52 protein-coding genes, 1 riboswitch and 1 other annotated feature (2 of these 54 running past the window's edge) are annotated in these 57671 nt (G+C 48.5%); of the genes, 7 read left to right on the forward strand and 45 right to left on the reverse strand.

Annotated features, from left to right (window positions below; genetic code table 11):
* From AC3WTP_RS05150 to metA, 20 genes are all read right to left on the reverse strand, one after another.
* Nucleotides 1–385, reverse strand: the 5' portion of a protein-coding gene (locus tag AC3WTP_RS05150) for a hypothetical protein (protein ID WP_492393515.1). 980 nt of this gene lie to the left of the window's left edge; only the first 385 of its 1365 coding nucleotides appear in the window; its start codon is at nt 383–385; its stop codon lies off the left edge, out of view.
* A gap of 79 nt (nt 386–464) precedes the next feature.
* On the reverse strand, nt 465–1559 hold the full coding sequence (gene serC / locus AC3WTP_RS05155; protein ID WP_492393516.1) for a 3-phosphoserine/phosphohydroxythreonine transaminase: 1095 nt from the start codon (nt 1557–1559) through the stop codon (nt 465–467).
* 229 nt (nt 1560–1788) lie between these two features.
* Complete coding sequence (gene glnA, locus AC3WTP_RS05160) at nt 1789–3213, reverse strand: type I glutamate--ammonia ligase (RefSeq protein ID WP_492393517.1); 1425 nt, start codon at nt 3211–3213, stop codon at nt 1789–1791.
* A 254-nt stretch (nt 3214–3467) separates the two neighbouring features.
* On the reverse strand, nt 3468–4448 hold the full coding sequence (gene aroF / locus AC3WTP_RS05165) for a 3-deoxy-7-phosphoheptulonate synthase (protein ID WP_492393518.1): 981 nt from the start codon (nt 4446–4448) through the stop codon (nt 3468–3470).
* Between the two features lie 37 nt (nt 4449–4485).
* Entirely contained in the window at nt 4486–5436 is a 951-nt protein-coding gene (locus tag AC3WTP_RS05170; RefSeq protein WP_492393519.1) for a 4-hydroxy-3-methylbut-2-enyl diphosphate reductase, read from the reverse strand.
* Between the two features lie 57 nt (nt 5437–5493).
* Nucleotides 5494–6981: a sensor histidine kinase gene (locus AC3WTP_RS05175; protein WP_492393520.1), complete on the reverse strand. Its 1488-nt coding sequence runs from the start codon at nt 6979–6981 to the stop codon at nt 5494–5496.
* 3 nt (nt 6982–6984) lie between these two features.
* Nucleotides 6985–7671 (reverse strand): response regulator transcription factor, encoded by a 687-nt coding sequence (locus AC3WTP_RS05180; protein WP_492393521.1) that lies wholly within the window; start codon nt 7669–7671, stop codon nt 6985–6987.
* 124 nt (nt 7672–7795) lie between these two features.
* Nucleotides 7796–9406 carry a S1C family serine protease gene (locus tag AC3WTP_RS05185; protein ID WP_492393522.1) on the reverse strand — a complete coding sequence of 537 codons (1611 nt, stop codon included), beginning with the start codon at nt 9404–9406 and terminating at the stop codon, nt 7796–7798.
* A 204-nt stretch (nt 9407–9610) separates the two neighbouring features.
* Nucleotides 9611–10261 (reverse strand): response regulator, encoded by a 651-nt coding sequence (locus tag AC3WTP_RS05190; protein WP_492393523.1) that lies wholly within the window; start codon nt 10259–10261, stop codon nt 9611–9613.
* Nucleotides 10254–11354, reverse strand: coding sequence for a HAMP domain-containing sensor histidine kinase (locus AC3WTP_RS05195; RefSeq protein ID WP_492393524.1), 1101 nt, complete (start codon nt 11352–11354; stop codon nt 10254–10256). The genes AC3WTP_RS05190 and AC3WTP_RS05195 overlap by 8 nt, the downstream gene beginning before the upstream one ends.
* 6 nt (nt 11355–11360) lie before the next feature.
* Entirely contained in the window at nt 11361–12371 is a 1011-nt protein-coding gene (liaF, locus tag AC3WTP_RS05200; protein WP_492393525.1) for a cell wall-active antibiotics response protein LiaF, read from the reverse strand.
* A 207-nt stretch (nt 12372–12578) separates the two neighbouring features.
* On the reverse strand, nt 12579–12746 hold the full coding sequence (locus AC3WTP_RS05205) for a hypothetical protein (protein WP_492393526.1): 168 nt from the start codon (nt 12744–12746) through the stop codon (nt 12579–12581).
* Between the two features lie 125 nt (nt 12747–12871).
* Complete coding sequence (locus AC3WTP_RS05210; protein WP_492393663.1) at nt 12872–13429, reverse strand: 3D domain-containing protein; 558 nt, start codon at nt 13427–13429, stop codon at nt 12872–12874.
* Nucleotides 13430–14101: 672 nt separating this feature from the next.
* The gene (locus tag AC3WTP_RS05215; protein WP_492393664.1) at nt 14102–14443 is read right to left on the reverse strand and encodes a DUF4870 domain-containing protein; all 342 of its coding nucleotides are present in this window, start codon (nt 14441–14443) and stop codon (nt 14102–14104) included.
* Nucleotides 14444–14655: 212 nt separating this feature from the next.
* A complete protein-coding gene (gene thrS / locus AC3WTP_RS05220; protein ID WP_492393527.1) occupies nt 14656–16620 on the reverse strand; it encodes a threonine--tRNA ligase in 1965 nt (654 codons plus the stop codon).
* Nucleotides 16621–17024: 404 nt separating this feature from the next.
* Nucleotides 17025–17945: a sporulation protein YtxC gene (ytxC, locus tag AC3WTP_RS05225; RefSeq protein ID WP_492393528.1), complete on the reverse strand. Its 921-nt coding sequence runs from the start codon at nt 17943–17945 to the stop codon at nt 17025–17027.
* 167 nt (nt 17946–18112) lie between these two features.
* The gene (mqnC, locus tag AC3WTP_RS05230) at nt 18113–19261 is read right to left on the reverse strand and encodes a cyclic dehypoxanthinyl futalosine synthase (protein ID WP_492393529.1); all 1149 of its coding nucleotides are present in this window, start codon (nt 19259–19261) and stop codon (nt 18113–18115) included.
* Between the two features lie 311 nt (nt 19262–19572).
* Nucleotides 19573–20739, reverse strand: coding sequence for a trans-sulfuration enzyme family protein (locus AC3WTP_RS05235; RefSeq protein ID WP_492393530.1), 1167 nt, complete (start codon nt 20737–20739; stop codon nt 19573–19575).
* A gap of 3 nt (nt 20740–20742) precedes the next feature.
* Nucleotides 20743–21954, reverse strand: a complete 1212-nt coding sequence (locus AC3WTP_RS05240) for a PLP-dependent transferase (protein ID WP_492393531.1) — start codon at nt 21952–21954, stop codon at nt 20743–20745.
* 1 nt (nt 21955) lies between these two features.
* Nucleotides 21956–22897, reverse strand: coding sequence for a homoserine O-acetyltransferase MetA (metA, locus tag AC3WTP_RS05245; protein ID WP_492393532.1), 942 nt, complete (start codon nt 22895–22897; stop codon nt 21956–21958).
* Nucleotides 22898–23028: 131 nt separating this feature from the next.
* Nucleotides 23029–23163, reverse strand: a riboswitch (SAM riboswitch).
* A gap of 567 nt (nt 23164–23730) precedes the next feature.
* On the opposite strand from metA, the gene corA reads away from it, so the two are divergent.
* A complete protein-coding gene (corA, locus tag AC3WTP_RS05250; RefSeq protein ID WP_492393533.1) occupies nt 23731–24666 on the forward strand; it encodes a magnesium/cobalt transporter CorA in 936 nt (311 codons plus the stop codon).
* A gap of 75 nt (nt 24667–24741) precedes the next feature.
* Here the strand turns inward: corA and AC3WTP_RS05255 are convergent, their stop codons facing one another.
* On the reverse strand, nt 24742–25815 hold the full coding sequence (locus tag AC3WTP_RS05255) for an HRDC domain-containing protein (RefSeq protein WP_492393534.1): 1074 nt from the start codon (nt 25813–25815) through the stop codon (nt 24742–24744).
* Nucleotides 25816–26116: 301 nt separating this feature from the next.
* On the opposite strand from AC3WTP_RS05255, the gene AC3WTP_RS05260 reads away from it, so the two are divergent.
* The gene (locus AC3WTP_RS05260; RefSeq protein ID WP_492393535.1) at nt 26117–26410 is read left to right on the forward strand and encodes a DUF3055 domain-containing protein; all 294 of its coding nucleotides are present in this window, start codon (nt 26117–26119) and stop codon (nt 26408–26410) included.
* A gap of 630 nt (nt 26411–27040) precedes the next feature.
* Here AC3WTP_RS05260 and AC3WTP_RS05265 read toward each other — a convergent pair.
* The 11 genes from AC3WTP_RS05265 to AC3WTP_RS05315 form a co-directional block, all read right to left on the reverse strand.
* Nucleotides 27041–27934 carry a 5'-3' exonuclease gene (locus AC3WTP_RS05265; protein WP_492393536.1) on the reverse strand — a complete coding sequence of 298 codons (894 nt, stop codon included), beginning with the start codon at nt 27932–27934 and terminating at the stop codon, nt 27041–27043.
* A gap of 133 nt (nt 27935–28067) precedes the next feature.
* Nucleotides 28068–28439: an arsenate reductase family protein gene (locus tag AC3WTP_RS05270; RefSeq protein WP_492393537.1), complete on the reverse strand. Its 372-nt coding sequence runs from the start codon at nt 28437–28439 to the stop codon at nt 28068–28070.
* 53 nt (nt 28440–28492) lie between these two features.
* Entirely contained in the window at nt 28493–29458 is a 966-nt protein-coding gene (locus AC3WTP_RS05275; RefSeq protein ID WP_492393538.1) for an RluA family pseudouridine synthase, read from the reverse strand.
* Nucleotides 29459–29473: 15 nt separating this feature from the next.
* Nucleotides 29474–30064, reverse strand: a complete 591-nt coding sequence (locus AC3WTP_RS05280; RefSeq protein ID WP_492393539.1) for a cob(I)yrinic acid a,c-diamide adenosyltransferase — start codon at nt 30062–30064, stop codon at nt 29474–29476.
* A 31-nt stretch (nt 30065–30095) separates the two neighbouring features.
* Nucleotides 30096–30650, reverse strand: coding sequence for a bifunctional adenosylcobinamide kinase/adenosylcobinamide-phosphate guanylyltransferase (locus AC3WTP_RS05285; RefSeq protein ID WP_492393540.1), 555 nt, complete (start codon nt 30648–30650; stop codon nt 30096–30098).
* 44 nt (nt 30651–30694) lie between these two features.
* Nucleotides 30695–31270, reverse strand: a complete 576-nt coding sequence (locus AC3WTP_RS05290) for a hypothetical protein (RefSeq protein ID WP_492393541.1) — start codon at nt 31268–31270, stop codon at nt 30695–30697.
* A gap of 181 nt (nt 31271–31451) precedes the next feature.
* Nucleotides 31452–31706, reverse strand: coding sequence for a Spo0E family sporulation regulatory protein-aspartic acid phosphatase (locus AC3WTP_RS05295; RefSeq protein WP_492393542.1), 255 nt, complete (start codon nt 31704–31706; stop codon nt 31452–31454).
* Between the two features lie 148 nt (nt 31707–31854).
* Nucleotides 31855–33063: an aminotransferase class I/II-fold pyridoxal phosphate-dependent enzyme gene (locus AC3WTP_RS05300; protein WP_492393543.1), complete on the reverse strand. Its 1209-nt coding sequence runs from the start codon at nt 33061–33063 to the stop codon at nt 31855–31857.
* Between the two features lie 11 nt (nt 33064–33074).
* Complete coding sequence (locus AC3WTP_RS05305; protein WP_492393544.1) at nt 33075–33575, reverse strand: Lrp/AsnC family transcriptional regulator; 501 nt, start codon at nt 33573–33575, stop codon at nt 33075–33077.
* Between the two features lie 229 nt (nt 33576–33804).
* A complete protein-coding gene (locus AC3WTP_RS05310; protein WP_492393545.1) occupies nt 33805–34215 on the reverse strand; it encodes a spore coat protein in 411 nt (136 codons plus the stop codon).
* A gap of 34 nt (nt 34216–34249) precedes the next feature.
* A complete protein-coding gene (locus AC3WTP_RS05315) occupies nt 34250–34507 on the reverse strand; it encodes a hypothetical protein (RefSeq protein WP_492393546.1) in 258 nt (85 codons plus the stop codon).
* Nucleotides 34508–34610: 103 nt separating this feature from the next.
* On the opposite strand from AC3WTP_RS05315, the gene AC3WTP_RS05320 reads away from it, so the two are divergent.
* Nucleotides 34611–35849 (forward strand): NAD(P)/FAD-dependent oxidoreductase, encoded by a 1239-nt coding sequence (locus AC3WTP_RS05320; protein WP_492393547.1) that lies wholly within the window; start codon nt 34611–34613, stop codon nt 35847–35849.
* A gap of 21 nt (nt 35850–35870) precedes the next feature.
* Here the strand turns inward: AC3WTP_RS05320 and AC3WTP_RS05325 are convergent, their stop codons facing one another.
* Both AC3WTP_RS05325 and AC3WTP_RS05330 read right to left on the reverse strand, forming a co-directional pair.
* Entirely contained in the window at nt 35871–37076 is a 1206-nt protein-coding gene (locus AC3WTP_RS05325) for an MFS transporter (RefSeq protein ID WP_492393548.1), read from the reverse strand.
* Nucleotides 37077–37111: 35 nt separating this feature from the next.
* Nucleotides 37112–37864 carry a polysaccharide deacetylase family protein gene (locus AC3WTP_RS05330; protein WP_492393549.1) on the reverse strand — a complete coding sequence of 251 codons (753 nt, stop codon included), beginning with the start codon at nt 37862–37864 and terminating at the stop codon, nt 37112–37114.
* A 274-nt stretch (nt 37865–38138) separates the two neighbouring features.
* Here AC3WTP_RS05330 and AC3WTP_RS05335 point away from each other — a divergent pair, with 274 nt between their 5' ends.
* The gene (locus AC3WTP_RS05335) at nt 38139–38981 is read left to right on the forward strand and encodes a polysaccharide deacetylase family protein (RefSeq protein ID WP_492393550.1); all 843 of its coding nucleotides are present in this window, start codon (nt 38139–38141) and stop codon (nt 38979–38981) included.
* Between the two features lie 68 nt (nt 38982–39049).
* Here the strand turns inward: AC3WTP_RS05335 and AC3WTP_RS05340 are convergent, their stop codons facing one another.
* From AC3WTP_RS05340 to AC3WTP_RS05350, 3 genes are all read right to left on the reverse strand, one after another.
* On the reverse strand, nt 39050–39592 hold the full coding sequence (locus AC3WTP_RS05340; RefSeq protein ID WP_492393551.1) for a hypothetical protein: 543 nt from the start codon (nt 39590–39592) through the stop codon (nt 39050–39052).
* Nucleotides 39593–39759: 167 nt separating this feature from the next.
* Nucleotides 39760–40179 carry a DUF350 domain-containing protein gene (locus tag AC3WTP_RS05345; protein ID WP_492393552.1) on the reverse strand — a complete coding sequence of 140 codons (420 nt, stop codon included), beginning with the start codon at nt 40177–40179 and terminating at the stop codon, nt 39760–39762.
* Nucleotides 40180–40211: 32 nt separating this feature from the next.
* On the reverse strand, nt 40212–42572 hold the full coding sequence (locus AC3WTP_RS05350; protein WP_492393553.1) for an endonuclease MutS2: 2361 nt from the start codon (nt 42570–42572) through the stop codon (nt 40212–40214).
* 264 nt (nt 42573–42836) lie between these two features.
* On the opposite strand from AC3WTP_RS05350, the gene AC3WTP_RS05355 reads away from it, so the two are divergent.
* Together AC3WTP_RS05355 and AC3WTP_RS05360 are read left to right on the forward strand one after the other, a co-directional pair.
* Complete coding sequence (locus AC3WTP_RS05355) at nt 42837–43199, forward strand: phage holin family protein (RefSeq protein WP_492393554.1); 363 nt, start codon at nt 42837–42839, stop codon at nt 43197–43199.
* A 203-nt stretch (nt 43200–43402) separates the two neighbouring features.
* On the forward strand, nt 43403–43777 hold the full coding sequence (locus AC3WTP_RS05360) for a cupredoxin domain-containing protein (protein WP_492393555.1): 375 nt from the start codon (nt 43403–43405) through the stop codon (nt 43775–43777).
* 68 nt (nt 43778–43845) lie between these two features.
* On the opposite strand, the gene AC3WTP_RS05365 is transcribed toward AC3WTP_RS05360, so the two are convergent.
* The 4 genes from AC3WTP_RS05365 to pheS all read right to left on the reverse strand — a co-directional run bounded on the left by AC3WTP_RS05365 (nt 43846) and on the right by pheS (nt 52468).
* Complete coding sequence (locus AC3WTP_RS05365; protein ID WP_492393556.1) at nt 43846–44454, reverse strand: CvpA family protein; 609 nt, start codon at nt 44452–44454, stop codon at nt 43846–43848.
* 14 nt (nt 44455–44468) lie between these two features.
* The gene (locus tag AC3WTP_RS05370; protein WP_492393557.1) at nt 44469–48071 is read right to left on the reverse strand and encodes a hypothetical protein; all 3603 of its coding nucleotides are present in this window, start codon (nt 48069–48071) and stop codon (nt 44469–44471) included.
* Nucleotides 48072–48959: 888 nt separating this feature from the next.
* On the reverse strand, nt 48960–51398 hold the full coding sequence (gene pheT / locus AC3WTP_RS05375; protein WP_492393558.1) for a phenylalanine--tRNA ligase subunit beta: 2439 nt from the start codon (nt 51396–51398) through the stop codon (nt 48960–48962).
* Nucleotides 51399–51433: 35 nt separating this feature from the next.
* Nucleotides 51434–52468: a phenylalanine--tRNA ligase subunit alpha gene (pheS, locus tag AC3WTP_RS05380; RefSeq protein WP_492393559.1), complete on the reverse strand. Its 1035-nt coding sequence runs from the start codon at nt 52466–52468 to the stop codon at nt 51434–51436.
* Between the two features lie 169 nt (nt 52469–52637).
* Nucleotides 52638–52931, reverse strand: a binding site (T-box leader).
* 154 nt (nt 52932–53085) lie between these two features.
* Between pheS and AC3WTP_RS05385 the strand changes: the two genes are divergently transcribed.
* Entirely contained in the window at nt 53086–54348 is a 1263-nt protein-coding gene (locus AC3WTP_RS05385; protein ID WP_492393560.1) for an NCS2 family permease, read from the forward strand.
* A gap of 64 nt (nt 54349–54412) precedes the next feature.
* Here the strand turns inward: AC3WTP_RS05385 and AC3WTP_RS05390 are convergent, their stop codons facing one another.
* The 4 genes in view from AC3WTP_RS05390 to AC3WTP_RS05405 are tightly spaced (at most 4 nt apart) and all read right to left on the reverse strand, a layout consistent with a single transcriptional unit that may run on beyond the window.
* Nucleotides 54413–55480 carry a DUF4340 domain-containing protein gene (locus tag AC3WTP_RS05390; protein ID WP_492393561.1) on the reverse strand — a complete coding sequence of 356 codons (1068 nt, stop codon included), beginning with the start codon at nt 55478–55480 and terminating at the stop codon, nt 54413–54415.
* Complete coding sequence (locus AC3WTP_RS05395; RefSeq protein WP_492393562.1) at nt 55480–56871, reverse strand: GldG family protein; 1392 nt, start codon at nt 56869–56871, stop codon at nt 55480–55482. The genes AC3WTP_RS05390 and AC3WTP_RS05395 overlap by 1 nt, the downstream gene beginning before the upstream one ends.
* 4 nt (nt 56872–56875) lie before the next feature.
* The gene (locus AC3WTP_RS05400) at nt 56876–57592 is read right to left on the reverse strand and encodes an ABC-2 transporter permease (RefSeq protein WP_492393665.1); all 717 of its coding nucleotides are present in this window, start codon (nt 57590–57592) and stop codon (nt 56876–56878) included.
* Nucleotides 57579–57671, reverse strand: partial view of an ABC transporter ATP-binding protein gene (locus AC3WTP_RS05405; protein WP_492393563.1) — the end only. 939 nt of this gene lie beyond the right edge of the window; 93 of the gene's 1032 nt are visible here — the last part of the coding sequence; its start codon lies beyond the right edge, outside the window; its stop codon occupies nt 57579–57581. The genes AC3WTP_RS05400 and AC3WTP_RS05405 overlap by 14 nt, the downstream gene beginning before the upstream one ends.

Raw genomic sequence — 57671 nt, forward strand, 5'->3', positions numbered from 1 at the left:
GCTCCTTTAACCGGCGCTTCAGCTTAGACTGTTCTTTAACATCAATCGAGATGGATCCGCCAGCATCTAGGACATGCCTCATCTGAAAGAGAGCCTGGACAAAGCCCGTATCCGTTAACGTTATACCGTGAACGGGGATTGCAGACTTCGTAACCATTTGAATAGGCGCAAGCCAATCCGTTTCCAGTATCAGCAGCACCTCATTATGCTCCATCAAGCGCTCCGCATGCTGAATAGCCTCCTGGATATCCTCCGCCAACTCCATTTCCGGACGAAATGTAGGAAATGCACGCAAAGCTCCCGTCACTCGCTCCAGCATCGGCGGCGTTCCGATAATTCCGATTCCGATCTTGGTAGCTTCATTCTTTACGTTATAGTTAAGCATTTCTTATGCCTCCTTATAGCAAGAGCAACCACGATTGGCTATATAAACCATAAACGAGGTTGCTCTCTACTATAACATATTAGCTATTGATTTGTTGGAAATGCTTCATAAATTGAGCTAAAGCTTCACAATTTTCATGTGGTACAGCATTATAAATTGATGCTCGCAGGCCGCCAACACTGCGATGGCCTTTAAGACCGATAAAGCCTTCTTGCTCCGATGCTTTGATGAATGCTTTCTCCAGCTCTTCATTGGCAAGACGGAACGTGACGTTCATCCGGGAGCGGCTGCCTGCTTCCGCAAATCCGCGATAGAATCCAGAGCTGTTGTCAATTGTATCATACAGTACGTTCGCTTTCGCTTCATTCATCGCTTGCAGTGCAGCAAGTCCGCCGCGTTCTTTAATCCAATGCAGAACTTGATTTACCATGTAAATGGAGAATGATGGCGGTGTGTTATATAGGGAATTGTTCTTCTTATGGATGCTATATCGCAGCATGGTCGGAATCGACTTCGGACTATCGGTCAACAGCTCGTCCTTCGCGATCACAACCGTAACGCCCGAAGGACCAAGGTTCTTCTGAGCGCCAGCATAGATCATGCCGAACTTCGAAACATCAAGCGGACGGCTTAAGATATCACTTGACATATCTGCGATTAATGGAGTATTTCCTGTGTCTGGAAAGGTCTGAAATTGTGTGCCTTCAATGGTCTCATTGGAGGTAATATGAACATACGCCGCATCAGCGGGAATCTGATCGCAGCTCAGTTCAGGGATGCGCTTGTAGCTGTCCGCTTCAGAAGAGGCAATGATGGCTGTCTCGCCGATCAGCTTCGCTTCCTCGAGAGCTTTATTAGCCCAGCTGCCTGTTTGTACATAAGCGCCAACTGTGCCCGGCTTCAGCAAGTTCATCGGAATCATCGCGAACTGCGTGCTTGCTCCGCCTTGAAGGAATAAGATATCATAGCCATCCGGAATAGATAGAAGTTCTTTCAGCAGTTCCTTCGCTTCATTATGAACTCCTTCATACACAGCACCGCGATGTGACATTTCCATAATAGACATGCCATTTCCACGGAAATCAACGAACTCCGCCTGTGCGCGTTCCAACACTTCTAATGGAATTGCTGCAGGTCCCGCGTTAAAATTTAATGCTCGTTCTCGATGTGCCATTGGTCTCCCACCTTCGATTTCTAGTCAAGATTTATTCGTTATGATAACAGTTAATGCTAAGCTCTTCAAGCAGTTAACGTAAAAAAGCATCAAAAGTCTGAATTGAAAACACTTACATCTAAAATAGTAATTTAGTATTACTCCGCGCTGAAAAAAAGTGCCCGCATTCATCTGAATGCGGGTGAAGAATGATGAGGGAAAAACGAAAATCATCTGAACATGTTCAGGATTAACAATCGAAATAAAGGCTGTATTCCTGCGGATGAATGCGAATCGCTACTGATTTCGCTTCAGTACGCTTGACTGAAATATAGTTGGAGATGAATTCATCCGTGAACACGCCGCCTTCCGTTAAGAAATCATGGTTGGCTTCCAGCGCATCCAGTGCTTCTTCCAACGTGCCGGGCACGCTGCGAATTTCTGCTTTCTCCGCATCGGACAGCTCATAAATATTTTTGTCGTATGGGCCGTATCCAAGCGCTGTTGGATCCAGCTTGCGCTTGATTCCATCCAAGCCAGCCATCAGCATAGCCGCAAATGCCAAGTATGGATTCGCAGTGGAGTCAGGCGTACGGAACTCAATTCGACAGCCTTTAGGCGTGACTGCAGCGACTGGAATACGTACCGCAGCCGAACGGTTCCCCTTGGAGAACACGAGATTTACAGGCGCTTCGTAGCCTGGAACGAGACGTTTAAAGGAGTTCGTGCTCGGATTCGTCAATGCGATCAGGGACGGAGCATGATACAGAATACCGCCGATGTAGTGCATCGCTGTTTCACTTAGGTTTGCATAAGCCCCCTTTTCATAGAACAGAGGAGTGTCGCCATCGAAGATGGATTGGTGAACGTGCATTCCGCTGCCGTTATCGCCAAAGAGCGGCTTAGGCATAAAGGTAGCAACCTTGCCGAACTGACGCGCTGTGTTGTGTACGATATATTTATATTTCATCAGATTGTCTGCTGTTGCAGTCAACGTATCAAAGCGGAAATTAATCTCTGCTTGGCCCGCAGTCGCCACCTCATGATGATGACGTTCGATGCGCAAGCCTGCTTCTTGCATCAAACGGCACATCTCGCTGCGCAGATCCTGCTGTGTATCAACTGGAGCAACCGGCACGTATCCACCCTTGGTGCGAATCTTGAATCCGAGGTTGCCGCCCTCTTCCTTGCGATTCGTATTCCAGGAAGCTTCTTCGGAATCAACGAAGAAGGAAGCGCTGTTCATCGTGTTTTCATAGCGAACATCATCGAAGATGAAGAACTCGGACTCTGGCGCGAAGAATGCTGTTGTACCTACGCCTGCTGTCTGCAGATACTCCTCCGCTCGCTGTGCGATACTGCGCGGGTCACGCTCATAGCGATCTCCGTCTGGCGTAAAGATGTTGCACATCACGATCAGTGTCGCATGTGAGGTAAATGGATCTACATATGCCGTTTCAGGATCCGGCATCATAACCATGTCAGATTCTTCGATGCCTCTGAAGCCTGGAATGGAAGAACCGTCAAATGCTACACCGTTCACAAATGTTTCCGCCTCAACCTCTGCAGCTGGCAATGTGATGTGGTGTGCTTTCCCACTCAGATCAACAAAGCGGAAATCAACAAACTCAATGCTTTTCTCTTTCATAATGTCTAATGCTTTGTTGATAGACATGCTAATTCCTCCCCATATCCGAACATTATAGCTTCATATATAGACGAATGTTCTGTTTCATTAGTGTTATTAATGACATTATAAAACCATTCATTCGCACCGTCAATACTCATGTAAGGTATTTTTCATTTTTATGTCATGTTTCCTGACATAATATATTTTTCAGCATTCATACTTTGATTTATGGCTGTGTATATATAACAAACAGCCGTCCCGCGGATAATCCGCAGGACGGCTGTTTCTATTGCAATGATTTAGTTATTCCATGCTTCGAAGTAAGACGCATCTTCCTTATGAGTATTGAATTGACTGCCGCATAGTGACGCTAATTGCTCTAATTCTTTCAGTAAGCGAGCGAACTGATCCGGGAATAAGGATTGCACACCATCACCTGTCATCGAGTTATCAGGATCTGTATGCATCTCAATAATCAATCCATCCGCACCCGCCGCAACTGATGCCTTCGCCATCGGCTCCACTAGCTCGCGTCGACCAGTTCCGTGGCTCGGATCAGAAATGATAGGCAGATGAGTCATCTGCTTCATCGCGGGAATAGCAGCTAAGTCCAGCGTGTTGCGTGTATAGGTTTCGAATGTGCGAATGCCGCGCTCACAGAGCATTACGTTCGGATTGCCGCCAGCTAGAATATACTCGGCTGCATTCAACCATTCATCATATGTGGCGCTGAAGCCGCGCTTCAATAATACTGGCCGATTCGTTTGCCCCAGCTTGCGCAGAAGATCAAAGTTCTGCATATTGCGTGTACCGACCTGCAGAATGTCAGCATACTCCGCACAGATGTCAACATATTCAGGCGTCATGACCTCAGTAATCGTCAACAATCCGTGCTTCTTGCCGGCATCCGCCATCATCTTCAGCCCTTCAACACCAATACCTTGGAAGCTGTAAGGTCCAGTCCGCGGTTTAAAAGCGCCGCCTCGCAGAATCTGTCCGCCTGCCGCTTTAACCAAGCGAGCAATCTCATCGATCTGCTCTGGAGACTCGACTGCACAAGGACCACCCATAACGACAAGATTGCCGCCTCCGATGCGAACATCCCCAAGCTCAATAATTGTATTCTCAGGATGGAAATCACGGCTCGCCAGCTTATAAGATTTAGATATCTTCACTACTTTCTCAATTCCTTTCATCTGCTGCAGATGCTCAGCAACCGCAGGCTCTACATTGCCAATAACAAAGAACCAGCAGGATGAACACTTGTACCCAAGCATCATCCTGCAGGTTCTTATTCTTCCTCAGACCTACTGCCTATTAATTAACCGTTTTCGTACGTGCAGCGGGAAGCAGCTTCTTCATATTCACTGTTCGAACCTTTTCCCAAGTGGACTCATCCGCAGGATCATACTGCTCCAGGAAAGTAACAACTTCCTTCGTGATCGGCGTTGGAGTCGACGCGCCCGATGTGACACCTACCACCTGCACACCTTGCAGCCAGTCCAATTCCAGCTCTGACAGATCAGAGATTCTATGTGCTGGAACTCCCGCGATCTCTTCCGATACTTGAGCGAGACGATTCGAGTTGTTGCTGCGCGGATCTCCAACTACGATCAGGAGATCGCATTCTTTAGCCTGTTCAGCAACAGCTTGCTGACGCAGCTGAGTAGCCATACAGATCTCGTTATGAATCTCCGCGTGCGGATACTTAGTAATCAACAGATTCATGATGTTCTTAATATCCCATTGACTCATCGTGGTCTGATTGGTAATGACGATCTTATCGCTCTCTATGGACAAGCTGTCAATCTCATCTTCCCGTTCAATCAAGTACACCTTGTCCGGAGCGACGCCGATTGCGCCTTCCGGTTCAGGGTGACCTTTCTTGCCGATATAAATGACCTCGTACCCTTCTGCCGTCTTCTCACGAATCAGATCATGCGTACGGGTCACGTCTGGGCAAGTCGCATCAACCGTTGTCAGGCCTTTCTCGCGAGCTTTCTTCCGCACCTCCGGCGATACGCCGTGTGCCGTGAAGATTACAGTTCCTGACTCCACTTGATCTAATATATCCAGCCGATTGGCACCGTCTAACGTAATGATGCCATCATCTTCGAACGCATTCGTGACATGGCTGTTATGCACGATCATGCCAAGTATATAAATCGGTCGCGGCAGGTCAAGATTACGGGCCGTCTGCTGAGCCATGACCATGGCATCCACAACACCGTAACAATAACCGCGCGGCGTTATCTTAACGATATTCATACACACACCTGCTTTCCATGGTAGTTCCCTAACATATCCGGGAGTACTGCCCTCTTATTATACGTCAATAATCTCAGTCACGTCGACCTGTACCAGAGGAAGCCAGATTAGAAATGTAGTTCCTTCCCCAGGCTTAGTAACAACTTCAACTGAACCCGAGTGCTCATCTATGATCCATTTCGCAATGGAAAGACCAAGTCCTGTACCCGAAGTTACGCCGCGGGAGACATCCGCACGATAGAAGCGCTCGAATATATACGGCACTTCCTGCTCATTCATGCCAATCCCCGTATCTTGAACACGTAGTCCAATCAGATTGTCTTCGCGGATCGCAGTTAAGGTTACCTTGCCGCTTGGTGTATACTTGAACGCATTTTCAATAAATATGAACAGCATCTGCTGCAAATAATCCTTATTGCCGTTGACATACGTTCCTTCCAACTCCGTAAAGTCGTCAAATATCCAATCCGCCTTCCGCTCAAGGAATTGCGCTCGGCGCACGACTTCCTCCACCAACGGTTTAATCTCGACAATTTCCTTATCCATCATATATCCCGCATCAGCTCGCGCCAACGACAGCATATCGTTAACGAGGCGGCTCATTCGACGCGCTTCATCCGATATGTCCTGAAGTGCCTCCATAGACATTTCTTCCCGTTCCTGTTCCGTCAACGGCGATGGCTCAGTTTCCCTTACCGACATGCGTCTCAACAGATCCACATTGCCGCGAATCGTGGTAAGCGGAGTTCGAAGCTCATGCGAGGCATCCGATACGAATCGGCGTTGGGCACGATACGCTTCATCAAGCTCGTTATAGAATATTTCCATACGCTGCAGCATGTTGTTGATCGTCTCCGTCAGCTGACCGATCTCATCCTCAGGCGGCCCTTCCTGCGGGATGCGCATGCTAAGATCAGCGCCCTTCTGAACACGATTCGTCGCACGGATAATATTCTCGATTGGCCTCAGCGTCTTCTGCGCTAGGAACAGACCAAGCGAGAAAGCCAATATAACTGTCAATACTGACGCTACGAACAAGATATCTCGCAGCGTGCGCAAGAACGTAGCCTGTGCCTCCGAATACATGCCGACCTGAACGGCGCCGATCACCGTAGTCTCCTTCGTTAATGGATTCCGGTATTTGATCGGTTCTTCATAGATTAGAAATTCGCCCAGTTCACCAATATTCTCACGGCGGAATCCTTCTACAATCTGCGATGGATTCTCTCGCTTGCCAAAGCTTAGATCCCAACCTTCTAAGTTACTCGATTTGGTCGTTACGCCGTTCGTAAAATTGTAAATAAACATGTACAGATAGTCATCCGTTATGCGCTTGTTGTCGAAAGCGGAAAGGTCTAAATTCACGCCGTTCTGATAATCGAGCGACATCTGTATGGTTATTTTGTTAGCGGTTTTCGTAATACGATCTTCCAAATCACCATACAAAGTGTTATCCAGAAAGAAATAGATGGTAATACCGAATATAAACAGCGTACAAGCAACTAACGATGAATACCATACTGTAAGACGCAGCCGAATTGACATACCTTAAGATTCTCCTCTAAGCACATAGCCTGTCCCGCGAATCGTTTGTATGATCCGCTTGTCGCCAAACTCCTCCGTCTTCTGACGAAGCATGGCAATATATACTTCTAGAACATTCGATTCACCGCTGTAGTCAAATCCCCATATCTTCTCCATGATGACATCCCGCGGCAGCACCCGCTTCGGATTCTGCATAAACAGATGCAGCAGCTCAAATTCCTTCGCTGTCAGCTCAATATTATGCTCTCCGCGCTTAACCTCCCGTGTATGAAGATCGAGCAGCAGACCATCATATTCTAAGCGATGATTGCCATTATCGCTCTCTGAGCGACGGCGCAGCAAAGCTCGCACGCGTGCTAACAGCTCTTCAAGAGCGAACGGCTTCACCAAGTAATCGTCTGCTCCAATATCCAATCCCTTAACACGGTCCTGTACTTCATCCTTAGCTGTCAGCATCAGCACTGGCACAGCACTGCCTGCTTCTCGCATACGCCGGCATACTTCCCAGCCATCTACTTCGGGCATCATGACGTCCAGAATCAACAGATCCGGCTCGCGTACGATCATTTCCTTCAAGCCTTGCGATCCATTCATCGCCGTATTCACTTCAAACCCTTCAAATACAAGCGCTCTTCGAAGCATGGATATTATTTTTTCATCATCATCTACGATAAGTATATAGGGGCGCATTCTACATGTGTCATCCTCTCTCAAATAGCTTCTATTGCTATTGTACCATTTTCGACACCATTTGCGAAAAAAAGAGCTGCCTCTCGGTCTACCCAAGAGACAGCTCCTCATCTATATTGCTTTATTACTCGGCAGGTTGGAATTTGTTCTTGTCACCGATCTTAACATCTACGTCAGTGGATTTTTTGTTGCGCTCTACAGTCATTGTGATGGTATCGCCAACCTTCTTGCTCTGCACCACTTCGATAAGTTCTTCCTTTGTCGTGATCTTCTTGCCATCAGCCTTCGTAACCACATCATAAGCTCGCAAGTCTGCTTCATATGCTGGAGAACCAAACAAAACTTGGTATATGAGAGCTCCCTCTGTATTAGGAATGCCAATCTGGTTCGCGACATCTTCCGTCATCGTGTACAAAGTAGCGCCAATGAATGGAACCGGCTCTTTTGGAATCTCTTTGTTCGCTTTCAGATTATCGACTACTTTCGTAATCGTGTTGGATGGAATCGCGAATCCGATACCTTGTGCTTCCTTCGATACCGCAACGTTCATACCGATAACTTCACCATTCATGTTCAAGAGCGGTCCGCCCGAGTTACCTGGGTTAATAGCTGCATCGGTTTGAAGCAGATCCTTGTAGGTCTTCACTTTACCGTTATCATTTACATCAATGGAACGGCCTTTAGCGCTCAACCAACCGGAAGTTACACTATGGTCAAAGCCTGAAGGGTTACCAATCGCAACAACCTGTTCGCCTACTTCAGCTGCATCCGAATCGCCAAGGCTAACAGTAGGGAAGCCTTTACCATCTACTTTCAGAACAGCCAAGTCAAGCTCAGGGCTTCTGCCCAGTACTTTTGCTGTCAACGGCTTTTCATAGCCTTCGATCGTAACTTGTACAGCTTCGCCGCCTTCGATAACGTGATTATTCGTTAGGATGTAGCCATCCGATTCAAATATGAAGCCCGTACCAATTCCAAGCGGCATGAGCTGCTTAGAATCCTTCGGCTGCTCTTGGTTGCCTTTGTCACCGTATGAATCACCGAAGAATTGTCGGAACAGCGGATCCTCCATCCACCAAGTGCTGCCTGTGTTATTGCTTGCAGATGTAAAGGTCTCGATCTTAACAACAGCAGGACTCGCTGACTTCACGACATCGGATACCGAGTTCATGGAATTCGCTCCAGATGAATTGTTGGATACCGTCTGCGCGGCCCCGTTCGCACCTTTTGCATTATCTTGAGCATTTCCACCGGTAAATAGATTCGTATAGTCCGCAGTGAACATTAAGCTCGAGATTACAAGTGCGCCAGCCAAGAAGGAAGCAACGATTGATTTGAAGGAAGCACCCTTCTTCTCTTTGGTAGAATTGAAATTCCATTTGCCTCCATCGGATGGAGCAGCGCCACCATTGCCGCCAGCACCATTTCCAGCTGCTCCGCCAGGCCCATAGTTAGCGTAGCTCTGACGAGTCGTACTTGAGAATGGCATCGGCTTTACGAGTGCAGGCTGCGTAACTTGAACGTCGCTTGCTTGACCATTCCCATCTACCGAGGTAGTTGCTTGTGCTTCTCCGCTCTTACCGGACTGATACGGGCCATAAGCGAAGTAGTGCGATTTAGTATTCTCCGTTTGTTCTGCACCTGTTGTGTTTGTCGTATTAGTAGATTCAACACCGTTCATTTGTGTATTGTAGTCTTGATCGGATGTTGAGTTTGATTTACGTTGGTCTTCCATGATGAACCCCTCCTGAGGAATGTATGTGAATTGAATGTATAAGTAATAACCTTATGTCTATATAATGAACCCCGAACCTTAATTCTACATTAAAATCATCATAAAACATGATAAATGATGAACTCTTTACTCCCTATATGTAAAAAACGGCTTGCGCTCCAACTGAATGCTTACATTGGAGGCAAACCGTTTGCCAATACTAATTTAATTCTTAACCAAACCGTTGCGGTGCGCATACACAGCTAGCTGCGTGCGGTCCTGAAGCTCACATTTCATTAATAGATTGGATACATGTGTCTTAACTGTCTTTATACTAATATGAAGTTCTTCGGATATATCTTTGTTGGCCTTGCCGTCCGCAATGAGCAGAAGCACCTCTTTCTCACGCTCAGTCAATCCTTCATCATCCGGCTGCGCGGCTCGTTTGCGCAATCCACGCGACAAGGCTTGCGATACATCGCCGTTCATCACCGGCATGCCGCGGCATGCTCCGCGGATCGCATAGATAAGATCCTCTGCGGATACTGTCTTCAAGACGTAACTGATAGCTCCCGCCTGAATGGCTGCAACCACTTGTTCATCTTCCATGAAGCTGGTCAGCATGACGATTCGCAGCTTTGGAAATCTAGTAATAAGTTGTCTAGTCGTCTCTACACCGTCCATATCCGGCATCATCAGGTCCATCAGCACTAGATCCGGCAGCTGGTCAGGGTTAGCGCTGATCTTCTTGATTGCTTCCAGCCCGCCGCTTGCTTCACCAACAACCTCAATCTCTGAATCGAACATCAAATACGTACGCAGTCCCAGCCGCACCATCTCGTGATCGTCAACGAGAAAAATGTTCATTTTACTCATCCGTTTCGCCTCCGTCCAGTTCCTCTGCCACATGCTTAATTACTGGTTGGTCTCTCTCTTCTTCTACTTGTTCAAATAAAGGTATATGTACTCGAATGGTTGTTCCTGCTCCAGGCTGGCTGATAATGTCCATCGTCCCGCCCAGCTTATCGCACCGTTCTCTCATTGTAGTCAATCCGTAGCTTCCGGCATGTGTATTCTTATTGATGTTGAAGCCCTTGCCGTCATCCGCGACAACGAGCAGCACACGCTGGTCTATTTCATGCAGCGACAAGTTTACATGCTTCGCTTGAGCATGCTTCACCACATTGGCCATCGCTTCTTGAATCATTAGGAAGCACTGATGCTCCTTCGCTTCAGACAGCCCTGCTCTCAGTTGGATCTCGATCTTCCCCTGCAATCCGTTCTGATTGCAATAATCGGGGAACCAACGCTCCAACGCTTGCTGCAGCGTTCTTCCGTCCAGCTCGATCGGACGGAGCTGCGCAATCAGTCCTCGCATCTGCCGCTGTGCTGAATGCGAGATCTGTATCAGCTGGCTTACAACTATCTGAGCCCGCTCCATATCCATTTCCATGACTTTGGGAAGCGAGGAAGAAGCCATATGCATTGCGAACAGTTGCTGGCTTACCGTATCATGCAGATCACGAGCCAGTCGCTTGCGTTCTTCCTGAACGATCGCTTCACTTTCACGCTCATGATCAACAACCTGCTGCTCAGACAGCTTTTGGAGCAATTTAAGCTTATGCTCCATCGTTTGAATCATAACATTAAAGTCCGAATATACTTGAAAAAAGGCATCCTCATCATCATCCTGAATCCGTACAGACCAATCGCCCTTCGTTACCTGCATCATGCTCTCATGCAAAACATCCAGTCTGCGTTGCAGCCGGACGCCAGCAATATATCCTGTTAGGATGGAAACGATGAGTACGGTCACAATGCCGAATACCCACCAATTCCATCCTTCATACCACATACCATTAACCAGTCCTAGCCATAGCACACTTATGATAACACAACCCGAGACGATGAAGGTAAAGAGCAGTTCCCATTTGACACTTCGGGCATTGCGAAATAACTTCTGCACCATAATATGCTATCCCACCTTCTTCACTCTTACATCACCGATGAAGGTGCTGACGACGATGCGAACTTTCTTGCTTGCATCATGATAATATGGGGATTCGACGTTAGTCGTCCGCATGAATCCACTTTCCTCCTGATCAAGCAAACGCACATCGCCAATGAATGAACTGGATGTAACGGTAACGCCAAGATCCATATCGCGCGGTATATATACCTTTACGTCGCCAATAAAGCTGGAGACCGTAATCTTAGTCTCACCGTATGGAACTTGAGCTTTCGTCAGATCGATCGTCGAGTCGCCGATAAAGTGAGAGATATCCATCGGTCTAAGTTCCCAATAATCCTTTCCGATGTTAAAATCACCGATAAAGGTTGACTTGTTAATCTTCTTTCCCTTGGAGCCGTGACTGCCCGCGCCCATACCGAACTCGAACTCCCATGAATTCGTTGAACCTTCATCGCCAGTCCCCTTTTTTGGCTTGCTTGAGGGCTTGCTTGAGGCTTCATTTTCCCCATATACCTCTTTATTGAATATATCCTTTGAATAATCCACATCTTTAAATGGATCAGGGTAGTTAGGATCGCCATAGTCCGGGATAGATGGAGACGCTGGAGCCTGACTTGACTTATTCTGCTCTTGATTATAGCCATCATCCCAGTTCTTATTGTTCCCCTGCCAGTCGCTTTTTCTGCTTCTGGACTTCCGCGGCTTGAACAATACCCATAGACCGCCGACAATTAAGCCAAAAGGAAGCGCATAGCTCATGAAGTCAGACCAGCTTAATGTAATAATATTTAGATTTCTCAGCAAATAGTAAGCACCTATGCCTAGCGGGAATATCCCCCAGAATCCGCCTTGGAACAGACCGTTCAACCCTACAAACACCAAAATGAGCGGCCAAAACGTACTAAACAATTCACTAAGGTCAAAGTTTATATATCCCATCTGCTGCAGCAAGAAGATTACACCGGCACCGATCAGAACAAAACCGACCATCCATCTCTTTCCTAGATTCATCATAATCCCTCTCTTCGAATGTTGCTTTCGTTTATCTTATATCTGTATTGTATAGCACACACAGCTAAGTAAACAGCGGCGAGGGATTGAACTGTGAATCAGTCTCTAGACCGAGCTGCTGTAAATAGCATCCAATACAAGCATGCACAAAAGAGACTGCCTGCAGGCAGCCTCTACTTCCATTATGTCAAAATCGAATGCAAGACGACACTATTGTTGAGCTTTTTGGTTTTGGCCATTAGTTGCTTTGTTTGCTGCACCAGCAGTACCTTCGTTTTCAACTGCAAACTCAGCGTCAAAGTTTTGATTTACTTGGTTTTGACCAAACTGTTGTTTGCCAACCTGTTTGGAATTGTACTTCGAGCTTTGCTTAGTCATCACATTTCACCTCCCTTGTGCTACACATCCGCCTCAGAGCGGCCTGTGAACATTTCGAGAAAACAACTGTTTCCCCAAGAAGTATTATGTGATGATCCGAAAGCCGCTATGCATGGGCAAAGCTGTTAAAGCATCGTCTCCGGAATCTTGTGATGCTTCATAACAGCCTCATTCAGCTCCTGTAGAAACTCCTCTGTAACCTTTCCGCTGCCCTTCTTAATCACCTGCACGTCGACGACTTTCTTGCCCCACTGCGAATAGACCTGCTTCGTAGTATCAAAGTATAGATCTAACTTCTTCCCTTTGATGGCTGAACCAATGTCAGCCACGATTCCATACCCATAGCCAGGCACATAAAGAATGGAACCAATCGGAAATTCTTTAAGATCAGCGGCAATGGTGGAAACGTAATCGCGTCTTACCTTGACACCGGAATACGTTATCCCATATTCGGGATGGCCAGGTTTCTTCCCTGTTGATTCAATGCCGGCTGTATAGCCGGTAGCTGTCACCTTAACTTCCTTCAGTACTCGCGTTTGTTCTGGCGCAAGCAGATCATCCGTGAACACCACCTTGCTATTGGCTGTTACCGTGTTCGCCTTAGCAGCGGAATCTGGATTGACAGATTGTCCTTTAGCTGGAGTAAATGATCCCGCCAATCTTGATGCATTCGCAATAGACATGTCAACATAAACAAAAAGATTCGAACGCAAATCCATGTCTGGATATACTGCTGATTCATGTCTGTTGCTTTGGTTCAACATCTCAAATACTTCATACGAATTTACGTTATTTCCTCGCTGCAGCATCTGCAATCGAACCTGATCGGAGATTACTTGCTGCGGCAAGCCGCTCCATTTCGCGGATTCATGTATCCGAGTACCATAATTGATACTGTCTGCACCCATACGATCCCAATCATTCATCTCAGCGAGTGAATGCATATCTTGCTGTTGAATGTGAATGGCCTGATGTAGATTCCAAGTAGATAAAGCGGCTTGTAATTCAACATTGGATGCTTGCGCATATGCGACTTGTCCATAACCAGTGATTAGCAAACATCCTGTTATGGCGATTAGACATCCTGTTTTGAACGACAACCTGCTGTATTTCACGATACTGCCACTCCGCTTCTTTAATGTGTTATTACCGTTCCCCTTTTTAATTGTAAGCATTTGGTTATCCCCTCCTAGTCGGAAGGATGTCCGCTATAGTCCACAATTATTCATAATCGACAAAAATAGAACGTCTGCGACAAAAACAAAATGGCGACCGCACCCTGATTGAACATCAGAGTACGATCGCCACTGCATGTATACACATAGATCGATGCTATCCAGAGCATTTCATCCTATTTACATAACCTGCTTTTCTGCTATTTGACCGACTATCGGGAGCTTAAACCATTTTCCTAAGTACGCTTGTACCATAAGCAAGATCCAAAGAATTACTCCGATTGGATAAATGAAAACAGATAATATCCACCCTAATATCGGTATAAATCCCAGTACGACATTCAGTACGAAGAGTCCTCCAAACACAAGCAATGACTGCATCGCATGAAACTTAACGAATCGATTATCCTTTTCTAATACTAAGAAGATGATACCCGTAATTGCTCCAAGCAGATAGCACAATAAGCCTGCAATATTCTGATCCAGACCTGTAGAAGACTGTTTGTTCCCATTCAGATTCATCTGACTCAAACTTACCACTCCTTGAGTAACATAATTGCCTCGCATTAATGCTATGAGAGTTATTGAAATAATATTCATCTCAGTCGCTGTAACGGGTCTTTATGCCACACGAATAAGGGGCTTGTCCCCAGGTAGAGTAATCTACCTATGGGAAAGCCCCTCATATCAAATGGTGTATTTTCTGCGCCAATAGCGGGAAAGTACACTTAAGCTTATTCTTCTGTAGACTTTACATCAGGCACCTTGCGTGTGCGAATCTCTTCGTCCAGAATCGCGATTGCGTCGGATAGCGGCATCATGCCGAGATCGCCTTGACCGCGCTTGCGCACGGAGACAGAACCGTTATTCTTCTCGTTCTCACCGACAACAAGCATGTAAGCCATCTTCTCGAGCTGCGCTTCACGAATCTTATAGCCCAGCTTCTCGTTGCGAAGATCCGCTTCCACACGAATGCCCGCTTGACGCATCTGTTCTTCCACTTCCTTCGCATACGCTTCATACGTAGGTGAAACTGGCAGAATCTTCGCTTGCACTGGTGCGAGCCACAACGGCAGCGCGCCTGCGTAGTTCTCCAACAGGAATGCAGTCATGCGTTCCATCGTACTGATGATACCGCGGTGAATAACGACAGGACGGTGCTTCATGCCGTCTTCGCCGACATATTCCAGCTGGAAGCGCTGCGGAAGCAGGAAGTCCAATTGAACTGTACCCAATGTTTCTTCCTTGCCGAGTGCCGTCTTAATCTGTACGTCAACCTTTGGACCATAGAACGCAGCTTCGCCTTCCGCTTCGAAGAACGGCAGACCGAGCTCGACAACAACCTCACGCAGCATGCGCTGGGACATCTCCCACATTGCATCGTCCTGGTAATACTTCTCTGTATCCTGCGGATCGCGATAAGACAGACGGAAACGGTATTCCTTGATGCCGAAGTCCTCATATACTTTCTGCAGCAGGTTGATTACGCGAGCGAACTCCTCTTTAATCTGATCCGGACGAGCGAATATATGAGCGTCGTTCAGCGTCATTCCACGAACGCGATGCAGACCAGTCAAAGCGCCGGACATCTCATAGCGATGCATCATGCCAAGCTCTGCGATGCGGAGCGGCAGATCACGGTAACTGCGCAGCTCGCTCTTGTATACCATCATATGGTGAGGGCAGTTCATTGGGCGAAGAACAAGTTCCTCATTATCCATCGCCATCACAGGGAACATATCCTCTTGATAGTGCTCCCAGTGCCCTGAAGTTTTATACAGCTCTACATTAGCCATTATTGGTGTGTACACATGGTTGTAACCAAGACGCTCTTCCATGTCTACGATATAGCGCTCCATTGTACGACGAAGTGTCGCGCCATTAGGCAGCCAGATCGGCAATCCTTGACCTACTTCTTGAGAGAACGTGAACATCTTCAGCTCTTTACCGAGCTTGCGGTGATCGCGCTTCTTCGCTTCTTCCAAGTAATGCAGATGCTCATCAAGCTGAGCTTTCTTCACGAAAGCTGTACCATATATGCGCTGTAGCATCTTATTCTTGGAATCACCTCTCCAGTAAGCTCCAGCCAGGTTCATCAGCTTGAACACTTTCAGCTTGGATGTGCTTGGAACGTGAGGTCCGCGGCAAAGGTCAAAGAATTCGCCTTGCTCATAGATCGTAATCTCCGAATCCTCTGGCAGATCGTTAATAAGCTCCAGCTTGAGCGGATCGTTAATGTCAGTAAACACGCGCAAAGCTTCTTCTCGAGATACGACATGACGGCGAATCGGAAGGTTTTCGTTGACGATACGCTCCATCTCTTTCTCAATCTTCGGCAGGTCTTCCGGTGTCAGCGATACATTCATATCGATATCGTAGTAGAAGCCGTCTTCAATGACAGGTCCGATACCCAGTTTTACGTCTGCATCACTGTACAAACGCTTAATGGCTTGTGCCATTAGATGCGCAGAGCTGTGACGGATCACTTCCAGCCCTTCTTCAGAATCAGGCATAACGATTTCTAGGGAAGCATCTGCTTCGATTGGCGTGTACAAGTCAACCACCTTTCCGTTCAGCTTGCCTGCCACTGCGTTTTTCTTCAAACCGCTGCTGATCGAACCCGCAACATCTTCAATTGTTGTGCCTTGCTCGTATTCGCGAACAGCACCATCTGGCAAAGTAACTCGTACCATAGACATGTTAAAGCTCCTCCTAATACGCTAAATTGGCAACAAAAAAACACCCGCCCTATAAAAGGGACGAGTGTTATGTTATAACCCGTGGTTCCACCCTCATTCAATATATACATAAGCTGCATCTGCGCCAAATATGGTGAAGCAGCATTCCGTGCATATATCCTTGAGCATTCTGTAACGGGAATGAACCGTTGAATAATAATAAGAAGCGAATCCTAGCTGCTTCTGTTCCCATTCAAAGCTCCGAAGGGGTAAATGCAAGTAATCGCCGAAGGGACTTTCAGCCGAGATCCCTCTCTCTGAACGGTTACAACCCTGCATCCATGGCTTCGTCAACGCCATATTGCTTGATGTAATTCAATATGGCATATTATATGCGATATCATCCCTGTTGGTCAAGAGCAATATTATGTGCATTGATCCTGCGAAGTCCAGTTTGGATTCAGATAGGATGCGCACGATGGGCAATAACCACATACATGAACTCTAGCTTCGAATATTTGTTCAATCGTCTTGATCACTTGAGAATCTGGTTCACATGTGTGTATGACGATATGGCCTGGGGATACATGAATAAGCGTGCTCACAATCATATCCTCCATCTCCATATCACAATCGATCATCTCGACAACCATCCCGTCCATGATATGAGATGACTCCAATGGAAGCCACTGCTCATTCAGCAACGAAAATTCGTGCCCGCCCTTATGAACGAGATGAGCTAACGGTATTTTGGTTTCCTGAATAAACACAAAATATTTTAACAAGCTGATGAATTCTTGATATTGTCGTTCCAGCACATACTCATCCATGGCATATGCTACAACTTCACGAAGTTCTGTCATATAGCTGTCCAGCCGAAATCGAATAAACCCATCAATATGGAGTTGTGTATTCTCCTCCAAATAATGGAGCAGCACTTTCCGAAGCTTCATACAGCGTCGTTTTCGAGCTTCATGGTGAGTGCTGTCATCCATACCGTTCAAGAGTTGAATGCAGTACGCTTCAATCTTCTCTACATCAGAAGAATCGATGTTTTTTTCTTTCTTGATTAACTCACGCAGCAGCGGAAGCTCCTTCACGGATAAAATGTATTCTGCAAGCGCTCTCGCAGCGCGATTCCACACATCCTGAGCTTGTAAAGCCAACTGGAAACCAGGGAGTCGACCTAAGCAGGTAATACCTGCCGCTGAACCGGAATCAAAATTTTCCAATATAACGCCATTCGCCTGTGTATGTAAATCGTCCATTTCCTGCATCAACAGCCGAGATAACGATTCCAGCTCATTTCGAGTTCCATTCGATACCGATATGGTGAACAGCTCCATGAACTCACTCCTTTCTGTTCCTTATTCAGTATATGGGGTGGACGAAACAGATATACGAAGTGAGTTTTGGTAATCCGAAGGAGCTCATACGGTTTGGCAACCGCACAGAAAAAGCGCAATGAGGACAGATCACTCTGCTCCCCAATGCGCTTCGTTAGGTCGGTATATTAATTCTGCATCACAAAGTCACGTTCAATCGTGTTCTGATCTTCATCAAATGTTCGAAGAATATTGTACTGCGTATCACGCTGCGCAGGGATCTTGCCCGCATCACGGATATGCTTAAGAATGCTGCCGATGTTTACTTTATGAGTCGCGCCGGCGGCAGACACAACATTCTCCTCAATCATCGTGCTGCCGAAGTCATTGCAGCCGTACGACAATGTCTGCTTGCCAATTTCTGGTCCCATCGTTACCCAAGAGGATTGGAAGTTGGGAATATTGTCCAAGAACAAGCGGCTGATCGCGAGTGTCTTCAAGTACTCTTCCGGCTTGACACGATCCACCTTCATCGCTGTGTTGTCCGGTTGGAACGTCCATGGAATGAAGGCAAGGAAGCCTTTTGAAGGATAGTTGCGCTCTATGCATTCATCTTGCGCGATACGCGTACGTTCCAGATGCAGCGCCCGCTCTTCCATCGACTCACCGAAGCCGATAACCATCGTGCCTGTCGTGGTCATTCCTACCTGATGAGCAGTCTGCATCACATCCATCCACTCGCGCCATGTGCCTTTCAATCGGCTGATCTTGTGTCGAGTGCGATCATCCAGAATCTCTGCTCCTCCACCCGGCAATGAATCCAAGCCTGCTTCATGAATCTGGCGGACAACCTCTTCAAGCGACAAGCCGTCAGACACATTCTTCATCTTCCAGATCTCGGCTGGAGAGAAGGAGTGCATCGTAATGCCAGGGAAGCGCTTCTTAATGTTGCGCAGCAGCTCTGTATAATACGAAAATGGCAGATTCGGATTCGTGCCGCCCTGCATTAATATTTCTGTCCCGCCAACATCTATCGTTTCCTGAATCTTCTGGAAGATCGCTTCATCTGGAAGCACATACCCCTCCTTCGATCCTGGAGGACGATAAAACGCGCAGAAGCGGCAGTATACGTCGCATACATTCGTATAGTTAATATTTCGGCCGATAACGAAAGTTGTAATCGGATCTGGATGCCACTTCAACATAACCTGATTCGCGGCATGTCCCATCTTCTCAATCTGATCGGATTCAAACAAGGTGATACACTCTTCTGTATTCATGCGCTCACCGCGCAATACTTTATCTAATATGCGATCAACTGGAGATATCATCGTCATCGTCACTTCCTCTCTATGTTATTTCATTCACAGGATGGGTATATTCAAGCCACCCTGCTAATGCTTGGTCTGTAATCTTTTAGCCCAAGAGTTATGGTAATATCATGCAATAATGATTAAAGTTAAAGAACCATAACCCATCGTATCATAGTTTATCCATCTTGTTAATCACTTGTTGTTCATCGTATTATGTACGCTTGATGGGCTTATCCCATTCGTCATACAGCCGTTTCAGCACAAAAAAGGAGTCCAAGGGCAACCCCTCGGACTCCTGTTCGTTAGCTGCGACGAATGCTTCGCCTCAGGCAGCATCATAGCGCCTGATCTAGATCCTCGATCAAGTCTTCAATATGCTCCAGACCTACAGAGAAGCGCAGCAATCCATCTGTAATGCCGCGCTCATAACGCACAGCTTGCGGCATAGCGGCATGCGACATCATGGCCGGATAGGACAAGATGCTCTCAACAGCGCCTAGGCTCACTGCCACGAGCGGCAGCCGAACTTGATTCAGCACCTTCTTGGCATGTTCGCCAGAGCCGACATCAAAGGATACTACGGCGCCGTATCCTTTCGATTGACGCTCATGAATCTCGCGATGTGGATGATCGGCTAGCCCCGGATAATATACCTTCGTGATATCCGATCTGCTGCTCAGCCACTCAGCTAAGCGGCGGGCGCTTTGCTCACTGTGCGCCATGCGCGCTTCGAGCGTCTTCATGCCGCGCATGAGCAGCCAACTGTCCTGTACGCCGAGCACAGTTCCAAGTCCATTCTGCAGCGCCTTAACTCGATTGCCCAGCTCTTCATCATGGGTGACGGTTAATCCCGCCAGTACATCGCTGTGTCCGCCTAGAAATTTCGTCGCGCTATGAAGCACGATATCAACACCCTGCTCGATCGGCCGCTGATGATAAGGGGTCATAAAGGTATTATCCAATAAGGTAATAAGTCCTTTCGACTTCGCCCAGGCGCACACGGCGGCTATATCCGTAATCTTAAGCGTTGGGTTTGACGGCGTCTCCATGAAGACGCCTCTCGTGTTCGGACGCAGCGCCGCTTCCACTTGATTCAGATCGGTCATGTCCACGAACGTCGTTTCGATCTGCAATCTGCTGAGAATCGTAGTTAATAAACGATAAGTCCCTCCATACACATCCTCCGTTACGATCAGATGGTCCCCAGCCGAGAACAACAGAAGTGTTGATGAGATGGCGGCCATACCAGAGGCAAAGGCGAAGCCTCGAGTCCCGCCTTCCAATACAGCAATATATTGCTCCAGCGTTTCGCGCGTCGGATTGCCGGAACGAGAGTAATCATGCTTAGGGGGATTATAGATGTCTTCGTGATGAAAAGTCGTCGCTTGAATGATGGGCACGCTGGATGCCCCTGTATGCTCACAGATCTCACCGCCAAAGTGAATCAGCTTGGTTGCGAAGCGATCTGATTTCGGTTGTATTGGTTCATTCGATTGGCTCATCTGCTATACCTCACTTCCTAGCGGCTGCTGTTCCTGCTGCGATACTTGTTCCTGTGCACAGCGGATCGCTTGATCAAGATCCGCTATCAGGTCATCCACATGCTCGATGCCTACTGAGAAGCGCAGCAGCCTATCATCCACGCCGACAGCATCGCGCACTTCCTGCGGAATGTCCGCGTGCGTTTGAACGGCGGGATACGTCATTAGCGATTCGACACCGCCCAAGCTTTCCGCGAATGCGATCAGCCTAATCGTTGATAGAATCGGAGCGACGTAACGAGCATCCTTCAAGCGGAAAGAGAATATGCCGGTATTGCCCGAGCATTGCTTCTGCTGAATATCGTATCCCTGATGTTCAGGCAGCGCTGGATGGTAGACCGTTTCAACCGCTTCGTGCGCCTGCAACCATTCCGCGACGCGAATGGCGTTATATTCATGGCGCTCCATTCGCAGCGCCAGCGTCTTCATGCCGCGCATGAGCTGATAGCTGTCCGTCGGTCCAAGACAGGCGCCGATGGAATTGTGCAGAAATGCCATTTCCTCGGACAGCTCTTTGCCCTTCGTCACGATGATGCCAGCGAGCACATCATTATGTCCGCCTAGATATTTAGTCGCGCTGTGAACGACGATGTCAGCGCCAAGCTCAAGCGGACGCTGGAAGAATGGCGTCATCAGCGTATTATCGACGATCGTGAGCATGTTATGCTTCTTCGCCCAGCTTGCCGCGGCCTCGATGTCCGATATCATCATCAGCGGATTCGTAGGCGTCTCGATAAACACCGCGCGAGTCGCTGGGGTTCGAAGCTTCTCCATCCCCTCGAGATCATTCGTATCGACATATGAAGCCGTGATGCCAAATCGAGCAAGTATTCTTTCCAATATTCGATAGGTGCCGCCGTATAGGTCCAAGGAGGCGATCAGATGATCACCTTGACTGAATAGAGCAAACACATTCTGGAGCGCGGCCATCCCAGAGCTGCAAGCGAAGCCGGCATCGCCTTGCTCCAGCAAGGCGGCGGCGTCTTCCAGCACGGCGCGAGTCGGGCTCTTCGAGCGGGAATAATCATATCCCGTGCTCTGCCCGAGCCCTGGGTGGCGAAATGCGGTCGCTTGATAGATCGGAAAGTTGATCGCTCCCGTCTTCGGGTCTTGGATGGATCCGATCTGAGCTAGTTGACTTTCTATGCGGTAGGAGCGTTCATCTCGTTCGATCATATTAGATACCGGCTCCCTCTTTGCGAGATTTAGCCGAGCTGAGAACATACGGTGTCTCTTGATATACGTAGTAGTTCAGCCAGTTCGAGAACAGCAGGTTAGCATGTGCTCGCCATGTGGAGTACGGGGTTTGACTTGGATCGTTATTCGGGTAGTAATTGATAGGAATATCCATCTCCATGCCCTTGGCTATATCACGATCATATTCCCACTTTAGTGTATAAGGGTCATACTCGGAATGACCCGTAGCAAATATTTGCCGTCCATCCTTGCTCGCAACAAGGTATACCCCTGCTTCTTCCGATTCCGACAGAATGATAAGATCTTCTACCTTAACGATATCTTCCTTGCGAACCTCCGTGTGACGGGATTGCGGAACAAGGAAACGCTCATCGAACCCGCGTGTGAGTCGAATATTCTCAGCCGTTAACGAATGGTTAAATACGCCGAAGCATTTCTTCTCAAGCGGAACCTTAGGGATACCGTAATGATAGTAGAGTCCTGCCTGCGAGGCCCAACAGACATGAAACGTTGAAGTCACATTCTCTTTCGACCATTCCATAATGCGGCACAGCTCTTCCCAGTAGGTAACTTCTTCGAAGTCCATCTGCTCGACTGGAGCTCCTGTAATAATCATGCCGTCGAACTGCTCTTGCTCAATATCCTCAAACGTCTTATAGAAGCTGATCAGATGTTCGGCAGATGTGTTCTTGGATACATGTGTCGCAGGATGGAGCAGCGTCACATCCACCTGCAGCGGCGTATTGCCGATCAAGCGAAGCAATTGCGTCTCAGTCGTTTCTTTTGTCGGCATTAGATTAAGAATGACAATTCGCAGCGGTCGGATATCCTGCATATACGCACGGGATTCAAGCATGACGAATATGTTCTCCTGAGTCAGTATTTCTTTGGCTGGTAAAGTATCCGGAATTTTAATCGGCATGACGTTCTCCTCCTTTGGAATGTGGTCTCAAATGAGACAATCAGCATGACAAGCTGGGAAAGGGCTTATGATCGCAAAAAAACCTTTCTCAAATCTTGAGAAAGGTTCATGTTAATCGTATTCATGCGCCTCTCTCATCTGTCAGCCCGTATTGGGATCTCCCCCATTCGGTTCTGCAAGAATTAGCACCGCTGCTTCATAGCCTGAGCTATAAGCCGGTTGCCGGGTTTCATCGGGCTTGTCCCTCCACCTGCTCTTGATAAGATTGCCGTTGCATATTTAGTTTGGTCTTCATTTGGACTTGGTAATAATTTATAGCATGCATGAGCATTCCGTCAAGCACTAATTCACAATAATTTGAAATACTCCATATGCTAAATAAGGAATTGGTTGGCACAATATTTTGGTTGAAAGCCATTTTCATGAGGGGTATACTATACAAGTGCTTGGCATAGTCAAGCAACTAAACTTCACTAATAGAGGTGAATTCGGATGGATGGCGACCCGAGGCCGCGCCTAGGTATGAGCAAACAACCGAATACGACGATTCGACGAGTGTGCAGGATATGTTCAAGACCTGACGATTGTCGTCTGCCTGCATGGGCATCATGCGCAAGCTGAGCAAGTCTATCTTCCTATATCCATAGGGACTGAAGCTAAGTTCAGTTTATGCGCGCGTCTGATGTGTATTTATCACATCACACCTCAAGCTGCGATTCCCCATGACGACACGGACGGCTTCGTTTGTCATGATTCATCCTCCCTCGTATGAATTGTCATTACAATGACAACACAAGCTACCTATATGATGGTGGCGAGAAGGAGTGGTGAACATGAAGATACGTCTCGTCCACGAAGGTGTATTCACACCTGTCGAAGACATTCAACTCACATTAACCCCGCCCGAGCAAGGTTTTTATTGGATCGACGCAGACCTAGATGATCTAGCCGTGCTGCAGCCGCTGTTTAACATGCATGATCTTGCCGTTGAGGACTGTCTAAGCGAAGATGAGCAGCGTCCGAAGATGGAGATGTATGAAGACCATTACTTTATCGTGGTAAACAGCATTCGATTCGATGACGAAGAAATCTTCTTGCGTGCACTCAATATTTTCTTAGGCAAGCATTACTTAATTACGGTTACAAGACAGAAGATCAACGAGCTTCGTACCGTCAAGCCCCTCTTATGGGAACAGGAAGTCAATACGCCCGATCGCATGCTGTATATTCTTGTTGATACAGTAGTGGATAGCTACTTTACGGTTGCTGACCGCATTGAAGCGAAGATCGATAATCTGGAAGAAGTCGTGCTGGTTAACGCTAAGAAATCGCATCTAAACGAAATCATTAATCTGCGAAGCGAAATTCTGTGGCTGAAGAAGGGCCTTGGACCGCAGAAGGATGTGATCTTCGTACTCTACAACAAAGATCTGCGTTTGATCGATGATGAACTGCAGAAATATTTCCGAGACATTTATGAAAATGCTGTAAAAGTGGCAGAAACATTCGAAACGTTCCGCGACCTGATGGCGAACTTGCGAGAATCTTATCATTCCAGCACCGCCAATCGCGCGAATGAAATTATGCGCGTATTCACCGCAGTAACGACGATCTTCATGCCTTTGACCTTTATTACTGGATTCTACGGAATGAACTTTGATTATATTCCGTTTCTGCATCAGGAAAATGGAGCCGTCTACGTTGGCATATTCATGCTTGTTCTTGGGTTGACCATGTTCTTCTGGTTCCGCAAGAAGGATTGGCTCTAAACGAATAGCTATCATATAGAGGGGCATTCCCTTCATCCAGGTTACCTGCCTCGATGATGGGGAATGCCCCTTACTTTATGCGCTTTGCTGATTGCTTGTTCGTTTGCGGCCAGCTCTCGATGACTGCCCGCTTGCTGCCGAGTCCATGGTAAGGCGCAGCAGACGAATGCGTTCATATCGGCGCTGCAATTCCGAGCCTGTGCCTGTCAGCGCTTCTTCGCCGTATATGCGTATGAACACCGGCTTTAAATACTCCGGACCAAGCTCAGTCAAGGCATTGCGAATCGACAGAAGCTCTTCCTCCGGGGTATCCGCCAATTCCATGTTGATAAATGGAAGCACGTCATAGCCTTCATCAGCTAACGTTTCGATTCGCATCAACAGCTCACGACGATCCACTTCCAGCCGCTCCATCAACTCGCCAGCGCCTAAACCATCACGTACTCCCTCCAGCAGAACACGGCGCTGCATCAAACGGCTCAATTCCGCATCCATCTTAGCCCGTTCCTGTTCGTATACCCACTGGACAAATGCAGTCTCTGTAACCGCCCCTTCCACCCAATCGAGCGGAAAGCTGGTGCTGCGCTCTACCGTCTGCGTAATCGCTATAATCGCATCCGCGAAGGATTTCACCTTGGCTTCCCCGAAGCCTGGAAGCTGGCGAAGCTCTTCTGCATTATGCGGCACGAAGGCGCTCACTAGACGAAGCATCCGATTCGTCGCGATCCAATACGGCGCTCGACGCAGACTGCTCGCCGTCTCACGGCGCCACTGCGCAAGCCGCTCGTAGAGCTTATCATCGGAATGCAGCTCGCCATAACAGCTGATCCATTCATTCCTTTCCTTCATCCGCCGCTCATGAAGATTCGTATCCGGCATAAATCCTAGCGCTGGCTGATAGCCTTCTCGCAGCAATCGCGCAACTCCCCCGCGAAGCGCTGCTCGCATCTCCATCCATACGCTTCCCTCATACCATGTACCAGATGTCTCCATGCCTGATACTTGCTGTGCCTCATCAAGCTCAACTGCTTCATCCGGCTCCCACAGCACAAGCCACTTTCCTGCATCTTCACCTGCACTTAGCAAACCTGAGCGAAGGCTCTCGCCTTCAATCTGTTTCTCCATTCGCGCCATCCATACAACTTGCATATCCTATACCTCCACATGGTCAGTTTCACAACGAGACAACAGAGTGAGGAGGATGTGCTTCTGTAGGAATAGAAAAGCACCCCTTCGACGCCTTCTGCCGTCAAAGAGGTGCTTCCTCGTTCTAGTTATGAATTAGTTATATTATAGCACGACACTCTTGTATGTCAATGTATGGAATATAGTAGAGCTGATCATCACCAGGATCACGCTTCCAACATATGGTGACTTCTATTATAATGATGAGTAGGATTTCAACGCTGCGTTGATGAACTGCTGTGTTAGTAGAAGAGGAGGCATCAAGATGAGCCAAGAACTGGACTTTTTATCCGATCATACAGAAGATACATCCTGTCGCTTTGTCACCTTTATCGGCGATAGTATGCGTCGGTTCGATCTATGTGTGACAACAACGAGCCGTTTCTACGGCAAGAAGCTGGTTATGGATCTTCAAACGGGCTTGACTGCAATTCTAGGTCAAGACGATCTTGAGGAGGAGGGATACTTGGAGTCCTTCTATAAACTGACTGAGGAGGAAGCTGAGGATCTTCGACAATTCTTGTACATGGTCGTTGAGGAGGCTCACTTCACTGATTAATCTTCACAGTTCAGCTTGAATAGGCGCGGTTCGGGAAGCTATTAACTGGGCTGCTTCTTCATGGATGCCATCCATGCCAATGACCTTCAGTATCGCAGTCCGTGCGGTAATGGAGGTTTTTTAGCTTTCATTAATAGGTACCATCTGGTAAATCTACATAGTTATCAGGAGTTTCTTAGAACCAACGCCAGTAACTTTTGGAACAACCCGTTCTTATACGTATCAGCCGGCACAAAGGGCTTGGCGAGCCGGAAATTTACCTGAGACGTCGAAAACTTACATCTCAGCTCCAAATTCAGCTCGCACAGGGGCTGAGATGCAGAAAATCGACGTCTCAGCCTTCAAAATCGGCTTCGCGACCAGAAATTTGCCTGAGACGTCGAAAAAATGCACCTCAGCTCCAAAATCAGCTCGCACGAGGGATGAGATGCAGAAAATTAACGTCTCAGCCTTCAAAATCGGCTTCGCGAGCCGGAAATTTGCCTAAGACGTCGAAAACTTACATCTCAGCTCCAAATTCAGCTCGCACGAGGGCTGAGATGCAGAAAATCGACGTTTCAGCCTCCACAGCCCGCGCGCGAGCAAAAAAAGGACTTGTCCTAATACTTATAGGACAAGCCCCTGAGGCACTTATGATGACTGTGCGATTCCAGTCAGCGTCAGCACACTTTTCATTTCCAGTCGCTCACAGATAGAAACGACGCTCTCCGGATTCGGAGCAAAAAGGCAGCTCTCCGTTTCACAGCTGATCGGCACTTCACAATGTATGCGCGCAAGCTGGCGGGAAAGATGCAGCATCTCCATATCCGCTTCGATCTTCGTGCGAACTCCCTTTGCAAGGCTTGTCATATTGGCTAATATGCCTTCGATTGAACCGTGCTCTTGAATCAGCTTATGCGCTGTTTTCTCGCCAATACCGCGTACACCCGGATAGTTGTCCGAAGTATCACCCATCAGGCCCTTCATGTCAATTACCTGCTCCGGCGTCAGTTGACGTTCTTCCATCAAGTAGTCCGGAGTATAGACAGCGTAATTGCCATGCCCCTTCTTCATGATGATAACTGTTGTGTGTTCATGAACCAATTGCAGCATATCGTGATCCCCTGTGAGCACAAGCACATCGTGTTCATCACGATGCTGCTTCGCCAAGGTTCCGATGCAATCATCGGCTTCATAACCCTCGCTCGACACATTCGGTATGTTGAACGAATCCATAACCTCACGTATAAGCTGAAACTGCGGTACTAGATCCTCCGGACATTCCGGACGGTTCGCCTTATAATCGCCAAACTGCTCTGAGCGAAATGTCTTGCTGCTCAGATCCCAGCAGCATGCGATATGGGTTGGTTGGAACTTCTCAACCACATCCCAAAAATAACGCATAAATCCATAAACCGCATTCGTCGGTGTCCCATCCTTCATGCGGCGAATAGAGCCACCGTATGCTGTAGCGAAGTAAGCTCGAAACAGCACCGCCATTCCATCAACCAACAATAAACGAGATCGATCTTGTTGTTCAATCATCGAGATATGGCTCCCTTCTATATCATTTTCAACTGAAAACCTGACACTCTAGTCAACTCTGTAAAGTATATCACAACGGCAACGACAATCGGTTGACGCATTCTGCCAACGTTAGTTCGGATTAGCCATCACCTTAATTGGTGCTAGATGCAGTCCAAGTTTCTTGATAAACTTCTTCCTTGAAACCAACAGTGACTCGCTTGCCATCTGTTACGATCGGACGCTTCAGCAATCTTCCGTTGGAAGCGAGCAGTTCAATCCGTTCTTCCTCCGTCATGGTTGGCAGCTTATCCTTCAAATTCATAGCTTTGTACACTTCACCGGAGACGTTAAAGAATTTCTTCAGTTCCAACCCGCTCGCTTCAACAAGCTGCTTCAATTCGGAAGCCGAAGGCGGCGTATCGAAGATCGGAATCAGTTCCAGCTCATGCCCTTGCTCCTTCAGCAACTTAACCGCTTTGCGGCACGTACCGCATTTGGCATATTCATATACTGTCAATTTCATGTTCCATCCCCCAGTTGCAATCATGATCGAGTTATTCGTCGCACGATCAGCCTTCACTGCTGCGTCAACCAACGCTCCAAACGCACCAGGTCATCCGGCAGCGGCGCTTCAAACGTCAAACGTTCACCAGTCATCGGGTGAAGGAAGGACAGCTCGCCAGCGTGCAGCGCATGGCGTTCCATGTCCAGCTGCAATCTCGATTCAGGATTATAGAATCGATCGCTGAGCAGCGGACAGCCGATATGGCGCATATGCACGCGAATCTGATGCGTACGCCCCGTTTCCAAGACGCAGCGCACTTTGGCTGCGTCAATTCCCTCTGCCGTACGGTAGACTGCGATCGTTCCATAGTGCGTGATAGACGGATAGCCGTCTGATCTTACGACACGCAGATGCCGCTCCACGTCATCACGATCGATAGGCGCATCTACCGTACCGGCTTCTGGCAACGGTACACCTTCTACATAAGCCGTATACCGCTTGTACACCTCACCCCGCTGCAGCTGCTCGGACAGCTGCTGATGCGCAAAGGCGTGCTTAGCGATCAGCAAGACGCCGGAAGTGTCCTGATCCAGCCGGTGTACAGGTCGAAATCGTGTCTGCTCGCCTCGACTGCGCCAATAATGCACAACGCCGTTCGCCAGTGTCCCTGATGGATATCCCTTCGTCGGATGCACGACGATGCCTGGCGGTTTATTGAGCACCAGTATGTCCGCATCCTCATAGATGACATCGATCGGAATCGGCTCAGGCGGAATCGTCTCCAGCTGCGGCTCCGCGATTCGAATTCGCACCACGTCTCCGACGGACAGCGGCTTATGATTCCACAGCCGCTCCCCATTCACCGTTATGCCGTCTGGCATCTGCTTCAGGCGCGTAATCAGCCTTCTGGACATGCCCAAACGCGACAGCATAACGGTACGCAGCAAGATGCCGTCTTCATCTTCACCTACTGTATAGGTCAAGGAAGCGGCATCCCATACCTGCTGTTCTTCTTTAGGATCATCATGCTCCATCATGAATCGTAATTAACCTCAATTCTCATCCTTATGATCTTTCTGTCTGAATACAATCGCGCTGCGAGCGTATTCAATATCCGGCACGCCAGCAAGTGCATTAGCTCGACGAGAAGCGGCGAAGAAATAATCCGATAAGCGGTTTACATATTGCTTTACCTCAGGATGAATCTGCTCCTTACGCGCGAGCGTGACAATCTGACGTTCCGCTCGTCGGCATACGGTTCGGCATATATGCAGCGCAGCGGCAAGCGGTGTTCCGCCCGGCAGGATGAAGCGCTGCAGCGCCGAATTATGACGCTCGTGCTCATCGATCCACTGCTCCAGCCGTTCGATCATCTTCTGATTCACCTTGAACACAGCCCGACCCTGCTTCTCTTCTGCAAAGGCTAAGTCTGAGCCGCAATCGAACAGCTCGTGCTGAATTTCCAGCAGCTGCTCAGCGAGCTCTGCTAAGCCGTCATCATTACAGTGGGTAAGAGCTGCGCCTACGTATGCATTTAATTCATCCAGCTGACCATAAGCTTCTACGCGAAGATGATCCTTAGAGACGCGCCCGCCCTTGAGAGACGTCATCCCTTCATCGCCCGTTCTAGTATATATCTTCATTCTTCTTCCCTCGCTTAGCAATATTTCATTCCTATCGCTCGCTGCGGCTGCGAAGCTCTATCGCCATGCCGGAAGACATCCAAAACCATTGATGACTGTGCTTAGCCGCATGGCGATTGAATGCCGCGAGCTGCTCATGAAAGCAGCGCTCTTGATCTGACATGAATGGCGTCAGCGACGCAGGCTCATTCGAAACGATGAACAGCATGCCCTGATAAGAAAAAGCTGCGTTCTCCAGCTGCTCGCGATAAGCGGTCATCCGTTCGCGATAAACCTCAATTCCCGCTTCTGTTTGCATAATCAGCCTATGACAGGATGCTAGATAATCTGCAACGCTCCTAATAACGACGACACGACGATCAGCACGAAACAGATTGGATTCCCGATTTATTCGCTCCAACACAGCTGGCAATTCGATATCACTCGTTACGGTCTTCCAGCGAAAGCTTCCGTTACCCGGCAGATCAGCTGGAAGTAAAGCTTGACCGACTGTTACGACAAGTCCTTCACGGCCAAATGACGCAGCATAGCGGAGTATGTAAGAAGTCTTACCGCTTCCTACATGACCAGTAACTCCGATTATCACCTGTCATCCCTCCCGTATCAGTCTTGCCCTTGTTCTTGTATACATTAAGGCTTCTCTGCAAGCAACTGCATGATTTTCACCGATTGCTCCATGTTAGGTGTTGTTCCCGGTATAGCAACAAACCATTCTTCTTGTACGAGTCCGTGCTTCTCCATTAACGGAAGCTTAACTGTCGGCAATGCATATAGGTATTCACCTGGACGATCGACATACTTCTCTTCTTTCTTCTTAGCGCCATCTACCTTTTCAACCCAGTATCCATCCATTACACCTTCTTCATATTGGGCCTTATCGAAGTAATCATCGAGTGGCATATGAGCGCCATTTTCAGTATAGTTCTTAATATCTTTATACGGCAGTACAACAATTCCGTCTTCTCCAGCAGCATATTCAAGCATAATCTTTGGAGCACTGTACAGCGGAGCTGATATGACATCTACTGTGAACTCACCGTTTAACTTTTTGTTCAAATCAGCTTCCAATGCGTTGATACTCTCTTCTGGGATTTGATATTCATGCGACATAAAGATATTAATATCCGCTTTAGGACCACCACAACCAGCTAATACAGAAACAAGCATGAAGACGACAATCATTCCCATCCATTTCTTTCTATTCATAGAAGTTCTCCTCTCTCTCTATCAATTCAATACAATCTACTTAATATGTTTCATGATACCACAAACAATCACGCCAGAAAACGAACGCGAATAGACCAAGAAAAGGCATGCCTAATTGATTATCAATTGGCATGCCTTAGGTATACTTTAATAGATCTTCCTATATAAACAAAACGTACATTCAGACATTGGATTTCATATATTCGTTAATCTTAACATCCAGTGCGCTGCTAATCTCAATAACATTCTTAGCTGTAAACGAATTCTCCTCTTGAACCAAGAGCTCCATCTGCTTGCGCAATACGCGAATCTCATGTTCAAGATCAACCAGTCTGGATGATACGTTTCTTGCTTTGCTAGACCACTTAGGTTGAGTACGGTTATCCCTTAACAATTGTCCTGAATAAGGTGACAATGTATAGTCCGAACAAAACAAGCCACTTCTCCTCCTTCAAATGTTGAACCTGATATCGTATGCGCTATCGATTATCCTATCTTTATCGATAAATAATTTGAATATATCACGTATATTACCATGGTTTCAGTTGGAAAACTAGTGGTTTTTAGAATTATATACTATTTTTTCACATTTCTTGATTGATTTTGCGGATAAATTTACCGATTCTTTCGATAGCTTCCGTCAATTGAGTGACAGAAGTCGCGTAAGAGCAGCGAAGGAAGCCTTCACCACCTAGACCGAATACGTTGCCAGGAACAGCGGCTACCTTAGCATCATACAGCAATCGCTGTGCAAACTCTTCTGAAGTCAGCCCTGTCGATTGGACGGAAGGAAAGGCGTAGAAAGCGCCTTGCGGTTCATGACATTCCAATCCAATCTCGCGGAAACCCTTAACGACCAATCGTCGGCGCATATTATACGCCTCCATCATACGATCCTTCTCTTCGTGTCCATTCTTCAACGCTTCCAGGGCGGCCACCTGACCCATGATCGGTGCGCACATGACCGTGTACTGATGGATCTTCAGCATCGCAGAGATCAGCTCACGATGAGCGCACACATACCCCATTCGCCAGCCAGTCATCGCGAACGCCTTAGAGAAGCCGCTGACTAGAATCGTCCGATCCTTCATACCAGGCAGTGATGCAAAGCTGACATGCTTCTGGTCATAAGTCAGCTCAGCATAGATCTCGTCCGATATCACGATCAGATCATGCTCTTCAACAAGCTTGGCAATTGGCAAATAATCTTCATATGTCATGATACCGCCTGTTGGATTACTCGGATAACAAAGAATAAGTACCTTCGACTGAGGTGTGATGGCTGCCCGCAGCGACTCTGCTGTCAGCTTAAACTCATCCTTCGCGAACGTCTCGATGCCTACTGGCACGCCTCCGCTTATGGATACGATCGGCGAATAAGAGATATAACTAGGCTCTGGAATTAGAATCTCGTCCCCAGGCTCAACAAGCGCGCGAAGCGCTAAGTCGATGGCTTCAGAGCCGCCTACAGTGACGATCATTTCCTTATCCGGATCATAGGTTACGTCGAATGATTCGTGAAGATATCGCCCGATCTCCTCACGCAGCTCAGGCATTCCTGAATTGGACGTATACCGCGTCATGCCGCGCTCCAAGGAATACACGCAAGCTTCACGCACATGCCACGGCGTGCAGAAGTCCGGCTCGCCTACGCCCAGCGTAATAATGTCTTTATTGCCGCTTACCAGATCAAAGAACTTGCGTATCCCTGATGGTGCAATATCCCTTACCAGTGGATTAAGATATCGTTCCATCGTTCTTGTCGTTTCCTTAGTGGATACCTCATTAATCATATTCCATCACCTCACGGAGAAATTACAAGGCGGTGGTCGTCCTCATGATCTTCGAAGATGATGCCGTCCTGCTTATACTTCTTCAATATAAAATGTGTCTTGGTTGACAGCACAGATTCAATTGGGGACAGCTTATCCGATACAAAGCTTGCTACTTCACGCAAGCTCTTTCCCTCAACTTCTACCAAGAGGTCATATGCTCCCGACATCAAATAAACGGACTTTACTTGTGGAAACAGATAGATTCGTTCCGCGATGCTGTCAAAGCCTCTGCCTCTTTCCGGCGTAATCTGAACTTCGATCAGCGCTGTCACCTTCTCATCGTCAACCTTGCTCCAATTCACAACTGTGGCGTACTTAACGATGACATGCTCGGCTTCCATTTCCTCAATCGCCGCGCGCACCTCATGTTCTTCTGCACCAAGCAGCGTCGCGATCAGGTCAGGAGTGCGGCGCGCATCCTCCTTGAGCAAACCCAAGATCTTCAAGTTTAACTCGCTAAGTTCCTTCATTATTGCCCTCCCACGATTTATTCCGCTGTCCATTATGCCATAGGTCGATATTCTCTGCGCGAAACAAACCGATTTGTGATATGCAATTATGATACACCTATTGTACCTGCATGCCAAGAACCTGACTTGCAGTGGACTCTAATAATTTGACGCTTTAATGCGATTAACCTTACAAAAAAAGACCAATCAGCGCTGACTGATTGGTCTTTTTAAGCACCCTGGCCATTATCTACATATACGAATGCCCGCCGGAAGTGTTATAACGCTGATCTTGCCCTGCGGCTTCATTCTGGTTGTACGAGCTAGGATGCGCCGCATGCTGTCCCTGATTCGATTGACCCAGCTTCTGCTGTACGAACTGCTGACACTTTTGCTGCATCTGCTGATTCTGCTGATGAGCCTGCTCTACCGATTGCCGCAGCGCAGGTGAAGAGAGCGAGTACATATTCTGCTGCTGCATCAGATTGTACAGATCGCCTTGCATGCGCAGTGTGCTATTCGTTAGATCCGTGAACATTTGTCGGACAACAGGGCAATTCGCTTCGGTCGCTGCCGTCACATACTCTCGAACCGTTCGCTTCAAGTCAGCTAGAATCGTGTACATAAGATCTTGCTCCGGCATAAAGTTTGATGTATTCATGGGCTGTTCTTCTGGCTCCTTTCGAATGGGACTGTTATTGCTGCATATTGCTTTGTTGAGGATGGGTCGGCGCCATCTGGGTGTGATGCTGCAGAGCATTCAACAAGATGCTCATGTGCTGTTGATGAACCTGAACCATACTTGACAGCGCCTGCGCATTGTTTGTATGGGCGATGCTGGCTGCAGTAGCGGCGCATTGCTTCAACAACAAATCTTCGTTAGACAAAGAATCTGTAATATACTCCAGTTCCTTCGGCGTTAACGGCTTTGCATTCATTCCTGGATTGTGCATATCTTACATCTCCTTTCGTGCATGAACATGATGTATTATGCTTCAACAGTTGGGGAATTATGTAATCGTTACTCATCAAAGTTAGGAAGAGGAGATCAAATCAATGGATCTGAAGTCTGGCACATTCCCTTGGATAGGGACCTTAGAGCCAATATACACCTATCCTGCGCTGGATGAAGATCTCAAGTGCGATACCGTGATCATCGGCGGCGGGATGAGCGGAGCATTGCTAGCTTATGAACTAGGCAAGCAAGGCCAACAAGTCGTGCTGCTTGAGAAGCGAATAATCGGCGACGGCAGTTCTTCTGCCAATACGGGTTTACTGCAATTTTGCAATGATAAATCGTTATCCTCCTGTATTCATACCTTTGGAGAACAGTACGGCATGAGATTCTATCAATTATGCAAGGAAGCTATTGATAAGCTGATCGTCCTTAATGATGAACTGCTATTCGACACTCAGCTTATACCTCGAAGCAGTCTGTATTATGCCAGCTGTGAGGATCATGTTAAGCCTCTGAAGCAAGACTATGATATTCTTGTTCGCGGCGGTTTTCCTGTCAAATGGTGGAAACCTGAAGATATCGAGCGATCGTTTGGCTTTAAGAAGCATGCTGCTATCGTTACGCATGGTGATGCGGAAGTGAACGCATTCCGCTTCATCCACGCTCTGCTGCTGACGGCAGTGAAGTGCTATGGACTAAGAGTGTATGAGCATTCCAAGGTAAATCATCATACACATACTGCAGATTCGATCGTCGTTACCACTAACAGCAGGCATCATGTGACAGCTCAACATGCTGTCTTTGCTATGGGCTATGAGACGCAAGAGCTTAAGCGCGATCGCAATGCGAAGCTTGAAAGCACATTCGCCATCTTGACAGAACCGATTGAAGGACTCGATCGGGTGTGGCATGAACGCATGCTAATCTGGGAAACGGCTCGTCCTTATTTATATCTGAGAACGACGCCCGACCATCGCATCGTAGCGGGAGGACTCGATGAGTCCACCTTTAATCCTGAGGAACGGGACCGCATGCTTCCGCATAAAGCGAAATTATTGGAACAAGAGGTCATGAAGCTGTTTCCATCGCTTGCACCGATTCGATCAGCATACGCTTGGAGCGCGTTATTCTGTTCTACGCATGATGGCTATCCTTCCATGGGCGCGCATCCAGACTATCCGAGATGCTATTTTATAGAGCCATATGGAGGCAACGGAACGGTCTACTGCATGATTGCGGCAGAGATTATTCCTGCCTTAATCACACACGGAAGTCACCCTGATGCTGAGCTATTCCGTCTTGATCGATCGCCGCATCCGTCACCATTTGCCGAATAAGATTATAGGGGATTCCCTGCGCTAAGACTTAGCTGCCGTTCTCGAAGCAATCAGATTCTTCATAACCCATGCGCTTGCTATTGGGACACAGCCGATAATCGCCAGAAATAGCACGATGACATGAATCTCAGTAGACCAGCTAACTACGATAATGAATATTCCGATTGAGATGATTCGCCCAACCAATAACCCAAATTCTCGTACGACTGTTAATTCCACACGATTGTGAACAGCCTGATCACTCTCTCCCATCAAATCAAACGTGACAGAAGTCATCGGTATCGTAAAGAAAGGAGAAGCGAGCGCCATTCCGATTCCAAATAGCAGCAGGTTTACATAATTGACTCCGAAAAAAAGAGGAATCACGGTTAAAGCCATAACCATAGCTCCCCACAGCATCCCGGCACCCCGATAACGTGAGTTGAGCCATTTGCCGACAATATAAAAAGAAATCAAAGCTGCGATTGAGGTGAACAGCGTATAGTTTCCCACCTTCACCTCATTGGTTGTCGCTACGAACACAATTAGCCCTATTAAAAAGCCGTAAGCTCCATCACGAACGCCTTGAAGAGCTAATGCCAAGCTCGTCACTCGCCAAGGGCTTTTGGCATCCTGCCAGACACGCAGGGGAATGGACCAATCATACTGTCCTTCCGGAGGCCGCTTCTTCAGCCAAAAGCTGAGCACAACCCCAAAAGCAAATATGATCAACGAAGCAGAGAACATAAACTTATACCCCCTGCCCCCGAATGCGCCTATCAGTAGACCGGATGCCCAAGGAGCAATCATCGTTGACGCGGAGCCAATCAACCCTACCCAGCCATTAAAGCGATCTCGGTTATCCGCATTTGTAACTTCAAAGTAAACGACATTAAAGGACAGCCAGAAGGCACCCAGCGCTGCGCCCATGAGCAGTCCTAACAGCCATATCCAATTAACGGCATCTTTCCCTAAGTAGAGAACAACAGCATAGAACATACCTGCTAATAGTATACCGGTGCGCAGAACATTCATTTTATTGTGTTCTTTGACCCATTTTCCACCAATGACGAACACCGCTCCTAAGGTAAACTGCTGCACTAACGCAAACCAGCCAATAAGGGAGTAATCCGGCTTCACCTTCCACAGAAAGACGTTAACAAACGTTCCAGAGAATGCGTTAGCGCTGGCAAATAGACCGAATACGATCAACAGTAGCCATGATTGACGGTCTAGACGAGCTTGCATGATACCACCTCCTCATTTCCATAATTGCTGGCGCACTATTTGGAATCGGATTGCAGATCTACAAGCTGTGACCCAGAATGACGGAGCAGTTCAGTAACCGTTACGAATTGAAAGCCTTGCTTCTTAAGCTCGGGCAGTATGATCTCCAGCGCCGCCTTCGTCTGTGAACGACCACTCACAAAATCGTGAAACAGCACAATATCCCCATTGCGCGCATTATTCAGCACCTTCTCCGTGATCCGATTCACACCAGGCAAGCTCCAATCCCTTGTATCTTGATGCCACGACCACATAATCGACTTCAACGGGATACTCTTCGCCGTATTCACGATAAGATCGTTGTACTTGCCCCCAGGAGGTCTAAACAATGTTGCTTCGTAATTAGCCGCCGAACGTATGGCCTGTTGCGTCTGCTCCAGCTCTTGCCGGATCTTCTGTTCACTTGTATTGCGATTAAAATAAACGTGGTTATACGTATGGTTGGCAATCTCGTGACCATCCGCTAATAAGGTTCGAACAATCTCGGGATATCGGGCTACTCGTTTCCCAATAACGAAGAAGGTGCTTTTCGCTCCATATTGATTAAGCAGCTTCAATATCTCTGTCGTTTGACGTGGATCTGGACCGTCGTCAAAGGTCAGGGCGATCAGCTTCTGCTTGGTCTTCACCTCCCAGACAATATCCCCCCGCTGTTCATAATAAAGCCTATCCCTCTTGACAGGCGCGCTGTAAGCAGGTGTGCTGACTAATAAGAAACATAGCGTAAACATGACCATCTTTTTAAGCATATCGTTCTCCTTACTCTCTGTGATGTCGTTCCCATTAAGCTGGGAGGCACAGACTACTTGCTTTAGATCAGATGCGATTGTATTATGTTGCGTCAAATAGCTTATTTCAGTCATGGCCATTTATTGACACTGCGGTTAAAGGCAAGATCAGTTTAAGAAAGGTATAAGTGTTCGGAATTGCAGCAATATACAATATAACGTTCATCAATGATTGAGTTTCCTTGAATTGTCATCATAAAGGGATATAAAAATGTTCAGAGGAGCCGATAATGCAATGTTGCGTACAGGAGTTGCAGTATTATTAGCATTAGTACTTATGTCGGTTGGATTCCCGAATGCCGCGCATGCGTATGCCAAGCCATTGTACAAGGACTCTGTTGCTGTGCTGATGTATCATCACGTTCACGATCAGAACAAGAGCTCGAGCACAATCGAAACGAGGCTTTTTCGAGAACAGCTTATGTATTTGAAGAAACGGGGATTTCACTTTATCTCGATGAGGGAATTTCGCAATTATATGAACGGAGCTAAAGTACCATCAAACGCGGTGCTGGTTACATTTGACGACGGCTATGAAAGCTTCTACACCCATGCATATCCGATCTTGAAGGAATTCAATATTCCCGCAGTAAACTTCTATATTACCAAGCATTTGAAGGGAGCGTATCCTTACAACGTACCTCCTATGCGGCAAAATCATTTGGCTTATTTGAAAAATGATCAACTTGGAAACGAGGTCCAATGTCACACGCATAACATGCATCATAAACAGAACCGTAAGTCTGTCGTGGTCCGACAAATGGTCGTATCCGCCACTAAACGGGAAAGCCGTCAATCCTATCACCAACGATTAATAACAGATACGTCAACCTGTATAAAGACGCTGTCCTCGTACAATAACAGTCCAATAGACAGTCTGTCCTATCCATTCGGTCAATACTCAGCAGAAGCAGCCCGCTACATGCGCATGTCAGGTATTCGATATGCATTTACGATTGAGCCCGGCTTGGCTGTCCGGTCTGCACATAAGATGTTCATTCCGCGCATTAATGCAGGGAATCCCGCGATCACACCTGCTATGCTGGTTAATAAGATTGCCGCACAAGTAAATCGTTAAAACTAAAACGCCAGAGTTATGATCTCAGAAGAGAACACAGCCCTGGCGTATACGAGGTATCTCAATAATTATTGATCGGCTTCATCCGATTCACTTAACTGGCGAATCTGTTCTTTAAGCGATTCTCTTTCTGCTTGTCCTAGACGTTTCGTCACTTGGAAGCAAGAAGAGCACACATATACATCTAATTGAAATGGAGCCTGCACCATTCCAGTCATACTTCCTTCTCGAACATGCGGCTCGAACGATTGCCCGCTCACCGTCTGGCGGCCAATCAGCAGCATATATTCTCTGCACTGCGAGCACTCCGGCACATCCAGCTGATCCTGCAGCACTCGGTCCACGCCTTCCTGATACTTCATATCATCTGCAGAGGCGAACAGCATAGCTTCGTCTCCCCATCCGAAGTTAGACCAACCCTTTTCCTCTGGTTCATCCTGTTTGTCTGCAGCATCTTGCTGCATGTCATCCTCGTCCACCTCAATCGGCACATTCAAGGAACGATATTCTTGCAATTCATTATGGCAGTATGGGCATTCTTCTTCCGGACCAAGCACTTCATCCCATACGATTTCCGTAGAGCACCATGGACAGACTGTATGTGTTGTCATGTTTCATTCACCTTCCATTGTCAATCTTGACTAAATGTTCATCCAATATACGATACCAATGATAAAAAATACTGCGGCCAATGCAAATAATGTTCCCCACAAATATTTCATGCGCAGTCTTCCTCCACCTTATAGTCGAAAGCATCACATATACAAGCCAGCGTTCATCACTTCAAGCTCGCGCCGATAATGTAGGACAACGACACGGATATAACCATTGCGAGCAAGCCAACTGCTCGATTATCTTTCGATATCTCCTTATCCAAACGAAAAAAAGGCATCAGATATCCGAACAAGAAGTATGCAATCAGCAGCAGCACATATCCAACAATCGCCCAAGATAAGGATGCGTACAACGATTCATGAGCTTCTATACCGAAACGAAAAATGTTGCATATGCCGAATATTTTTCCGCTAGTAGCCATGGCGACGCTGATGTTGCCTTTCTTGATCTCATCCCAGCACTTATAGGGGGTGACCAATTCAAAGATCGACAGCAGAATCACCAAGGCTAAACATGCTACTGAAAAATAGGCAGCCATCGCGAAGTAAGGATTACTCAACCACTGCTCAATCATCTCTCCCATCTGCCCCTCCCATCGTCAACATCGATCGAATGTTATTTAATCTCCGCTACTGTAACCCCTGCTCCGCCTTCACCATAATTACCTAATCGGAAGCTTTTAACGTGCTTGTGCCTACGCAGAAACTCTTGAATTCCTGTACGAAGCACGCCAGTACCTTTGCCGTGAATAATATAGACTTGCCCCAGGTTGGACATGATCGCTTCATCCAGAAAACGATCCACTTCCATGATCGCCTCTTCCAGGTTCTCACCGCGCAGGTCCAGCTCAGTCCGAGTATTCTCATCACGAGTACGCTTAACCGTCGTAGCCGTCTGCTGCTTCTTGACAGGCTGCGCTTGTACAGGAGTAACGAGTTCAAGATCGTCCTTGTTGACCTTCATCTTCATAATACCGAGTTGAACGACGGCTTCGTTATCGCTCATCTCAACAACGTGGCCCTTCTGATTCAGGCTGTAGACCCTAACTTCATCTCCAGGACCGATCTTCCGCGGCGCCTTGGCAGTACGCGCCGACGTCACACCAAGCTTCTTGGCTGGCGCAGCTTCATCAAGACGCTTGCGCGCTTCGGTCAGCTTATGTTCCTTATATTCAGCGCCTTCCATAGCTAGCTGGCGAAGCTCTTGAATGATCTGCTCCGCTTCTTTGCGCGCCTTGTCGACAATGACCCGAGCCTCTTCTTCAGCGCGCTCAACACGCTTCTGCTTATCAGCCTCGAACTTCTCATGCTGCTGCTGCAGACTGCGCTGAAGCTGCTCATTCTCTTTCCGCAGCTGCTCCGCGGATGCATGCTCTTCTTCCGCACGTTTGCGGTTCGATTCAAGGGAAGCGATCATCGTTTCTACGCGTGTATCTTCTTCCGTAACCTCGCCGCGCGCATAATCAATAATAGCTGTGGATAATCCAAGTCGCTCAGCAATCGCAAACGCATTGCTTCGTCCAGGAACGCCGATCAGCAATCGATAAGTAGGACGCAATGTTTGCACATCGAATTCCATACTCGCATTAATGATGCCTTGGCGTTCATAGGCGTACGCTTTAAGCTCAGGATAGTGTGTCGTAGCGATGATTCGACAGCCCATTGAATGCATATGCTCAAGAATGGAGATCGCAAGTGCCGAGCCCTCCGCAGGGTCTGTACCCGCTCCAAGCTCATCCAAGAGCACGAGGCTCTTAGGCGTCATTTGTCCTAATATTCGGATAATATTTGTTAGATGGCTCGAGAACGTACTGAGACTCTGTTCAATGCTCTGTTCATCGCCAATGTCCGCATATATTCCGTCAAAGACGCACATCTGGCAGCCTTCGTCAGCCGGAATAAACAATCCCGACATCGCCATCAGGCTTAGCAGCCCGACTGTCTTCAAGGATACGGTCTTGCCGCCCGTATTCGGTCCCGTGACGATGATGGATGTATAGGAATTACCTAGTTCTATATCTGTCGGAACAACCACGTCACGCGGAATTAATGGATGACGACCGCGCTTCAACTTGATGAAGCCGCGATCATTCATAATCGGCTTCGCGGCTTTCATCGCGAAGCTATAGCGCGCCTTGGCAAACATAAAATCAAGCATGGCAACGAGCCCTGTATCATACAGCAACGCTTCAGCCTGTTCGCCAACGAGATCTGTCAAGCGGGATAAGATCCGTTCAATTTCCCGTTCTTCACGCAGCTTCGTTTCACGAAGCTTATTGTTCATCGCTACAATTGATTCCGGCTCGATAAACAAAGTCGCACCAGAGCTTGATTGATCGTGGACGATGCCGCCAAAGTGAGAGCGGTATTCCTGTTTGACCGGGATAACGTAGCGGTCATTGCGTATCGTCACAAGCTGCTCCTGCAGCATCTTCGCAGTGCTCTGTGAGCGAATAAGCGATTCCAGCTTCTCACGAATACGTGTCTCACCGATCCGAAGCTCGCGGCGTACTGTAGCAAGCTCAGAACTTGCTTGATCAAGCACTTCCCCTTGTTCGTCCACACATTGGCGAATGGCATCTTCCAAAGGCTTCTGCTCGCTGAATTGCTCCACGACATGCTTCAACAATTCGATTGGCTCTTCCTCATGCACACTTTCAATATGTCTGATCAAGCGTCGAGATGCATTCGTCAACGCCGAGATATCCCATAATTCAGGCGGACTCAGAATACTTCCGATTCTGGCACGCTTTACTGCTGAGCGAATATCCTTGACCCCTGCAAATGGAGCCCCGCCTTTTAGACGGTCTACCGTCAAAGCTTCGTCAGTCGCTTGCAGCCTGCGCTTTACTTCATCCAGCATAATGCTTGGTGTAAGCTCCAACACCAACTGCTCTCCTAGCGCCGTAGCTGTATGCTTAGCCAGACCATGCAATATTTTATCATATTCTAATGTTTTAAATATTTTAGGATCCAATCGCAGTCACGACTCCTTTCGTCAAACTCATTATAGCCGAATCGAACCTCAAGAGCTATGTATAGCTGTGTACCGCTAGGTTATGTTGTCCATGCATACATAGTTCGTACAACCCGGGATACACTAATTGTTGCACAAACTGTCCCCTTAATAATCAAGAATGATTGAACTGTGAGCGAACTGTACAAATAATGGCAAGCTTATATCCAGAAGCTTCCCTCGCTTATCACGACAATCAAATTAAACAATGAGGAGGTTAATGATATGAATTTTCTCGGTCATGTAGTTCGATTTATCGTATCCGCTCTGGTGCTGATGTTCACATCGTGGCTTGTACCAGCCTTTTCAGTCGGCGGTTTCTGGAGCGCCTTGTTCCTTGCATTGATTATCGCGCTTATCGGCTGGGGTATCGAAGCCCTATTTGGTACCCGTGTGACTCCATTTAGCAGAGGAATCGTCGGTTTCCTCGTAAGCGCCCTCGTTATATACGTCGCGCAGTTTTTCGTCGGCGGTGTCAGTGTGTCGATGATTGGCGCGCTGTTAGCAGCGCTTGTAATCGGTCTGATCGACCTGTTCATTCCGATGAGTGCACCGTACGATCAAAAAGAAAACAAGGAGCAAGTCTAGATCTTAACACACATAATTTCTCGGTGATGTAAGTCACAACAATAGCGATTGTCACATAATTGTAACATCATCTTTCCAGTATTCGACAGGATTTCTAGGTGTGAATGCGTATATTTATTTCATATACGATGATACAGCCGTTCTGTTGAAGCTCATTTCACGGGCAATGGCTGGCCGTAGAAGTGACATGGGAAGGATGTGCAATGATGAATAAGAAAGTAACGATCGCAGCAGCCATGATGGCTCTTGCTTTAGCGCTGACAGCATGCGGCGGTGAGAACAGCGCTTCATCTGCTGAACCATCCGCAAACGAAACGGCTGCTTCGGAAGTTGTCATTAAAGCCGTCAATTATAATTTCGAGCAAGAGGAATATCGTGTCAAAGCTGGTGAGCCCGTCAAATTTGTGTTAGAGTCCACTGGCAATCACGGATTAAAGATTGCTGAATTAGGACTCGAGCTTTCTTCTAAACAATCCAGCCAGGTTATTACTCCTAAAGTTGGGACATACGAATTTAAATGCAGCATATTGTGCGGCCCAGGACATAACGGAATGAAAGCCAAGCTAATAGTTGAGTAAACTGCAATGCGCAAGCCGTTCACTCTGTTGAAGCAGAGCGGGCGGCTTGCGCATATATGGTTCATCCTTTACAACCACTGAGCCCATTGAACAGCCTCTGCAAACCAGATCGGCAGCCATTCTCCCGTTTTCGCGTACCAGTAAGAATCTGCTGCAAGCGCACGTACATGACCATTAGGCCAAGCCATTAGCAGAATATATATGATACACCATAAGCATATAAATTGTCCGATGCCGAGCAGAGCTCCAGTGTATCGATCGAAACGTCTGATTGGGCGCACAGAGGTCAACTTAGTCAACAAATGCTTAACCAGCCATAATCCCAACAGGATAAAGGCGAACAGTAAGCTGAAGGCGATGACAGCATGCAGAACATGCTGTGAAGCGCCCTCGCCCTGCTCAAGCGCACTGATCGTTGATGAAGTTGATACCTCGTTCGTGAATATTCGTTTACGAACCCAAGGTATCAGGTACTCATAATTTTTCGCAGCGATGATAAAGGCAGCCGCATAACCGAACAGCGACAAAGCTAGTGAGCGCAAACCTCTGTATGCGCCCCAGATGATGCAGAGGATCAAGCCGATCAATATAAGCCAATCCAGCTCATTCCACCCTACGAACACATTCAGTACAGAATTCCATATATGGACCAATTGATTTACAAGAGCTTCCCACATCTCAGCAGTCCATCCTACTTACCAAGATCCATTATTTCCAACCATTCGTTAAACTCGCTCTTGAGCTTGCCGTATTCATCCTGCAATGCACTCAGTTCGTGTTCAACAGCCGCAGCCTTCTTCTGTTCTAATTCGCGTTCAATCAGTGAGTGTCTGTATTGATGAGATATCATCTCAAATTGTTCCTGCAATGCCTGCAGATCCGCTTCATTGATGGTGCTTGATGCAGCCGCTGCTTCTTGGGCAGCTGTCTCAAACTGCAGTTGCGCTTCTTCAAATCGCCGCTCCGCATCCTCAGCCAATGCCTGATATTGAGCCGCGCTATGAGTAGCTTCTTCATATGCTTCTCTAAGCCCGTCCAGCTCCGCTTTAGTTGACGTAAGCTTAGCCTGCATCTCCGACAATTCGATACGAGCACTTGCAACCTCGCTGTTAATGAGCTCGATATCACTTGTTGACTTTTCATGCAACGCCTGCAATTGATTCATCCGTTCTACTTGAGCATCTCTCTCCTGTACGGCTTGCTTCAATTGTTCTCGAATCGATGCTGCCTCTGCTTCCAGTTTAGTCAGCTTGCTGGCATAACTTTCTTCAAGCTTGCGCGTCTTGATCTCCATGTCGTGATTAGTTTGGGCCATGGACTCATCCACTTTTTCCTGTAAATCATACACACAGCGTTCCATTGTTTCAAGCAGCTGACGATGATAAGCTTCCTTCGCCTCGGCCAGCGCTTGTTCGTGTGCTTCCTGCTCGCGTGCTGACACTTCATGCGCTTCTTTAAGCTGCGCTTGCAGCAATATATATGCGTCGCGATCTGCTTGAGTCTGCGCCTCAAACTGCTCGATTGTTTCGCGCTCTGCCTGCATACGCGCTTCCAGCTGCTCGCGCTCCTCTAGCGCTGCCAGAACCTGCGCTTCCAACTGCTCACGTTCCTCACGATCCGCCTGCATACGCGCTTCTAGCTGTTCGCGCTCCTCTAGCGCTGCCAGCACCTGCGCCTCCAACTGCTCTCGCTCCTCGCGATCCGCCTGCATACGCGCTTCCAGCTGCTCGCGCTCCTCTAGCGCTGCCTGCACCTGCGCCTCCAGCTGCTCACGTTCCTCACGCTCTGCCTGCATCCGCGCTTCCTGCTGTTCGTGCTCCTCTAGCCCCGCCAGCACCTGCGCTTCCAGCTGCTCACGTTCCTCACGCTCTGCCTGCATCCGCGCTTCCTGCTGTTCGCGCTCCTCTTGCGCTGCCAGCACCTGCGTTTCCAGCTGTTCACGCTGCTCGCGCTCTGCCTGCATCCGCGCTTCCTGCTGTTCGCGCTCCTCTAGCGCTGCCAGCATCTGCGCTTCCAGCTGCTCGCGTTCCTCGCGCTCCGCCTGCATCCGCGCCTCCAGCTGCTCGCGCTCCTCTAGCGCTGCCAGCACCTGCGCCTCCAGCTGCTCGCGCTCCTCTTGCGCTGCCAGCACCTGCGCTTCCAGCTGCTCGCGACCCTCGCGCTCCGCCTGCATACGCGCCTCTAGCTGCTCGCGCTCCTCTAGCGCTGCCAGCACCTGCGCCTCCAGCTGTTCGCGCTCCTCGCGCTCCGCCTGCATACGCGCTTCCTGCTGTTCGCGCTCCTCTAGCGCCGCCAGCACCTGCGCTTCCAGCTGCTCACGTTCCTCACGCTCCGCCCGCATCCGCGCTTCCTGCTGCTCACGCTCCTCTAGCGCTGCCAGTACCTGCGCCTCCAGCTGTTCGCGCTCCTCGCGATCCGCCTGCATACGCGCTTCCTGCTGTTCGCGCTCCTCTAGCGCTGCCTGCATCCGCGCTTCCAACTGTTCGCGCTCCTCGCGATCCGCCTGCATCCGCGCCTCCTGCCGTTCGCGTTCCTCTAGCGCTGCCAGCACCTGCGCTTCCAGCTGCTCACGCTCCGCCTGCATACGCGCTTCCAGCTGCTCGCGCTCCTCTAGCGCTGCCTGCACCTGCGCCTCCAGCTGCTCGCGTACCTCGCGCACCGCCTGCATCCGCGCTTCCTGCTGTTCGCGCTCCTCTAGCGCTGCCAGCACCTGCGCTTCCAGCTCGCTGCCAGCTTCATGTTGGGCCGCAAGCTTGTCCGTAAGCTGCTCGCGGGCTTGACGCTCGACCTGCAGGTCCCCCTGCGACTTCTTCATCGCTTCTTCCCACTTAGACTCGGTCTGAGCTTTCTCTGCAACAAGCTCATTACCTCGATCCTCAAGCTCCTTAATTAGCGCTTCATAGGTTACTCGGTCTTCCTTCGATTGCTCTATCGCTTCAGCCTGACGCTCTAGATCCGCTTCCATCTGAGTCGCCTTCGCCTGCATATTTTCGATTTCTTGATTTGCTTCGTCACGAGCACGCATCAGACGTTCCATCTCAATCTGACGCGCACGATCCAGCTCTTCCGCTCGACTAAGATGACCTTCGAGCTGATGGATGCGATTCTCCGCTTGCTTCCAGCTTTGATCCCACTCATCAATCAGTGCAGCCTCATGCTCGTCTCTAGCAAGCTTCAACGATTCCAATGCTTGCTCATGCATCGCTTGGAGCTCTTCCACTTCTTTCTTATGCCCGGCTTGAAGCTCATCAAGTGCCAGCTTATGCGTGCGCTTCAATTCTTCAACTGCAGCATCGTGCGACTGCTTGAGCCCATTAAGCTCCTGTACAGCAGCGGACAGCTTCTTCTGCCACTCTTGCTCCTTCTGCTTCAACATAGCGGCGTGCCGCTCCGCAGCACCATGAGCTGATGAGGCATGCTTCGACTCCATCTGCTTCAACTTTTCCGCCTGCTCTTGCTTCAAAGCTTCGATCATCTCAGCATGCTGGGCAAGGGAATGGTCAAGCTCCTGCTTGTGAGCTGCTTGAAGCCCCTCAACAGCCGACATATGTGCCTTCTGCTCCGTCGCCAGTTGCGCTTCATATTGCTCAGCTGATTCGACAGCAGCCTTCTCTAAGCTATCCTTCACAGCAGACAGTGCTTGCTCATGCTGCTTATTCAGCGCGGCTATTCGGCTAGCAAGCTCCTGCTGACGTTCTTGCTTCTCTTTCTCTAACAGCTCATGGGAACGATTGAGCTTCTGCTCGCCTTCCAACAGCTTGCGCTTCAGCTCTTGTTCTCTGCTGTTAAGCGATTGTAATTTACGATCCAGCTCCTTCTGCTGCTCTTGCAGCTTCATGAGTCGCTCTTCAACCGCTTGTTTGTCCGACTTCAATTGATTCGCCGCATCTACCGCCTGCTTCTCTGAAGCAATCAGTCGGTTCAGCTTCACTTCGTGCTGCTGATTCAACTGCTTCAGCGACTCGGCATGTCGAGTCGACAACTGAGCTTGCTCTTCTTCCAAGCGCAGAGCCGTTTCCTTCAGCATCTGCTGCTCTTGGTTCAGCTCACTAAGCTGAGTGCTAAGCAGTTGGTTATTATCCTTGAGTCGCTGCACTTCTTCCGCGATATGTACTGCTGATAGTACGGCAATGCGCGGGATATCAAGGCGCGGGTTAGCTTCTGCGATTCCTCGCATATGCTCGTCCACAGACATTGCAATATTCCGCATATATTCCTTGCTTGTCGTACCAATAATTTTATATTGTGAACCATATATCTCAACTGTGACCCGATGTTTATCTGATGAGGTCATACATACGTCCTCCTTATAACCGTTTCCTATATATGAGATGACAATCGTCATCCAATGTTGTTCTTGTGCGATAATTCCATCATGCTACTCATGCGAATATCAACCCGAAGTGGACATACGATCCGTTATTTGCCGCAAAAACCGCTTAATTGCCTTACTTGCGGACCGTGGTTCCGCTATTTGTACGAAATCTGGAGATTATCATTCGAATTGAAGCCAATAAGGGCTTCTGTGTCCGCTAATCCCTAAATAATGCCTTAATATTGCAAAATAACGGATCCTGTGTCCGTTTCAACGAGGATGATCGCCTATCTATTAACAAATGGTGTGCTATTTGCCGATTGCTGATCTTATGTACTGTCGATTACTGCTGGTTGGTACTTCTGATTCAAGCATAGGCTCCGCTTAAGTCTATATTTTCATTATACAAGCATGTTCACTGAGATTAGAAGAAAACGCCCTATATTGGACTCACATTGCACATAGCACTTGGCACTTGCTCTTAGCTCTTAGCTCTTAGCTCTTAGCTCTTAGCTCTTAGCTCTTAGCTCTTAGCCCTTAGCACTCAGCACTCAGCACTTTGCTCTCAACACACAGCATCACACTCAGCGCCATCAAGGCATTGGAATTATGAAAATGACTCGTTTCTTCAAATCTATTTTAATCTCTTGTAATTGTTCGATACCCACAAGTACATTTCCTCCTGCAAAGCCCCAAACTTATGGCTGTAACATAGGGAAATATTTGTTGGATGAGCCTGCTCACGGTACCCCTACTACCATCTTGTATGATAACGACAAAAAGGGCAACCCCTTCTTGCCAGATTATGTAAAAACAATATCTGGAGAAGAATGGGTTGCCCTCTAAAATGCGAGTCACGCCTAACTATTATTTTCTTAATTCTACGCCTTCAGCTTCCAGCGCAGCTACAACACGGCCATGAAGCTCCGTAATCTCTTCATCTGTAAATGTACGATCCGGATGACGGTACACGAGCGAGATCGCTACGCTCTTCTTATCAGCAGCAATTCGATCCCCTGTATAAACATCAAATACACCCACTGAATCCAACAAGCTGCCAGCTTCAGCTTTCACCGTGTTGAGCAGATGCCCGATCTCAGCTCCACGGTCCATCACTAGCGCAACATCACGATCAACAACCGGGAAGCGAGGAAGCGTACGGTACTCAATCTTGAAGTCAACAGCGTCAATGATCGGCGCTATAAGCATTTCTGCCGCGTACGTTTCGCCCAGATCCTTGCTTCGCTGTACATCCGGATGAATCTGCCCCAATGTACCGATAAGCTGTTCGCCTTCGCCACTGCTAAGATAAATGGAAGCAGAACGTCCTGGGTGGTAGCCTGCTGGACGATCAGCTGCATAACGGATTCGATCCGTCAGCCCGAAGTGTGCGAACAGGCTCTCCAGCGCTCCCTTCATATCATAGAAGTCAACCTTCGCCGCTTGAATATTCCATTGAGAAGCGGTACGCTTTCCAGTCATGAGCATAGCCAGCACCGGCTTCTCTTCCGGAAGCTTAGACAATGTATCTTCATCCGTCATATAGACGCTGCCAATCTCGAACAGCGCAACATCTTCAATCTTGCGATTGAGGTTATAGGAAGTTACATCAAGCAAGCTAGAAATAAAGCTTGTGCGCAGCACGCTGCGATCCTCACTCATCGGCATGGACAGCGCAACTGGTTTAACATTGCCTGATAACGCCGTAAAGAGAGTCGTATCAGCAGGATGCGTGAAAGAGTACGTGATCGCCTCATGAAGACCGCCTGCAGTCAATACACTGCGGATTTCACGGCGGATGCGCTGCGATGTCGTCAGACGTCCAGGTGTTGTTGCTCCCTCAATTGGCGTAGTCGGAATGTTGTCGTAGCCATACATGCGCGCAACCTCTTCGATCAGATCCACATTCAGCGTAATATCGCCGCGGCGCGCAGGCACACGCACTTCAAACGTATCGCCGTCAGTCAGTGTTGCATCGAATCCAAGGCGGTTCATAACGCTTTGAATATCTGCCGCTGTGAGCGTTGTACCCAGCATCTGGTTCGTCTTCTCAACGGTCAAATGAATGATAGTCGGCTCCTGAGAAGCGATCTTCTCCTCAACGATACCAGCAGAGATAGTGCCTCCTGCCAATTCACGCATCAGTTCCGCAGCGCGGTTCAGCGCAGGAATTACCGCTTCAGGATTCACTTCCTTCTCGAAGCGCTGTGAAGCTTCCGAACGAAGACCCAATTGACGTGACGTCTTGCGCACGATACCGCCGTCGAACTTCGCGGATTCAAGCAGGATGTTGACCGTTCCGTCCGTTACTTCAGAGTTAAGACCGCCCATCACGCCTGCAAGCGCGACCGGCTTCTCTCCATCTGTGATGAGCAGCATATGCGGCTCCAGCTTACGCTCCTGATCGTCCAGCGTAACAAGCACTTCATCCTGATGAGCCATGCGAACCTCAATATGGCCGTTAGCAAGCTTATCTGCATCGAACGCATGCAGCGGCTGGCCGTATTCGAGCATCACGAAGTTCGTAATGTCCACGATGTTGCTGATTGGACGAATGCCTGCGGCAAGCAAGCGATTCTGCAGCCACAGCGGGGAAGCCGCTACTTTAATGCCGGAGATATAGCGAGCCGCATAATGGCTGCAGCTTTCCGGCGCGCTGATCTTAACCGAGATATGTGCGGAAGCGGAGTCGCCCGCTTCTTCCACCGTACTCGCTGGCAGCTTCACTTCACGATCAAGAATAGCGCCCACTTCATACGCCGCGCCCAGCATGCTGAGACAGTCGGAGCGGTTAGGCGTCAGATCGAACTCCAGCACATGATCGTTCAGCTCCAGCACTTCTGCAATGGCTGTACCAATTTCCGTGTCGGCTGGAAGTACGAGAATACCCTCCTGCATTTCCTTAGGCAGCAGCTTGTCGTTAATGCCAAGCTCCTTCGCAGAGCAGATCATACCCTGCGATTCAACACCGCGCAGCTTCGCGCGCTTGATCTTCATGCCGCCTGGCATGACAGCGCCGATCGTTGCTACAGGCACCTTCTGTCCAGCGTCCACATTTTTCGCGCCGCATACGATCTGCAGCTGTTCTTCCTGACCCACGTCCACCTTACATACACTAAGCTTATCAGCATCTGGATGCTGTACGCGCTCCACTACATAACCAACTACAATATTGTCGAGCCCTTGATTGCGGTTCTCTACCACATCGATTTCGATTCCCGCTCGAGTGATCATTTCCGCCAATTGCTCCGCGTCTACGCCAGAGAGATCGACATATTGCGATAACCATTTATAGGATACATTCATCGTTAGTCTCCTTCCTTTCTCTTCGTCTCTGAACCTTACAAGCGATCAAACTGCTGCAAGAAGCGGACATCATTAGTATAGAAATGACGAATATCGTCAATGCCGTATTTCAACAGAGCGATCCGTTCAACGCCCATGCCGAACGCGAAGCCGGAATATACTTCAGGGTCATAGCCGCCCATCTCAAGCACCTTTGGATGTACCATACCGCAGCCAAGAATCTCAAGCCAGCCTGTTTGCTTGCACATCCGGCAGCCGTCGCCGCCGCATTGTACACAAGTTACGTCCACTTCAGCGCTTGGCTCTGTGAACGGGAAGAAACTCGGACGCAGACGAATCTGCATATGCTCGCCGAACATTTCACGGACGAACTCCAGCAAAGTGCCTTTTAGGTCGCTCATGCGGATGTTCTTGTCGATGACCAAGCCTTCGATCTGATGGAACATGAAGGAATGGGTCGCGTCGTCGTCATCGCGGCGGTATACCCGTCCAGGGCAGATAATCTTAACTGGAGCATCGCCTTTCATCTTCTCCATTGTGCGAATCTGTACGGGTGAAGTCTGAGTACGCATCAGAATATCTTCTGTAATGTAAAATGAATCCTGCATGTCGCGCGCAGGGTGGTTCTTCGGAAGGTTCAGAGCTTCAAAGTTATAATAATCGCTCTCTACCTCCGGCCCTTCAGCTACTTGATAACCCATTCCGATGAAGATATCTTCGATCTCCTGGATGACTTTGTTCAGAGGATGAACCGCTCCGCTTGCCAATGGACGCCCTGGCAAAGTAACATCAACCTTTTCGGTTTGCAGCTTGCGCTCCGTCTCCTCACGAATGAACGCTTCCTGCTTCGTATTGATTACTTCTTCAATCGCGCTGCGCACATCATTGGCTACTTGACCGATAATCGGACGTTCCTCCGCGCTAAGAGCTCCCATCCCGCGCAGTATTTCTGTGAGCTCCCCTTTCTTGCCCAGCACCTTGACGCGTAAATCGTTCAGCTGCTGAATGTCCTCAGCACCTTGCAGCTCCGCGAGCGTACGTTCGCGCAGCGCTTGCAAACGCTCCTTCATCTTCAGTTCCTCCTTTAGTTCCTAGCTATTTTTCAGCAAAATAAGCCAAATACGAAAAACTTCATTCGAAGTATTTTCAACATTGTGCAGCCGCTTATAACGGCAAATGTATTGCGACTAGAAATGGTCAACAGCTTCTGTAATCGCAAAAAAGGCCTTCTCGTCTCCATAAAGGGACGAAAAGACCGTGGTACCACCCTAATTAGACAGCAGCCTGCATCGTATTAGCAGCGGAAGATCCGCCTTATAACGAGCGCTTGCCTGTCTCACTCAGCACGACGATAACGGATCGCTGCCGGGATGCTCTACCAGAACGACGGTCTATCCATTAGTCTCCGCTGTTCGTTCAAGCTCCTGCTCCGGAGTGAATTTCGGCAAGCCCTACTTCAAGGACGCTCTCAATCTACGGCATCCTTTCCCTGTTAAGCGGTACATGCTTACTTGTCTCCATCACTGCATGTCAGTTCACTCACACTGTGTGTAAGTATAATATCATGAATACCCCTTATTATAAGCAAGATTCGCACTTTTATGCAATAGGCATGTTCTCGCCCCTTTCGTGCAACACTATATTAAGATATTTTCTGGTACTGCACGGCAAATAAGGAGGATTACTCATGGTCAATTGGCGAAACGAGATCATAGCGGGCAGCGTGAGCTTCTTCGCAGTCATGTACATTATCATCGTGAATGCTACAATTCTGGTGGACGCCGGAATTCCTCTGCAAGCGGGCATGATCGCTACCATTACAGCCTCCGCCGCAGGCAGTATTCTGATGGGCTTGTGGGGGAAGGCACCTATCGTGCTTATACCAGGTATGGGCATTAACGCGATGTTCACCTACACGCTCGTTAATGGTATGGGACTATCCCTCTACCAAGCTCTGTTCACCGTGACTGCTTCGGGTGTGCTGTTCGCTATTATTGTATTCACTCCGCTCCTGAACAGATTGCAGTCCGCACTGCCTGAATCATTGCTTGAAGCCGTTACCGTCGGCATTGGCCTGCTGCTCGTACTTATCGGATTGAGCAAAGGCGGCATTATCACCTCGAACCCAGCCAGCATCATCGCACTGCGCTCCTTTGCTGAGCCTGAACCGATCGTCACGATGATAGCTCTGCTTATCACTAGCATCCTCTATATTCGCAAGATTCCCGGCGCGCTGCTGATCGCCATCGTGCTGGGCACCGCGCTTGCTTATGCGGCGGGAATTCGCCCCAGCTCCGGCATATCCGGGAGCATCCAAGCCGGCTGGAGCGAGTACGGCGCGGCATTCGGGTCGCTTTCACCAAGCGGAATGCCGTGGCTCTCCTTTGCGGCGGGCGTATTCGCGCTGACACTTGTGCTGTTGTTCGAGCACATCGGGCTGCTGCACGCCCAGCTGCGCGCCAGCGGCACTTCTGATCGCATGCGGCCTGCCCTGCAGGCATCAGCGATATCCGTCATATTCAGCGGAATCGCCTCTACCAGCCCGACTGTTTCCGCGGCGGAATCAGCGGCGGGCGTATCGGCAGGCGGCCGTACCGGCTGGACAGCTATTACAGCCGGCCTGTTGTTTATCGTCAGCCTGCCTACTCTGCCTCTCCTGCTGCTTATTCCGGATCAGGCAGTTGCGCCCATCATTATCTTTATCGGTGGATTAATGATGCCCCCTGTACGCAAGATACCATTCGAGACGCTGCATGAAGGCATTCCCGCCTTCTTCATCATTGCCTTTATTCCGCTTATGAACAGCATCATCGACGGAATGGCCATCGGATTTGTCAGCTATGCGGTGCTGCATGTGTCTGCAGGTAAACGCAAAAGCCTGCCATCCGCATTCTACATCATCGCGCTGCTGTTTATCGCGTATCTCATTCTGCAGGCCTTTATTGCGTAGCGCACATGCTGCAGATACAGGAAAGAGCCCCGCGCGGCCATAGTCGCGCGGGGCTCTTCTATTATTATCCCTGGTCAGCTTGAGCATCCGATTGCTCCGGCTGCACATCTTTCTTCAACAGCTCATCCATGCTAAGCTGAAGCTCGTCCAATTTTTCCTTCGGAATCGCGATTGCCCATTCACTACCTTCTGGGACAATCCATACGTTATCTTCTACGAGATAACCTTTATACTGCTTCGATTGTATGTCTGACATGGAGGAGCCGTCCAGCTTGTCCATTGTGACTGACAATGACATCACTTCTTTGCCCTTCACCACTTCAGACGCCAATCGAGGCATCTCTGTCGCAGACTGGAATCGAAGATCATTCAGCCATGCCAGCACATCGGTTGCTTCGAGCTCCTTCTCATTGATCTTCCATTTCAAGGAGTCAGATTGCTCAGTTTCCTTCGATTGATCTGAGGATTCAGCCTGTTCCGATTGACCGGCTTGATCTGCCGCTTCTGCTTGCTCTTCATCAGCCTTCAGCTTAACCGCGCTGTAGCTCTTATCATTCATGCTCCATTCGAAATTCGTTACTTGGTCGGATACGAATTCAAACGGTTCATTCGCTGTAAAGTTAAGCACGTCTTTATTCAAAGAGGCAACCTCATATTCATCCAGTGCGTACACATTACCGCTGCCCGATTCGCTTCCGCCTAAACGAGCATAGACTTCTCCAGTTATCGGAGCCGCATCTCCAATATCAAGCTGTATCGACTCCCCGTCCTTCAATGTAACCTCATAGGAGGCGGATGGAGAACTCAAGCCATACTTCTCTAGATCAGCAGCTTGCTCTTCAACCAGCGATTGGATGGACAGCTCGACGAAGTTGTTAATCCAATTGTCTATACCATATTGATTAATCGGATAGGCTTGTGGAAGCTCCATCTTCCACTTTTCATTATCCTTTACCAGCTTAACTTCTTCTTCCGCTTGCTTAATCGAGAAGCCTGTGATCTGATCAGCCTCTACCTCCAATAGCGGGACATCCTCAGCAGACTGTTCACGGAAGAAATCTTGACTGGCAGCATACCAGAATCCACCTACACACAACACAACTGCAATAAGGGTTGGCATCCACTTTTTCATCAGCCTTTTCTCCTTCTCCACCACAGCGCAGCCCCGATCATGAGCAGCACGAGCGGGAACAGCACGACAGTCGTGGTAAGGATCCAACTAGCCTGAGTCGGTGTCAAATAAGCAAGCTGATAAGCATCATTCTGGCGAGGTCTGATGGTTACCTGGTTATCCTTCTCCTGCAACCATGCCACACTGTTCAAGGCAAAGTCGCGATTACCTTGTGTATAGATGTCATCATTCAGCAAATTCGTCACACTGCCCATCACAACAGCCTTCGGCTTGCCATCCGTCGTGCTGACCGCATACCCAAGATCGAATGGACCTTGTAAATCCTTCTCGTCATTGGCAGAGCCTTCTCCAGTCATCAAGCTCTTCAGATCGGTCTCGCCATAAGCTTGATCCGTCGTCTTCATGATCGGCTCCGCATTATATGCCGCGCCTTCACCTTCTACCTTCTTCAAAGGTACTGCAAGTGATAAAAGGGATATCTTCTGATATTCCTCCAGCTTAGCAGTGATATCGTGACCAGCATACTCCGGCACAATCGTGAATGGATCGTGCAGAATACTCTTCTTCGGCTCTACAACTACCGCTGGTTCGTAATGTACGCCGAGCGTATTCAGCAGAGTGGTCAGGTTTGGCCAAGCATTCGCCATATCCTCATTGAATCCTAGCGATATATACAGCTTGCCGTCGCCTTTCAGATACTCCTGCAGCACTGCAAGCTCCTTGCTGCTTATATCCTGATTCGCGCCGAGCAGGAACAGGACATCCGCATCTTCTGGTATTGCGCCTTCTTCGTATAGATTGAGCTCACTTAGCTCTACATTTTCCTGCGCCAAGCTTGAAGCAAACACGCTCATCTGCTGAAGCGGCACTTCTTCATGTCCAGTCAGCACATAACCTTTATATACTTCATCATCGACCAAGCTCTGAATAGCCGCAGTCATCTTCTCTTCACCTGTGAACTGATACTCACCAGGTGCTTGACCCAAGTTGAACATTTCATATAAACCGACTACATTCCGCTTATCCCCGCGTTCAAATACGATCGCACTGCTCGAAAGCTGATACGTCTTCGCTAAGGATGGCTCTTGATACAAGTCGTATTTCTCATACTTGATCTTGCTGCTCTCTTGTGCATACTGCTGCGCGATATCCTCCACCTGACGAGTCAGCATCGGGTCCTCAGTTGAACTCATAAACAGCTTCATCGTAATATCTTCATCCAGCTCTCGCAGCGTCGTCAACGTCTGTTCTGACAATGTAAAGCTCTTGTTTTTGGTCAAATCCCATTGAAAGCCGCTTAATGACCCCAGAAAAATAGTCGTGACGATGAAGATGCCAATGACAGCAACGGAAAATACGAGAGAATTAATTCCTCTTAAACTTTTCTTCATAGTTCTACCTCCACCGTTTCCGTTCCAGAATCTGCACGCTCAAGAAGACGAACAATGCCGACATCATGATGAAAAACAGCGTATCCGCGCCGCTAATAACACCCTTCATGAAGGATTCAAGTCGACGGTCCATCGCAAAATGAACGAGTAGATCATTCATCTTACCGCTGCCCATACCAGCCGCAAAATCCATCATCCAGAACACCATTAGGATAACGAATGCCGCGATTCCCCCGACCATCTGATGCTGCGACAAAGTTGAGGCGAACAATCCGACCGCTGACATGGCGCAGGTAAGCAGAAACATCCCCAAGATAGAGGTCATAATAATTCGAATATCCATGTCGCCGAAAAATGACATAACGATCGGATAAAGCAAGCTCGTTCCAACGAGCACAGCCATTAGGACTACCGATGCCGCATACTTGCCCAGCACAATCTCGTAGATCCGCGCAGGAGAAGTAAGCAGAAGCTCGTCTGTCCCCAATCGGAATTCATCCGATATGAGCCGCATCGTTAAGAGCGGTACGACTAGCAGAAACATAAATGTCGCATTCATCGATACAATGCGGAAGTCAACAATAGATGGTTGATACATTACAAAATTGATATAGAAAAGCAGGCTGGTTACGAACACGTAGATCGAGAGTGCGACATAAGTGGTAGGCGACACAAAATAAGCCTGCAGTTCCTTGCGAAATATAGCATTAAACCGCCTCATCATCAATCACCTCTTCTGTCGTCAAGCGCTGGAACACTTCTTCCAGGCTTGTCTTCTCACTCTTCATCTCCAGAATCGG

The sequence above is a fragment of the Paenibacillus sp. EB106-04-04-XG159 genome (assembly GCF_058791835.1).

What these genes read in the sequence shown, in the direction of transcription:
- serC (WP_492393516.1), bottom strand. Translation starts at nt 1,559, where the DNA reads ATGGCACATCGAGAACGAGCATTAAATTTTAACGCGGGACCTGCAGCA.
- AC3WTP_RS05205 (WP_492393526.1), bottom strand. Translation starts at nt 12,746, where the DNA reads ATGACTAAGCAAAGCTCGAAGTACAATTCCAAACAGGTTGGCAAACAA.
- AC3WTP_RS05320 (WP_492393547.1), top strand. Translation starts at nt 34,611, where the DNA reads ATGGATCTGAAGTCTGGCACATTCCCTTGGATAGGGACCTTAGAGCCA.
- AC3WTP_RS05255 (WP_492393534.1), bottom strand. Translation starts at nt 25,815, where the DNA reads ATGCAAGTTGTATGGATGGCGCGAATGGAGAAACAGATTGAAGGCGAG.
- AC3WTP_RS05395 (WP_492393562.1), bottom strand. Translation starts at nt 56,871, where the DNA reads ATGAAGAAAAGTTTAAGAGGAATTAATTCTCTCGTATTTTCCGTTGCT.
- corA (WP_492393533.1), top strand. Translation starts at nt 23,731, where the DNA reads ATGAAGATACGTCTCGTCCACGAAGGTGTATTCACACCTGTCGAAGAC.
- AC3WTP_RS05400 (WP_492393665.1), bottom strand. Translation starts at nt 57,592, where the DNA reads ATGAGGCGGTTTAATGCTATATTTCGCAAGGAACTGCAGGCTTATTTT.
- AC3WTP_RS05305 (WP_492393544.1), bottom strand. Translation starts at nt 33,575, where the DNA reads ATGAAGGAACTTAGCGAGTTAAACTTGAAGATCTTGGGTTTGCTCAAG.
- AC3WTP_RS05315 (WP_492393546.1), bottom strand. Translation starts at nt 34,507, where the DNA reads ATGCACAATCCAGGAATGAATGCAAAGCCGTTAACGCCGAAGGAACTG.
- AC3WTP_RS05275 (WP_492393538.1), bottom strand. Translation starts at nt 29,458, where the DNA reads ATGATGGAGCATGATGATCCTAAAGAAGAACAGCAGGTATGGGATGCC.
- AC3WTP_RS05340 (WP_492393551.1), bottom strand. Translation starts at nt 39,592, where the DNA reads ATGACAACACATACAGTCTGTCCATGGTGCTCTACGGAAATCGTATGG.
- AC3WTP_RS05215 (WP_492393664.1), bottom strand. Translation starts at nt 14,443, where the DNA reads ATGAATCTGAATGGGAACAAACAGTCTTCTACAGGTCTGGATCAGAAT.
- AC3WTP_RS05370 (WP_492393557.1), bottom strand. Translation starts at nt 48,071, where the DNA reads ATGACCTCATCAGATAAACATCGGGTCACAGTTGAGATATATGGTTCA.
- liaF (WP_492393525.1), bottom strand. Translation starts at nt 12,371, where the DNA reads ATGATGAATCTAGGAAAGAGATGGATGGTCGGTTTTGTTCTGATCGGT.
- AC3WTP_RS05360 (WP_492393555.1), top strand. Translation starts at nt 43,403, where the DNA reads ATGATGAATAAGAAAGTAACGATCGCAGCAGCCATGATGGCTCTTGCT.
- aroF (WP_492393518.1), bottom strand. Translation starts at nt 4,448, where the DNA reads ATGATGCTTGGGTACAAGTGTTCATCCTGCTGGTTCTTTGTTATTGGC.
- AC3WTP_RS05330 (WP_492393549.1), bottom strand. Translation starts at nt 37,864, where the DNA reads ATGCTTAAAAAGATGGTCATGTTTACGCTATGTTTCTTATTAGTCAGC.
- metA (WP_492393532.1), bottom strand. Translation starts at nt 22,897, where the DNA reads ATGCCGATTAAAATTCCGGATACTTTACCAGCCAAAGAAATACTGACT.
- AC3WTP_RS05365 (WP_492393556.1), bottom strand. Translation starts at nt 44,454, where the DNA reads ATGTGGGAAGCTCTTGTAAATCAATTGGTCCATATATGGAATTCTGTA.
- AC3WTP_RS05190 (WP_492393523.1), bottom strand. Translation starts at nt 10,261, where the DNA reads ATGAGTAAAATGAACATTTTTCTCGTTGACGATCACGAGATGGTGCGG.
- AC3WTP_RS05270 (WP_492393537.1), bottom strand. Translation starts at nt 28,439, where the DNA reads ATGAAATTGACAGTATATGAATATGCCAAATGCGGTACGTGCCGCAAA.
- AC3WTP_RS05210 (WP_492393663.1), bottom strand. Translation starts at nt 13,429, where the DNA reads ATGTCTATTGCGAATGCATCAAGATTGGCGGGATCATTTACTCCAGCT.
- AC3WTP_RS05260 (WP_492393535.1), top strand. Translation starts at nt 26,117, where the DNA reads ATGAGCCAAGAACTGGACTTTTTATCCGATCATACAGAAGATACATCC.
- AC3WTP_RS05185 (WP_492393522.1), bottom strand. Translation starts at nt 9,406, where the DNA reads ATGGAAGACCAACGTAAATCAAACTCAACATCCGATCAAGACTACAAT.
- AC3WTP_RS05335 (WP_492393550.1), top strand. Translation starts at nt 38,139, where the DNA reads ATGTTGCGTACAGGAGTTGCAGTATTATTAGCATTAGTACTTATGTCG.
- AC3WTP_RS05240 (WP_492393531.1), bottom strand. Translation starts at nt 21,954, where the DNA reads ATGATCGAACGAGATGAACGCTCCTACCGCATAGAAAGTCAACTAGCT.
- AC3WTP_RS05265 (WP_492393536.1), bottom strand. Translation starts at nt 27,934, where the DNA reads ATGATTGAACAACAAGATCGATCTCGTTTATTGTTGGTTGATGGAATG.
- AC3WTP_RS05170 (WP_492393519.1), bottom strand. Translation starts at nt 5,436, where the DNA reads ATGAATATCGTTAAGATAACGCCGCGCGGTTATTGTTACGGTGTTGTG.
- pheT (WP_492393558.1), bottom strand. Translation starts at nt 51,398, where the DNA reads ATGAATGTATCCTATAAATGGTTATCGCAATATGTCGATCTCTCTGGC.
- AC3WTP_RS05325 (WP_492393548.1), bottom strand. Translation starts at nt 37,076, where the DNA reads ATGCAAGCTCGTCTAGACCGTCAATCATGGCTACTGTTGATCGTATTC.
- AC3WTP_RS05385 (WP_492393560.1), top strand. Translation starts at nt 53,086, where the DNA reads ATGGTCAATTGGCGAAACGAGATCATAGCGGGCAGCGTGAGCTTCTTC.
- AC3WTP_RS05355 (WP_492393554.1), top strand. Translation starts at nt 42,837, where the DNA reads ATGAATTTTCTCGGTCATGTAGTTCGATTTATCGTATCCGCTCTGGTG.
- AC3WTP_RS05180 (WP_492393521.1), bottom strand. Translation starts at nt 7,671, where the DNA reads ATGCGCCCCTATATACTTATCGTAGATGATGATGAAAAAATAATATCC.
- AC3WTP_RS05235 (WP_492393530.1), bottom strand. Translation starts at nt 20,739, where the DNA reads ATGAGCCAATCGAATGAACCAATACAACCGAAATCAGATCGCTTCGCA.
- glnA (WP_492393517.1), bottom strand. Translation starts at nt 3,213, where the DNA reads ATGTCTATCAACAAAGCATTAGACATTATGAAAGAGAAAAGCATTGAG.
- mqnC (WP_492393529.1), bottom strand. Translation starts at nt 19,261, where the DNA reads ATGACGATGATATCTCCAGTTGATCGCATATTAGATAAAGTATTGCGC.
- AC3WTP_RS05390 (WP_492393561.1), bottom strand. Translation starts at nt 55,480, where the DNA reads ATGAAAAAGTGGATGCCAACCCTTATTGCAGTTGTGTTGTGTGTAGGT.
- AC3WTP_RS05345 (WP_492393552.1), bottom strand. Translation starts at nt 40,179, where the DNA reads ATGGGAGAGATGATTGAGCAGTGGTTGAGTAATCCTTACTTCGCGATG.
- AC3WTP_RS05280 (WP_492393539.1), bottom strand. Translation starts at nt 30,064, where the DNA reads ATGAAGATATATACTAGAACGGGCGATGAAGGGATGACGTCTCTCAAG.
- AC3WTP_RS05300 (WP_492393543.1), bottom strand. Translation starts at nt 33,063, where the DNA reads ATGATTAATGAGGTATCCACTAAGGAAACGACAAGAACGATGGAACGA.
- thrS (WP_492393527.1), bottom strand. Translation starts at nt 16,620, where the DNA reads ATGTCTATGGTACGAGTTACTTTGCCAGATGGTGCTGTTCGCGAATAC.
- AC3WTP_RS05195 (WP_492393524.1), bottom strand. Translation starts at nt 11,354, where the DNA reads ATGGTGCAGAAGTTATTTCGCAATGCCCGAAGTGTCAAATGGGAACTG.
- pheS (WP_492393559.1), bottom strand. Translation starts at nt 52,468, where the DNA reads ATGAAGGAGCGTTTGCAAGCGCTGCGCGAACGTACGCTCGCGGAGCTG.
- ytxC (WP_492393528.1), bottom strand. Translation starts at nt 17,945, where the DNA reads ATGGAGCTGTTCACCATATCGGTATCGAATGGAACTCGAAATGAGCTG.
- AC3WTP_RS05175 (WP_492393520.1), bottom strand. Translation starts at nt 6,981, where the DNA reads ATGTCAATTCGGCTGCGTCTTACAGTATGGTATTCATCGTTAGTTGCT.
- AC3WTP_RS05290 (WP_492393541.1), bottom strand. Translation starts at nt 31,270, where the DNA reads ATGAATAGAAAGAAATGGATGGGAATGATTGTCGTCTTCATGCTTGTT.
- AC3WTP_RS05310 (WP_492393545.1), bottom strand. Translation starts at nt 34,215, where the DNA reads ATGAATACATCAAACTTTATGCCGGAGCAAGATCTTATGTACACGATT.